Here is a 57671-nt window from a genome sequence, read left to right on the forward strand (position 1 = left end):
TATGTTATTGATTTTGCTTTATGCCTACACGAAAAATGAGGGAAAACGGACTCGATATCAATTCTTAATTCTTCTCGGTTTACTCTTTTGCATGCTTGGAGACGGCTTGTTGATCTGGTTTGTCATTGGTCTTTCCGCCTTCTTAATCGGTCATCTTTTCTATATTGCCGCATTCCTCAACACATGGAGCTTTTCATGGATTCGATTTGCAACCATTCTTCCCATTGCTGGTTATTCCACTTGGATAGGCCGTGAAATTGTACTTTCTTTGATTGAAAAAGGTGAAAACAGCCTAATCATTCCTGTCATTTGCTATGTTACGGTAATTTCTCTCATGGGATGGGCGGCATTTATGACCGGAAATGTAGCCGCCATTATTGGAGGGCTGCTGTTCGTCATTTCTGACTCCATTTTATCCTGGAACAAATTCGTTGAAGATATCACCTTTTCTGGCCCACTGATTATGTTAACCTACTATACAGCTCAGTTTTTCATCGCTAACAGCATCAGCTCGAAACCTGCTTTCCTTTCATCGAGCAACCGGGAAAACGGACGAGCTATCGCCAGCAAATTCTGAGCTAAGCCGTTCCACATGAAACAATTCCCCACGAATAAAAGGCATTCACAGTTCTAATTAAACTGTGAATGCCTTTTTTCATCCATTAATTTTCTTAATGAAAACTACTTTTAAATAGTTACCTTCCTTATAATCCGAACTTGTTTTAAAATCTGCCGGTAATGAAAACTCTTCCATGAGTTCATATTTACCATTCATTTCTCTAAAGGCTGCCTCAATAAAGCTTTTAAATTTCTTCATGTCAAACGTACTGCAGTTGGTTGACGCTATAATGACCCCATTGTCTTCTGTTATGGAAATAGCATCCTTCAATAGATTCGTATAGTCTTTTCCGGCACTGAAGGTGAATTTCTTTGACTTGGCAAAGCTGGGTGGATCAAGAATGACCATATCAAATTTCAGAGCCTTCTTAACTGCATATTTAAAATATTTAAATACGTCCATCACGACGATATTCTGCGTTTCAGGATCTATCTCATTCACACTGAACTGTTCAATCGTTTTCGGTAAACTGCGATTCGCCAGGTCCACACTAGTCGTTTTAACGGAACCGCCTAAAGCAGCAAATACAGAAAATGCTCCTGTGTAAGAGAACATATTCAGCACGGTCTTTCCTTTTGCATATTTATCTCGAATCGTCCTTCTAACCTCACGCTGATCAAGGAAGACACCGACCATGGCCCCATCATTCAAATATACAGCGAAACGGACCCCATTCTCCTTGACAAGAAGCGGAAATTCCGGCTGCTCCCCCATAACAAAATCGTCTTCATCTACATATTGACCCTTTGTATCAAAGCGTTTCTTCTGATAAATGGACTTGACCTCGACCGTATTCTGCAGGGCCTTAATGATATAGTCTTTAAACGAATATATCCCTTTGCTGTACCAGCTAATGACGTAGTGACCATCGTAATGATCAATAATTAACCCGCCAATCCCATCTCCTTCTCCATTGAACAAGCGGAAAGCAGTAGTTTCTGTATCTTCAAAAAATGGCTTTCGGTAATCATACGCTGTTCTGATTTTTTCATTGAAAAATGATTGATCAATTTTATCATTCTCCTTTTGAGTCAATACCCAGCCATAGCCTTTATTCTGTTTCCCATAATACCCCTTTGCTAAAAACCGATTGTTCTCGTCAACCAAACGCACTAAAGATCCCTCATCTTGAAGGTCATTGAGATTGCCAATCGACTCTTTCGCAATCAAAGGAAAGCCTTTGGCGATTTTATTTACAAACTTAGCTTTCACTTTTATATCTATTTCTTTTCCCATATATATCATCCTATCTATGCAATTGCTTTCCTCCCCATTTTACCCTAATCCCTTTATAAATAAAAACCAGCCTGGTTCCTTCAACAGGCTGGTTTCCTAAAAATCTTTGATTATGATACTTCTAAATGAAGATCTCCTGGTTTTACTTTACCCATCATCTTCAATACTCGATGTAAGGCGAGGGTGATTACAGCTGGCAAGACCATACCCACCGCCACATAAACCAGGAACGTGTACAACCCTTGCCCTGTAATGATAGCAATCGGGGCAATCAATGAACTTAAGCCCATTCCTCCAAGCTCATACGGTACTTGGAAATCGAATGCCAACGTAGCGATTGGAGCACAAATGATTGCCGCTACAAAAGGCGGGACGACATATAATGGTTTTTTGATTAAGTTAGGAAATTGAACTTTCGGCGTAACAACCATCTGAGCAAGGAACCCACCCATATCATTATCTTTATAAGACATGACAGTGAACCCAACAAATTGAACGGTACATCCGATTAAAGCTGCCGCACTAGAAACAGGATCTAACTGTAGGGCTATCGCTAGAGCAGCGGAAGAAGCTGGTGTCATCAATAATATGCTCCATACTAATGCAATGACCATGGAACCAATTAATGGAGAACCTTCGACCTGAGCTGTAATTTGACTGCTTAACCATGTCAGGAACGGTGTCGTAACAAGCGCTAGACCATATCCAGAAACCCCACCGACAAGTACTGCAGCCAATGGAATGGCCATAATATCCAATTTCGTTTTACCAATTAGACGCTTACCTACATATGTTGCGATTAATGCTGCCAAAACTGCACTTAGTGGCTGACCCGTAACAATCGTAAAGACTCCCTCAGCAGTTCTGTTAATGGCAGCGCCACCTACTGCACTTGAAGCCATGGCACTAAAAATAATTAATGAATTTCCTCCTAGCTGATAGGCGATACCTGCTCCTAAAGCTGGGGCTAGTAAGACCTTTGCGGCCCCACCTATTGCCAGGAGGACCTCCCAATCTAAATATCCCCCTATGGATTCAAACAATAACCCGATCCCTAGCGTAACCAAAACTGCATTAGCTATCCCTGTTGATGCCTTGTACATTCGATCGTTGATGTATTCTTTCCTGCTCACTTAATTTCCACTCCTTATCAATTATCAGAATATTCAATTTGATAAATAAAAAAAAAAAAAACCCCTGTTATTTGGAGGGTACACCACTTGTTTTTACTTGAGCGTCTTGTTATAAAGTTCACAAGCAAGGCTCAAACAATTCCACATAATCAATCCCACTAACATAATAAGAGAATAATAATATGAAGTAATTCATTTGAATTACTACTCATCTAATTCCCCGCCTCCGATAATGTCTGTTCGTATAATAACATGAATTTTCTGATAATGTAAGCAGTATTTTTATTCTAGTAAAATAAAAACGCTTACAAAAATGGAGTATATATTACTTTTATGTACAATTAAATCTAATAATGTATTATTTTAAAATAAATTAATCTTTTTATTATTAAAAACTCTAAAGTATCTGCTTTTCAACCTGAATAGTCAGTACATTATTTCGATATAGGTTTCCAGTATTTACATCTCTTTTAATAAAGAAAGAGAACCCAATTAAATTGGATTCTCTTCCAGACTATGGTTTAAATGTGGATCTTTCATAAAGCTATTTAAAATTCCCTTACGCCTAGCTTTTAACTTTTCTTCTATTGAAAACCTTCCAAAGTTGCAAAGGTGTCTCTCAGGAATTGATAAAATAGTTTCTCCGTGGGCATTAACTCCCTTTCAGTTGGAATAATAACACCTACAGCCCTAGTTACGGATGGTTCATCCAACGGCAGTCTAACTGTAAAACGAGGCAAGCTGTCAATCAGAGAGATTTCTGGTATTAAGGTTACGCCAAGCCCTGCTGCCACTAGACCTTTTATAGCATCAGTATCTTTTCCTTCAAATGCAACTTCTGGCTCGAAACCGTGCAGTTTACATGCCTTCATGACAATATCACGTAAAACATACCCCTTAGGATATACGATGAACGGATTTCCTTGAAGTTCATTTAAGTTTAATGACTTCTTCAAGGCCAAAGGATGGCTTTCTGACAAAAGAGCAACTAAGTTCTCAATAAATAGAGTTTCTCCGTGAATTTTCTTTTCGTTCATCGGTAGAGGTCCAATTAAGGCCATATTAATATTTCCTTTTATAACAGAATCGATCAGGTAGCGATATGAACCTTGTTTCAAGGTGAACTTCGCTTCCGGGTAAATCTCTCTGAAATCAGAAATAACCTTTGGCAATATATAGGAAGCTAAACTACTTGGAAAGCCAATACGAATTGTCCCTTTTTCCGGATTTAAGCTCTCAGCCAGCTCACGCTTTGAACGATCAATGATATCCATAGCTTGTTCCATATTCGCTAGAAATGTATGTCCTATAGGCGTCAGCTTAATCTTCCGGCCTTCGCGGATAAATAAAGGCACACCTAATTCTTCTTCTAAATTATAAATTTGACGACTGACTGCAGACTGGGCAACATGCAAAGCCACTGCTGCTTCCGTCATATGTTCACGCTTTGCCACTTCAATGAAATATTCGATTTGTCTTAATTCCAATGTAAGCTCCTTCTTTCATATCAAAACAGCATGTTATTTATCTAATATTCAGATTGTTTCTTTCAAATTTAAATTATATCATGAAAGTATCACATAAAAACCTATATATATATTCAAATATATTTTCATGACTTTATTACCAAAAAAGGGGAGAAATATTAATGACAACGACACATGAAGTTGAGCAAGAGGAATTACAAGTTGCCAAAGAGTTTGTAAGTCAAGTATACGCACAGGTAAAGGAGCGTAATCCTCACGAAAGTGAATTCCATCAAGCCGTAAAAGAAATATTTCTTTCATTAGTACCAGTATTTTCAAAACACCCTATTTATATGAATAGTGGGATTTTAGAAAGACTCGTTGAGCCAGAAAGAATGATTACCTTCCGTGTCTCTTGGGTTGATGACCTAGGAAATGTACAAGTCAACCGTGGTTTCCGCGTGCAATTCAACAGTGCTATTGGGCCATTTAAAGGCGGTCTACGCTTTCACCCGACAGTAAACTCAAGTATTATCAAGTTCCTTGGTTTCGAGCAAATCTTTAAAAATTCTCTTACAGGACAGCCAATTGGCGGAGGAAAAGGCGGATCTGACTTCGATCCAAAAGGAAAATCAGACGCTGAAATCATGCGTTTTTGCCAAAGCTTCATGTCAGAACTGGCTCGCTATATCGGTCCGGATACAGACGTACCGGCTGGGGATATCGGAGTAGGGGCTAGAGAAATCGGTTATCTATTCGGTCAGTATAAAAAGATCCAAGGAAGCTACCATGCGGGTGTTTTAACTGGTAAAGGCATAAGTTACGGCGGAAGCTTAGCCCGTACAGAAGCGACTGGATACGGGACGGTTTACTTTGTCGAAGAAATGCTAAAAGACAAAGGATTACAGTTCCATGGTAGCACAGTTGTTATTTCAGGATCAGGTAATGTATCCATTTATGCCATTGAAAAAGCTACACAGCTGGGCGCTAAAGTTGTAGCATGCAGCGACTCTAATGGGTATATATATGACAAAAATGGTCTGAACCTAGATACAGTTAAACGTTTAAAAGAAGTAGAAAGAAAACGTTTGAGTGAGTATGTCGATGCTCATCCCGAAGCTGAATACAATGAAGGTAGCTACGGAATTTGGTCTGTACCATGCGATATCGCCCTTCCTTGTGCAACACAAAATGAAATTGATGAAGAAGCAGCAAAATTGCTTGTTAAAAACAACGTGAAAGCAATCGGCGAAGGTGCTAACATGCCATCAACTCTTGAGGCTATTGACGTATTCCTTAATAATGGCGTCCTTTTCGGACCAGCCAAAGCCGCTAACGCAGGTGGTGTTGCCGTTTCTGCACTTGAAATGGCCCAAAACAGTGCTAGAATGCCTTGGACATTTGAAGAAGTCGATACAAAACTACACGGTATCATGAAAAACATTTATAAAAACAGTGTAGAAGCAGCCGAAGCATACGGTGAACCTGGCAACTTAGTTGTCGGAGCCAACATTGCTGGATTCCTAAAAGTAGCCGATGCTATGCTGACTCAAGGCATACTCTAATAATAAGTTAAATTTCAGGAGGCGGTCCCAACATGGGCCGCCTTATTTTTTGTACAAGAGTAATTACATCTTCTTGCAGGTAATCGTTCATTTCAATCCGTGCTGAATAACCTTAAAATCCTCTTTACCACTACTTAAGTCCCTAAACGTAAAAAGTTCACATCCTAATAGTAGTGAACGCTAAATTATAACCGTTCAATATATTCACCTGTAGCATGATTTAAGAGGTTAGATTGTATTCTGCTATTCAACTGATTAATATGATCTTTGTATAGTTAGCCGCCACATTTGCATCAAACTAACTTGATTGTAAAAGATTGAATCATTGATCTACAAAAAGAGTGTCGGAAAAATTCCGACACTCTCACTAAAACTATTATTCTTTAGTAACCAATTTCAATGGTACAGAGATTGTTTCGTCTACCTTTTCACCTTTTAAGACTTTTTCTGAGGCATTAACCGCTTCTTTACCGATAAGAGCCGGTTGCTGAGCGATCGTTGCTTTTAGCTCACCGTTTTCAACAGCCTTTAAAGCATCATCGTTCCCATCAAAACCAACAACAATGATGTCTTTACCAGCTGCTTTGATTGCTTCAATAGCTCCTAGAGCCATTTCGTCATTATGAGCGAATACCCCTTGAATGTCCTTTTTACCTTGTAGGATATTTTCCATAACGTTAAGACCTTTTGTGCGGTCAAATTCTGCCGTTTGACTTGTAAGCACTTCTAATTGCTTGTCAGCAATATTGTGGAACCCTTTCCCACGTTCCCGAGTTGCAGATGCACCTGAAACCCCTTCTAGCTCCACTACTTTTGCGTTTTCGCCAAGCTCTTTAACTAGGTATTCTGCAGCTAATTCTCCACCAGCCACGTTATCGGAAGCGATGAATGTTTCGATATCCCCTTCTTCAGAAGAACGATCAATTGTAATAACAGGAATACCCGCTTCGTTTGCTGATTGAACAGCTGAAGAAATTGCGCTTGAGTCTGTTGGATTAACAAGAAGGATATCTACTTTTTGAAGAATTAAATCTTCAATCCCACTAATTTGTTTAGCTGTATCGTCCTGTGCATCAACAACTGTAACTTTCATGCCCTTTTCTTTTGCTTCTTTTTCAATACCATCTTTTAAAGAAACGAAGAATGGATTGTTTAACGTTGAAATACTGACTCCGACTTTCACGTCTTCCATAGAGTCTTTGGTTTCTTTTTTATCATCTTTTTGACCCGAATCCATTGAACAGGCAGCTAACACCATTAAAGAAAGAATCATGAACAACGATACTATTTTTTTCATTGATTACACCTCAACTTATGATTTTTTACGGTCAAGTAAAACCGCAACTAATATAACTGCACCTTTTACCACTTGTTGGTAAAAAGAAGATACACCTAGTAAATTCATACCATTATTCAAAGTACCGATAATCAGAACACCGACTAGTGTACCGAACAACCTGCCTTTACCGCCTGAAAGGCTTGTTCCGCCAAGCACTACCGCAGCAATGGCATCCATCTCATAGGATTGACCAGCTGTTGGTTGTGCCGAATTCAAACGGGATGTTAAAATGGCACCAGCAATCGCTGCCATAGTACCTGCCAGCCCGTAAATGGCTACTTTTACTCGATCTACTTTAATCCCAGATATTCGGGAAGCCTTTTCATTTCCACCAATTGCATACGTTTTACGGCCAAATGATGTTTTATGAAGTAGGAACCATAAAATAAAGAAAGCAATAATCATCACAACCGCTGGAACCGGCAGCCCAAGGAAGTATCCTCTCCCAAGCATTTGGAACAGTTCTGAATCACCAATTCCTGTAATTGGCTTTCCATCTGTATAGACGAGCGTTAATCCCCGGAAAATTGTCATCGTAGCCAGCGTCACAATGAAAGGTGCCATTTTCCCTTTTGAAACAAGAATTCCATTAATTACACCCATTAGTGTACCCAGTAGAACTCCTACTAATATTGCTAAAATTGGATCTAATCCTGAGACCATCATTCCAGCCATAAGTGCGCTGGATAGAGCCAGTATGGAACCAACGGACAAATCTATTCCACCTGTTAAAATGATAAAGGTCATCCCAAATGCTATAAGCGCATTAATAGAGGTTTGACGCAATAAATTCAAAATATTATTTGGTTCCATGAATGATGGATTTAAAACAGTTATTACGATAAATAATAAAATCAAGGCGAGTAACGGACCAAATTTCTGCCAAATCCCGCTTTTCCCTGTAGCCTCAAGTTTCATCCTAGTTCCCTCCTGTCGCCAATGCCATAATTTTTTCTTGTGTTACTTCCTGCTTTTTCAGTTCCCCGGCAATTTTACCTTCATGAACAACAAGGATTCGATCACTCATCCCAACGATTTCAGGGAGCTCTGAGGAAACCATAATAATGGCGATACCGCGCTCTGTTAATTCATTCATCAATTCATAAATTTCACGTTTAGCTCCAACATCAATTCCCCTGGTTGGCTCATCCATAATCAATACTTTAGGCGAAGTGCCAATCCATTTGGCAATAACCACCTTTTGTTGATTCCCACCGGATAAATTACCGATGATCGTTTCTGTAGAGGATGTTTTCACGTGAAGTCGCTTGATCATCATCTCTGCAAATTTTTTCTCATCTTCCGTTTTTACGAGTCCACTAGGAGCGAAGCTTTTTAAATTCGGCAGGCCGATATTTTCCCGTACTGAAAAGTCCAGGATCAAGCCCTCTTCTTTACGGTTTTCCGTGATGAAAGCTAAACCGTAGCGAACTGCATCCGTTGGTTTTCGTATGGAAACTTTCTTACCTTCAACAGTAATCTCACCGCTGTCTATTTGATCAACCCCGAAAAGGGCACGCATTATTTCTGTTCTACCCGCTCCCATTAATCCGGCCACGCCCACAATCTCACCTTTTCGGACAGCGAAATGGATATCTTCAAAAAGCCCCTTTTTAGTTAGTCCTTTTACATCAAGGACTACTTCACCTAGATGGGCTTCACGATGAGGAAAACGATCCTCTAGCTCCCGGCCAACCATCTTTTGAACAACTTCATCGAAATTTGTATCTTTAATTCTTTTCGTATCGACAGTTTTTCCATCACGCATCACGGTGATTCTGTCGCAAATGGCAAAGATTTCTTCCATTCGGTGAGAGATATAAACAAGAGACACGCCTTTTTCGATAAGGCCCTTCATCACTTCAAAGAGCTTCTCGATTTCTCTATCAGTTAAGGCCGCGGTTGGTTCGTCCATGATGATGACTTCGGCATCCGTCATAAGCGCTTTAGCAATTTCAATCATCTGCTGTTCCCCAACGGAACAAAGCCCTGCTTCCTTATCAAAAGGAAGGGAAATATTAAGCGTTTTAAAGATCTCTTTTGCACGCGCTTTCATTTGTTTATTTCTTAGGACACCGAAGGCATTTACCATTTCCTTGCCGATAAATAAATTCTCTAACACCGTCATTTCTGGCCAAATATTCAATTCCTGACGGATAAAGGCCATTCCCGCTTCTTCTGCTTCCTTTGAATCCTTAAATGAGGTTTCTTTACCATTAATTTCAATAGTCCCTTGATCATGCTTATGCAGCCCGGTCAAAATGTTCATCAAGGTCGATTTTCCGGCTCCATTTTCTCCCATAAGCGCGTGGACTTCTCCAGCCTCTAAAGAAAACTGAACGCCTTCCAATACCTTGTTTTGACCAAATGCTTTATAAATATTTTTCATTTCAATTTGCATGCTCTTCACCTCTTTTATTTAAAAAAATACTCCAGACTGCAAAATGCAGTTTGAATACGGCGTCGTTTCTCCTGTACGGATTACTGCCTTTGCTTTACTTGTCAGCCTTTTAAAATCCTCATGGGAAACATATTCAATCGCATTTCCGAATTGCTGTTCCATATATTGATGCTGCTTTGAATTCTTCTCCTTCACCTCAGTGGCGGCAATCACTTTCTCGACTACCATATCTTCATGAACGGCACGAACAACATCTTGAAATGAAGGCGTTCCAGGTATTAAGGCTAAATCTATTTTAAGTACTCCTGAAGGTACCGGGAGGCCGCAATCACCTATGACAATATAATCCGTATGCCCAAGGTCAACAAGAACTTTGGCTATTGAACTATTGATGATTCCATGACGCTTCATTCTTCAAAGCTCCTTTCGACTTCTTCCCTTGTCGGCATACCTCCTTGAGCTCCTAACTTCGTAACAGAAATAGAGGCAGCCCGGTTTGCGAATAACAGACAGTCGTCAAAACTTTTTCCTTCTGCAACAGCAACCGCGAGTGCAGCATTAAATGTATCTCCTGCACCTGTTGTATCGACTGCTTCAACCACAAAGCTTGGGACAACCTTCTCTTCATGCCCGTCAAAATAACGGACGCCATTTTTACCTTCTGTAATAAATAATTTATTTGGATACTCTGTTAAAACTTCCGTCCGGTCTCTTCCATCGAATAGTATTTCGAATTCATGTTCATTCGGTGTAATGAATGATGACTGTTGAATAACAGCCTCGCTTATCTTACGTGCAGGTGCTGGGTTTAAAAGTAATCTCTTTTGGAGTTTTTCACATAATTCAGCAAGGTATAAAACAGTTTCCTCTGGTATCTCCTGCTGAACCATGACGATATCTGATTCCTCGATGATTTTTTTCGCTTTTTGTACATATTCAGGAGTGATGGAATCATTTGCTCCTTTAACGACAATAATACTGTTATCACCTTCTGAAAGGGTAATGTGGGCTGTACCTGACATAGCACCTGTAACCGGTTCCACATACTTCGTGTTTACATGATTTTTTTTCAGGTTTTCTAAGATGACCTCTCCATAAAAATCATCTCCTACACATCCAATCATTGTTACTTCCGCACCAAGACGAGCTGCGGCCACGGCCTGATTGGCCCCTTTTCCTCCTGGAACTGTTATAAACGAATCTCCTAGAACTGTTTCCCCTGCTATAGGACGCTTAGCTGATGTTACCACTAAGTCCATTGAAGAACTTCCTACTACTGCAATTTTTATCATGGCTTCTCCGCCTTCCTTCTCGTTGTTTGTCTTTCCACAAAAGAAACTGGAAGCTTTTTGTGCGTTTCTTCTATCTTTTCCTGATTGATTTTTTTAATTAACAGTTTTGCTGCTTGTGCCCCCATCTCATAGGCGGGCTGGCGAATTGTCGATAGCGGAGGATGTAATAACGCTGTGAATGCGATATCATCATAACCAATCAATTGAATATCTTCAGGGATTCTTATTCCCCTTTTCAAGATTTCTTGTAGGGCGGCTGCTGCAACAATATCATTACAGGCAATGATTCCATCTGTCTCCGGATACTGTTCAAACAACTGTCTCGCACAAATTTGTCCACCTTGAAGGGTAAGAGATGAATCCATGACATGAACATTCACTTCCGCTTGCTCCAATTCTTCCAATGCTGCAATGTACCGTTCATATACAGGTTTTATTTCGACTGGTCCCCTGATAAGGACGATGTTTGTGCTACCTCGATCGAGCAATACACGAGCTGCCAATTTACCGCCTGTTTTTTGATCCGAATAGACGGCTGGTAACTCCTCTGCTGTACGATCAAGAAGAACAACAGGAATTTCTAGATTATCAAAATTCTCATTTGTCTCTTCACTTGTTGATGCAATCATGCCCACTACATTATTCTGTAGAAAGGTGTCAATATATTCTATTTCCTTATCTCGCTTTTCATCGCTATTCCCAAATATTAATCGATATCCAAATTTCTGCAGATAATCCTCAACGCCCCTTGCCATTTCTGGAAAGAAGGGATTAGTAATGTCAGGTAAAATCAAGCCAATCAATTTAGATTTACGTTTATAGAGGGATCTTGCCACTTCATTCGGTTTATAATTTAACTTTTCAACAGCTGCCATGACCACTTTCTTTGTGTCTTCATGTGCATATCCGCTGCCATTCATCACTCTTGAAACCGTTGCTACGGAAACTCCCGCTTCCTTTGCAACATCCCGAATAGTTGCCAATATATCCACCTCAATATATTATGTGTAACCGTTTACATATTTAGCTTATCACCAATTCATATGGACGGCAAGTCCTATTCCACAGATATTCATTAGGTAATTTGAACCAAAAAGCATAACACAATCCTTTCTTAGATATACATTTGATGAATAATGAACACAAAGGTTCCTTTCACATCTCTAGTTATGAAAACAAAAAATTTGAAAAAGCTGGCTCAAATATCTGAGCCAACTTTACATTTAAAGTGTGTTTGCAGGTAACTTTTCGTAAAGAGCATTATTTACATACCCATACTCAGATGCATGCGGACGATCTTCGCCATCACTATATCCATATTGAAGCATACGGTTTCTGTTCAGACAGAGTTTGGTTAATTTAGGTGCAAAGAAATTGAATGTCTCGAAACGATCCTGCAATTGTGGGAATTTTTGCTGATGTGTAAGGATTGCTCGAGCGACACCTTCCCAAAAGACATTCTCATCCAATAGGTTCCTTCTCATAAGAAGTGTGGACAAGTAACGGAAATGACAGATAAATAGTCCCGTGAAAATGAATTGAACCAGGCCCTCCGGAGCTTCGCTTCTTAGTACCTTTTTTAGATTATCAGGAAGCATACTTAATTCAGGAAGCGGCTGATCACTGATATTTACATCATCTACAAAATCCTTGATTGCCAACCGGTGCGGTTTATAATCCTTCAATACTAAAATTGTATTTTGGCCATGCGGTGAGAAGACAACCCCATACTGATAGATAAAATGTAACAATGGTGAAAGAATGACGTCGAATAATTGGGCTGTCCAGGCCTCCGTAGTTAATCCAGATTTTTCAATCAGGCTTTCCACATACGGCTTTCCTTCGTGGTCCACATGCAAAAGGGATGCAAGTGTAATAGGCTTCTCGCCTTCTTCCATATAACTGTATATGCTTTCTCTCCAAATACCGCCTAGCATCTCTAAATATTGATATGGTACATTCTTTAGCTTAGAAAAATATGGGTGATCCACATTTAAACTGGCCACCTCACCAGGAAGTACTACTTTACATTCTTCCTTTAAGAACGAATCATTATTGTAAATGTTCTTAATATACTCTGTGATTTTTGGTGCAATGACAGTACGCTCTGCTGGTAACCCACGGTAGACCAACGTATTTAAAATGCTCATTGGTAGCTTGACGTGATGTTTGTTCTTATTCGAAACATTAACAAACGTCCGAATCGATTGCTGTGGAAGATACTCATCAGGGCCGTTTCCTAAAGCTACAATCAGACCTTTAGCTAAATCATCGGTAAAATTCTGAATGATTACATTCTTCCATTGCCATTCATGGATTGGCAGGTAAAAATAGTCTTCTTCCTTTAACCCTTTCTCTGCCAATCTGTTTCCAAATACTTTTCGGGTTTCATCATCTAGTTCATTTTCCATCAATTGTTTATAGGATAACGTTTGGATGGAATTGAACGCACCCCTTGTTTTATGAACGGCAATCCATGATAGCTGAATTTTCTCCTGATTTTCTGGAGCGAATTTCAGGTAATCATCATAACCGAATCCAATTCTTCCCTTGTTATAGGCAATCCAAGGGTGACCGCTCATTTCTCCTTCAAGTAGCGCATAGTCCAGTTCGACTAAATCATCCGCGTTTTGTTCCGGTTTAGATAGTAATTGCAGGTCTGCAAGCAACGTATGATGGAACTCTTTGATTAAATGGCCCGTTGTTTCTGCAGTCATCCCGATTAACGGCTGAAGGTCCAAAATGAATTGAATGGCATCATTTGCTTGTCTGGTTTGTTCTGCTTCAAATACTTTAATCGATTCAGCCTGTACATCATAACTGTCAAAAAGACGAGGCAAGGCTAAAAATTGATAAGATTTTTCCTCATTTATCTTTAACTCATATAAGTTTCCTGCTGCATTTTCGTTCAAGACAGCTGGATGGATTATATCTTCATACATATACTCGGAAATCATTTTAGCGAGTAGGTTTTGGTTTACTATCGACCAATTTTTTTCTGTAACCGCCTTTTCCACTTCATTTATGAACTGCATACATTGACTCCCTTTCTTTCTATTAATAGGCCATGACTGGTGCTTTTACACGGAATGATTGAAAAGCTCCTTTTGGTTCAGATGGATAAATCTCTTTTCCCGCTAATTGATTAATAATAATGGAGTTCCGGAATGCCCCTAATCCTAAATCAGGTGCGCCCACGCCGTGCGTATGTATCTCGCCATTCTGAATAAAAAGATGATTTGGTGTAGATACGGTCGTACCAACTCGATAGTCTTTCGTAATTTCAAGTCTGCCAAACTCATCGCGGACTATAAGGTCTTCCATACTGTCAAGGAATGCCGGCACGGTTGATTTGTAGCCAGTACCAAAAACGACCGCCTCTGTGTTCACATCAAATTCGCTTTCTTCCACCCACTGTCGACATTTCAATGTCCAGCCACTTTCAGTTGGCTTTACGGCTGCAACTTCTGTCATTGCCCTAAGTTCAATGGCAAGTTCTGCATTTCCAATAGACTTTTCATACATTTTGTCGAAGATCGCAGCAATTGTCTTCGCGCTGATTCCTTTATACAACAGATCCTGTTTTGGCAGAATTTCATCTTTCTTTTCCTGAGGCAGCCGGTAAAAGAAATCTAGGTAATCTGGAGTGAAGTATTCCAACCCAAGTTTTGAATATTCCATAGGAAAAAAACCTTTGGATCTTGTATACCAGTTTAGCTGGTAACCATGCTTCTCCTGCTCATTAAGTAGGTCTTCAAATACTTCGGCCGCACTCTGTCCGGATCCGACAACTGTTATGGATTTTTTCTTTAAGACATTTTCTTTATTCCGTAAATAATCGGCCGAATGCAGGATGCTCTCTCCCATATATGGACTAAATGCAGACGGTACAGCTGGAGCACTGCCAATTCCCATGACTATATGACGGCTATAATAGACTTCAATCTGTTGAGTTTTTTCATCTCTCACACTGATCTGATAGAAAGGTTCCTCTTGATCCTTAATATACTCCAGCGCCTCCACCGCTTTTCCAAAACAGCAGCTATCAAGTTGATTCGCAGTCCAGCGGCAATATTCGTTATATTCTTTTCGCGGAATCAAGAATTTTTCAAGGAAGTAGAAATGATAAAGCCGGTCATGTTGCTGTAAATAATTCAAGTAACTATATGGGCTTGTCACATCTGCCATGCTAACTAGATCAGCAAAGAATGGTACCTGCAGTGTCGTCCCTTCAAGCAACATCCCTTCATGCCAATTAAATTCCTGCTTTTTCTCAAAAAAGACGGCATTTAGCTCCGGGGTTTTCTCTAAAAGGGCCGCAAGTCCAAGGTTAAAGGGACCTATCCCGATTCCAACCACATCATAGATAGATTGTTGCTTCTCCATACTTCCACTTCCTCTCGAAATTCTCCCGCGTACATGACATAAGTAATCCTGTTTTGTCAGGGAGTTCAATCTCTTTAATTGGGGTAAAGCCGCATTTTTCAAATAAATGAATCATCTTTGCATTCCGGATATCCGGTTCTGCCATCACTTTGTTTGTGGTAGAAGTCAGTAGTTGGAATTTCACCATTGCACGCAAAAATGGCAAAGCTAGTCCTTTTCCAAGATACTCGGGATCACCAATGAGTAAATGAATACCCTGGTCACCCTCCTCAGCCTCATAATATTTTTCAATGATATCGCCTTTTACCCAATACGACTCCCAATAGCTCATTGGGATCTCGTCCAGGCAACCCAAGTATAGTGTTTGGTGTGTATCAGCCAACGCTTTCTGCAAATGAACAGCAAATTTTTCTTTTGTAAAATTCAAGTTCCAGTAGGGTATCACATGATCTTCGTGCATCCAACTATGCAGAGTATCAATATCCCGCTCAAATTCCACTTTGACAAAAGAAAGCTGCTGATTACGGTCTTTCAGCTTTTCTTCATAACTATTTTTCATGGATGGCCAAAACCCCCTGCGCGAACGGATTTTCAATGGTCGTATAAACAGACTGTGTCTCAAGTGAGCCAACAAGCTCGTCCATATCATGAAAACGCGTCAGTAAATTGGCTTTACAAGGTAGTTCTTGTTCATAAAGCAACCTCGAGACAACCCGGTTCAATCCTTCATCTTTGCTTTCCTTACCACTAGATTCTAGTTGTTCCTGAACGAGCTGTAATAGTGTCTGCTCTGATGCTAATCCTTCCGTACCAAAATTGTTGATTATGCCTAATAAGTGATTAAAGAAGAAATAGTATTGAAGTCTTTCTTCAGCAACTTCATCAGAACAAATTGTGAAGCTTTTTTCACTTAGTTCAGGCAGGATGCTCATCAGCCGGTCTACTTTTGATTCACAATAGTAATACCCTTGATTATCTCGATAATAAAAAGTGGATGGGTACCCATTTTGAAGCTGGATAATTGAATTTTGTTGATGGGCTTCTAGAACAATTCCATACTCTTCAAACAGCCAAAGCATCGGTTTTAGTGTCATTGAAAGATACGTATTAAACCAATCCTTACTTACTTCTTCAGTACTACGGTTTTCTTCTTCTGCTAATTTTCGGATGATCGCTCCAAGCCTTGATGGTGCACCATAGGCATTGTCCTGACATAGACCTGCAATCAGGCTTGCTTGTTTATTGTTTTCATAGAAAGGATTTTCCCGAATATCAACATCAAAACCTGAATCTTGTTCAGTTGTTTTGATTGTTAGATAAGCAGGGTCCTTTATGACGCGGAAGGACGGGTGCTGCTTTCTTAAATCATCGCCCACTTTGGAATCTATTAATTTCGCGATTTCAACACCACGATCGAGTTCTTTTTGCAGATTTGCACGTAACGAGTTTGTGATTTTAACCGGAACGGAAAACTTATACATATATTTCGATGTAGCACTATAGACTGTTCTGAATGAAGAAGTGGCCGTGAATTTTTTCCCAAGCGGGCCTGCATAGATTAGTAGTCCTAGCTCAATTAACTTCTTGACTTCTTCTTTTTCGACTAGTTCTTTTGCCTGAAGCGGGTGCCCTGGAATAATGATATATGGGCTTTCTTTTTTGCAATACGATTCACGGAATCCACTGGAAATCTCCAAATCGCCGGCTAATTCCTGTTTAATGATCTCACTTGCAGATATGACTTCACTAGAGTCTTGGATGACAATCGATGAATCTGCTAGGAAGTAATGAAGCTGGAACTCCCCTTTTAATTCTGGTGAATAGTTCCATTCATCCCTATCTGATATTCCCTGCTTACTTTTCGGTGTTGGATGGAACAAGTGACCAAATAGAAGGGACTGTTCTGCTTCGATGTATGTAAAGTCAGGACTTTGAAGTGCATCAAAGTCTACTCTCCGTGCTTCCACATAGCGTTGAATATTTTGGCTACTTAGGATGACACGCAACATCAATTCATCTTCACTATCTGTTCGGCCCTGTTCATTTAATAATTCTTTAGACACGGCTGAAACCATTGTCACGTAGTCTAATTCACGCACTTGTTTGGACGCCGTTTGGTAGTAAACCGGGAAGGATATAATATGACGCCCCGTTTCCGACCAATACTTTAGTGGAACAAGCAATGCAATATCTTGGGATGCAAGATTACTGACTAATAAAGAAGTCGGTACAGTACCCTCCAGTTCAGGCCAGTTCTTTGTTTCTTCTAGACTGCAATTCCCAGTTTCTCGGAAATAACAATTCAGAAAGCTTTGCATCGTCGCCCGTTCAGCTATTTGCTTACTATTCATCATCATTCCTCCATCATCTTGAACATTTCACCTAATACCCGAATCTCATCAATGATTTCCTCTATGTGTTCAAGCTTTGTCATTGGATTCAATAGAGTCATCTTTAAATAAACCTGTCCATCAAAACGAGTTTTTGCCAAAAATGCACGTCCGCTCTTTAGTAATTCTTGCTGAATCTGTTTATTTAGAAGATTTACTAATTGATCACTTTTTCCTTCGGGATTATAACGAAATACAACTGCATTCAATTCGGGATTTTTATTTAATACGCTGAATCCTTCTGCTTTATTGATCTTCGCAGCCACTTCGCGTGCAAGATGACAAGTATAGTCAATCATTTCAGCAAATGTATCGAGTCCAACAACCTTTAATGACATCCAAAGTTTCAGCGCGTCGAATCTTCTCGTCGTTTGAATCGATTTATTGACTAAGTGGACCATACCCTCCTCTTCATCTTCCTGTGGATTCAAGTAATCGGCGTGATGCTGGATATATTGAAACGAATTGCGGTCGGAGACAAGAAAGGCACCGCAACTGATTGGTTGATAGAATAATTTGTGAAAATCAACCGTAATCGAGTCAGCCAGTTCAATTCCATTGATTAATTCTTTGAAATCCCGACTTAAAATCATCGCTCCGCCATAAGCGGCATCCACATGCAGCCATAACCCTTTTTCCATTGCAGCTGCAGACAATTCATGTAATGGATCTATAGAACCAAAATCCGTTGTTCCACATGTGGCAACAATCGCAAATGGAAGTAAATCCTGCTCCTCTAAAATCATAAGCTGACGATTCAGTTCATCTATAGAAAGACGGTGATTAGAATCCGTTTTAACCGTTATTACCGCCTGTTCACCAAGCCCTAGCTGCGCCGCGGATTTACGAACCGTAAAGTGGGCAGCCTCCGAGCATAAAATCCGCAGTTTTTTTGCTTCGGTTGGCAGACCATGTTGCTGTACATCTATATCCCAGACACGCTTACAATAGGCGTCTCTCGCCAATAACAGTCCCATATAATTAGATTGGGTTCCACCGCTTGTGAAAATCCCGTCCGCTTTATCAGAAAACCCTACCTGAGTGCACAACCAATCTATTAAACGCTCTTCAATAAAGGTTGCGGTCGAGCTTTGATCCCAGGAATCCATTGATTGATTTAGAGTACTGATAATCATTTCGGCAGCCACTGCAGGTACGAGTGTCGGGCAATGCAAATGTCCGATACAAGTAGGACTGTGTACATTGATGCTGTCATTAATAACAAACTCAGCTAGTTCAGCTGCGACACCTTCCAATGTCTCCCCTTTTATAGAACCAAGGGATAGCTCATTTAATCTCGCTTCTATTTCATGTGGTTTTTTCCCAGAATACGGCTGATTATTCTCTTTTAAAAAGTCGGTAAGTCTTTTTTCGATGATTGTTAAAGAATCGGTGTAATTATTGAAACCGGCCTCGTTATTCAAGAAAAATGGAGAATAAGCAAAATTAGTTTTATTAATCATTTCAATCATTTATTATTCACCCTCTTGCAACAGCTGCACGAACAGCTTCTTCAAAAATTGCAGTAGCTTCTCGAAGCTGGGATTCCGTTACGATTAATGGAGGCAAAAACCTCACGACGCTACCATGTCTGCCACCGACTTCTAAGATTAATCCTCTTTGGAAACATTCCTGTTGAATGGTGCTGGCAAGTTCAGAATTAGCCGGATAGCTTCCATTCGAGTTTTGCGGTTCTAAATGGTTAACCAGTTCAACACCGACCATCAATCCCCGGCCTCTAACATCCCCAATTTGTTGGATATCTTTTTGCAAATCTTTAAGAATATTCTTTAAGATTTCTCCCATTTTAGCTGCATGCTCCACAAGGTTTGTTTCTTTCATGAACTTTAAAGTTGCTGTTCCTGCTGCCATTGCCAATTGATTTCCGCGGAACGTACCAATATGAGCACCCGGAGACCATAGATCCAGATCTTTGTTATAAATCACGACGGATAATGGAAGGCTGCCACCTATTGCTTTTGATAGTACAAGAACATCTGGAATGATTCCTGCATGTTCGAAGGCAAACATTTTACCTGTTCGGCCGATACCCGATTGAACTTCGTCGATAATTAATGGAATGCCTCTCTCTTTTGTAATTCTCCTGATCTCCTTAAGCCACGGAATTGGTGCTGGAATGGAACCTCCCTCACCCTGTACTGCCTCTAAAATCATTCCTGCAGGTGCTAATAATCCAGACTCAGGATCGTTCAACAGGTTTTCGATATACTGGCTACTAATTTTGTGACTTTCCTCTCCGCCAATTCCAAATGGGCAGCGATACTGGTATGGATATGGTAGGAAATGCACGTCTGGCATTAACCCTTGAACTTTTTCCTTTGGTTTTGTATTACCGCTAATTGACATTGTCGCATGTGTTGCTCCGTGATAAGCACCTTGGAAAGATAAAATGCTTCGGTTGCCTGTAGCTGTTTTAACTAATTTAAGTGCCGCCTCAATAGCATCTCCGCCTGTAGGACCACAGAATTGAATCTTTGCATTTTTTCTGAATTCTTCAGGCAGACATTCAAAAATTTCATCAACGAACTGCTCTTTGATTGGCGTAGTAAAGTCCAATGTATGTAAAGGTCGTTTAGCTTTTAGAACATTTTCCATTTCTTCTAGCACAGCCGGGTGATTGTGTCCGAGCGCTAATGTTCCAGCACCGGCAAGAAAATCAATATATTTTTTTCCATCCATGTCTGTTAGGTATATTCCCTCCGCTTGATCGATGGCCATAGGTAATCTTCTAGGATAAGATCGAGCATTTGATTCCCTTGTGTTTTGTTGTTCCAGTAATTGATCATTTTTGGTAAGTGTGGTTGTTCCCATAATGAGCCTCCCTGTATATTAATTAATTGAGAATAATTATCATTATCACACAATTCATTCTAATGATAATGATAATTATTCTCAATGAGTAAATACGCTCATTTTTCTTCTAATAAATTCCAATAAAATTAAACAAAGGTTAAAAATGGTATTTAAATGGTTGTAACTAGGATATTCTGTTCATTTTATGACCTGGAAATTTTTCTTAAGGTTTAATTAAGATTATATTAATAAGCTTGACCTAGATAAAAACACAGAAAAGGAGGAACAAAAATGAATGGTTTGAAAGGCAGGCGTGAACTCAAACATGCAATTACCAAAGCAGATTGTTATCTATTAAGAAATAACCTACAGAACTTTATGAAGCTTGATCCCCATGGACATGATGGAAAGTATTTAATTCGCAGTGTCTATTTCGATAACTTTGACAATAAAATACTAAGGCAAAAAACAGAGGGCTTCTATCATAGAGATAAATTTAGAGCTAGACTTTATGATTATGATTCCGACTTTATTAACCTAGAAAAAAAGAGTAAGCGGGATAATTTAACCTATAAACAGAAATGTAGGCTCTCTGCTGAGGAATATGAACGAATTCGTTTGGGGGATATAGAATGGATGTCTGGGGATTCAAGGGATTTACTTCGAGATTTATATATTCAAATGACCCTTTTTCAGATCAAACCGACAACCGTCGTGGACTATGAAAGAGAAGTCTTTATCTATGAATATGGAAATGTTCGGGTGACGTTTGATAGTAACGTGAAAACCAGTTATCGGGACACAGATTTCCTGAATCCTGAATTAATCGTAGTCGATGCATTAGATCCCGATTGGGTCATTCTGGAGGTCAAATTTGATGAATTTCTTCCAGGTATCATCAAACAATTGCTTTCCATCATCGATACTAGAAAATCATCTTTTTCAAAATATCAACTAAGCAGAAGATACGGCTGATTTTCAGCTACCAATATTTTTGGAGGAATAAAACATGGATACGACCGCAACTGCAACAACTACAAGTACTTTTAATGATATTTTCAAATCTAGCTTTTTGGACAAAACCGAAAGCTTTTCAATTATTGACTCTTTAATAGGGTTACTGTTAGCGTTTGCCATTGGTTTGTTCATTTACGTTATTTATAAGAAGACCTTTTCCGGTGTGATGTACTCACACAATTTCAACATCTCTCTCATCATTATGACAATGGCTACTGCCCTAATTATCATGGGTATTTCAACTAATATCGTTATCTCTCTTGGTATGGTTGGTGCTCTCTCTATTGTACGGTTCAGAACGCCTATTAAAGACCCTATGGATTTGGTTTTCCTATTCTGGGCAGCTGCTTCTGGAATTTTGTGCGGGGCTGGTCTAATTCCACTCGTCATCATCGGTGCTATTTTAATCGGTATTGTCATGCTTGTATTTGCAAACCGTTTGACTGTAGAAAATCCTTATTTATTTATCGTGAAATACACAGATGCTTCAATAGAAAAAACGTTAGAAGAAAGGATTTCTAGTAAAGTGAAAAAACACTCTATCAAATCGAAATCCGTAATGCCTGGCAATAACCTCGAAGTGACATATGAAATTCGATTAAAGGATAATAATACTGAATTCATTAATCAAGTCAAGGACATGGACAGCGTTCATTCTGCAATCATGTTAAGTTATGACGGCAACTTCACTGCCTAAGATAGAAGGCGGACATAAAAATCTATGTCCGCTCCTCTATTTAAGAATACAGGAGGAAGGAGCCTTGGCATGTTAAAAACAAGATATGTTTTAGCGTCGATTGGTTTACTGATAGTAATTTTTATAGCAGTGATGTTTTTCCTTCCCAATCTTCAAGTTGAAAAAGCTTCGAAAGGGAAAACTTATACTGAATCTGTATTTGACCAAAGTAAGGTGACAAACGTTGATATAAAAATGGATGATGATGATTTAGTCTCCATCTTGGAGAATCCCACTGAAAAGGAAATTGTTAATGCCGATGTAACGATTGATGGAGAAACGGTTAAAAATGTAGGCTTTCGAACCAAGGGAAACCTTTCCTTAAATTCTGTTGTCCAAATGGAAGATTCTGATCGTTACAGCTGGAAGATAGACTTTGATTATTATCAGGAAGATCAAGATTTACACGGCTTGAAAAAATTGGCTTTAAATAACAATTACAGTGACCCAACCTATATGAGAGAGTATCTTTCATATGAGCTAATGGAAAAAATGGGCATAGCAACTCCCGGTCATTCCTATATGTACGTGACCATTAACGGCAAAGAATGGGGTTTGTATTTAGGTGTAGAAGCTATTGAAGAAACATTTTTAGATACTAACTTTGCTGATGGCACCGGGGACCTTTATTATCCTGATGGCACCGGAAGTGATTTAAAATGGATTAGCGATGATATTGATGACTACACAGGAATAAACTTAAAAACAAACGATAATTCCGATCAATCTGCTATGATCAAAATGCTTGATGTTATCAATAATGGCGGGAATTTAGAAGAAGTATTAAATGTTGACGAAATGCTGCGCTACTTTGCAGCTAATACAGCTCTTGTCAACCTCGATCACTATCAAGGCGATAAAAAGCATAATTACTATTTATATGAAGAGAACGGCGTCTTTTCCATCCTGCCATGGGACTATAATATGTCATTTGGTGGTTATTCAGGGGGCGGGGGCAGAAAGGGACAAGCCGCAGAGGATGAAAAGGCAGCTGATCAAAAAGATGCTGCAACAGTTAATGGTGATACAACTGCTGCTAATGCTAATGCTAATGATGATGACAATGCAGAATTCCCTGGTGGTTCACCGAATATGAACGGTGGTGCCATGATGGACATGAGCTCCAATTTCATGAATGAAAGCATTATTAACTTCAGCATTACAGAGCCTGTGTCAGGTACGACACTTGAGAATCGGCCTTTATTAAATGCCCTGCTTTCCAACGAAGAGTACCGCGAAAAATATTATGATTATCTAGACGACATTGCCACAGATTTTTTCTCTAAAGAAAATATGACAGCAATGACAACTGAGATTTCCACATTAATCTCACCATATGTGGAAAAAGATCCGACAAAATTCTATACATTGGACGAGTATACAGAAGCAACGTCAGGCAAAGAAACCCTGGTTGATTTCGCTACCAAACGTGCTGATTCTATCTTGGCACAACTTTCTGGAGATCTAGTTGTTGAAGCTGAAACAGAAAGCAGTATGGGCGGTGCAGCTCCTAATATAGACGATGGAGAAGATGGCGCACCTCAGCCTCCTAATATGGGTGACGGTGAGAATGGTGCAGCTCAGCCTCCTAACATGGGCGGCGGTGAGAACGGTGCAGCCATGCAGCCCCCTAACATGGGTGATGGTGAAAATGGTGCAGCTATAAAGCCCCCTGGTATGAACGAGAATATGGGTTCGCAAGGAGTGGCTAACAGCAGTTACTCCAAAGAAACGATAATTCTATCTTCTGTTCTCCTTTTATTACTATTTGGCGCAATGGCATTCGCTCACTTCTTTAAACGAAGAGGAAAAAGAGGCTAACTGCCTATTAATTTCGTTACAATCAAGGTATCCCAAACTAAAATTCGGGGTACCTTTTTTTATTTCATTAGCTTAATACCCTCTATCTATTTCCCAACCAAATGACTCTAGTACAAAAATAATTTCTTTCCCTATTATTCTTTATTTCTATAAAAGTTCACGAAAAAAACCAAAAATCAACTTGGACAGACGCCAAAAAAAAATCTAAAAAAATAAATACCTTGATTTCCTACTAATATGATTAACCACGCTCCAAGCGCCTTTTCATAACACTTTCTTGAGCTTATTCCTCCCTCTTCCTGACTTAACAAACTGCTCTCATCGATTATTTTTAAACTTATAATTACCCTTATTTGGTATAAAATAGTAAAATAGAGAGAGGACTGAACCTCTATTCAGAGAGACTGGTTACTTGTTTATTATTTTTATAAACTGGGTAAAGATTTCCATCATTAATTTTCCGATTTTCCATTATCAATCTTGTCAAAACGTGTCGGTGTCAGGGGGGGAACGAATGAAAAGAAATCATACAATGATGCAATTTTTCGAGTGGCATCTTGAAGCAGATGGCTCTCATTGGGACAGATTGAAGTATGAGGCTTCCAAGTTGAAAGATATAGGAATTGACTGTGTTTGGCTTCCGCCAGTTACAAAAGGGCAATCCGTAGGGGATAACGGCTATGGAATTTATGACGGATACGATTTGGGTGAATTCGACCAAAAAGGATCCGTTCGAACCAAATACGGAACAAAAGAGGAATTGCTTCAAGCAATAGCCACATGTCATAACTACGGGCTTTGCGTGTATATCGATCTAGTTATGAACCATAAGGCTGGAGCTGATGGAACTGAAAAATTTGAAGTCATTGAAGTCAACCCGGACAACCGGATGGAAGACATTTCAGAACCGTTTGAAATTGAAGGTTGGACAACATTCGATTTTCCAGGCCGTAATAATCAATACTCTGATTTTAAATGGAATCATACTCATTTTAATGGAACGGACTATGATGCCGGAAACGACAAAATGGGTGTGTACCGGATAACAGGGGAAAATAAACATTGGAATAAGCATGTTATTGATGAATTTGGTAATTACGATTACTTAATGTTTGCGAATATCGATTACAGTCAGCCAAAAGTTCGCCAGGAGATGATTAGCTGGGGAAAATGGATGGTCGACACGTTAAAATGCGATGGTTTTCGATTGGACGCTGTAAAACATATTGATTATGAATTTATTAATGATTTTTTAAAGGAACTCCTCCCTTATACAAAGGAACATTTCTTCATGGTCGGAGAATTTTGGAAGGCCGATGTGAAGGCTTGCCAAACTTACTTAGAACAAACAAATCATGACCTCAGCTTGTTCGATGTTTCTCTGCATTATAAATTTCATGAAGCCTCAAAAGCAGGCTCTAAGTTCGACCTCTCAACCATCTTTGATCATACCCTCGTTAAAACCAATCCGGCACAGGCCGTTACTTTTGTCGACAACCATGACTCCCAGCCACATGAATCACTAGAATCTTGGGTAAAGGACTGGTTTAAACCATCAGCATATGCCCTTATCTTGCTGAGACTTTGCGGTTACCCCTGTGTCTTTTACGGAGACTATTACGGAATTGGCGGACCTTCTCCAGTTCCTGGAAAAAAAGATATTTTAGACCGCCTCTTATTTGCTCGATATGAAAAAGCCTATGGAAAACAAGAAGACTATTTCGATGATCCAAACACGATAGGCTGGGTCCGACTTGGAGTCGAAGAAATAGAAGGGTCTGGATGTGCTGTCATTGTTTCCAATGGAGACCACAACAGTGAAAAGAGGATGTTCGTCGGTGAACATCGTGCTGGTGAAATCTGGATTGACCTGACCTTTCATAGAGATGATCATATCACCATTGAAGAAGATGGTTTCGCAACCTTTCCTGTTCATGGTAAAAGTGTATCTGTTTGGGCGTTGAATATGTAAAAGTACATGCCCTTAGACCATACCTTCAAAAAACAACAGCAAAGAACAGCATGTGGGGTAATAACATGCTCTTCTTTGCTGTTTTATACAAAATCATATTTTAAAGTTCACACCCTAAAAACGATAGAAGGACGAATCATTCATCCACTAGAACAAAGTTGATTTTTTCATCCTAATCAAACATGGTAAGATAAGGGAAAAAGGAGCTGAGGGAAAAATGAAAAATGAAATTATTAAAAGATTTACTTCCTATGTAAAGGTGGATACGCAATCCAATGAGGAAAATCCCACATGTCCTTCTACAACCGGACAGTTAACTTTGGCAAATACATTAGTAGAGGAATTACAAGCAATCGGGATGACAGAAGTGACAATTGATAAAAATGGCTATGTTATGGCGACTTTGCCTGCCAATTCAGAAAAGAAAGTACCGACTATCGGATTTTTGGCTCATATTGATACGGCGACGGATTTTACTGGGAAAGATGTAAAACCGCAAATTGTTGAAAATTATGATGGTAGTGATCTTACTTTACATAAAAAATTGAATGTCATCCTATCACCTAATGATTTTCCTTCGCTTAACGACTATAAAGGGCATACCTTAATCACAACGGATGGAACAACCCTACTCGGCGCAGATAATAAGGCTGGCATTGCCGAAATTATGACAGCTATGGATTATTTAATTCATCATCCAGAAATCAAACATGGAAAAATCCGCGTGGCCTTTACTCCCGATGAAGAAATCGGCAGAGGACCACATAAGTTTGATGTAGCTGCTTTCGATGCTCAATTTGCCTATACAGTAGATGGCGGTCCACTTGGTGAACTTGAATATGAAAGCTTTAATGCGGCATCAGCCAAGATCACTATCAAAGGGACGAATATACACCCTGGTACTGCCAAAGGGAAGATGATCAACTCGGCTAAGATTGCCATGGATCTCCACAGCAGGCTCCCTCGAGAAGAAGCACCGGAATATACAGAAGGTTACGAAGGATTTTATCATCTCCTTTCATTTCACGGAGATGTTGAGGAAACCAAGCTTTCCTACATTATTCGAGATTTTGACCGCCAACAATTTAACAACCGTAAGAACTATATAGCGAAAGTCACTGAAGAATTAAGAGAAAAATATGGTCAAAATCAAATCCTTCTTGAATTGAATGATCAATACTACAACATGAAGGAAAAAATCGAGCCGGTTAAAGAAATCGTCGACATTGCCTATGAAGCAATGGAGAAACTCGGAATCAAACCAAAAATCTCACCAATCCGCGGTGGTACGGACGGTTCTCAACTATCGTATATGGGCCTACCAACACCAAATATTTTTACAGGCGGCGAGAACTTTCATGGCAAATACGAATTCATTTCCGTCGATAATATGATGAAGGCCACCAACGTGATTGTTGGAATTGTCTCTCTCTTTGAGGAAAAAGCAAATTAAAGATGTGGAGAGTTATTACAATAATAATTTCTAAATCACACTAAAAACCCAGACTCCTTAAAGTCTGGGTTTTTACATTCAAGAATTAAGAACGTGCCCAATGACGGTGCTGAGCAATCGCATCGATAAAGGCAGCAGTAGATTCACTATTTGTATCCGAAACGGCTATAATGCCTCCGTTTGGATCAAGTGAAGTTATGCCTACCTTCGTTAGAATTTCGGCTCCTTCTTTTCCTGTTCCAATCGCTTTGAAATGGTTGTAAGCTTCTTCGACAAAGTAAATCGGATCCTTCAAAGTCTTTAATGAATCGACACTCTGCTGTCCTCCTGCCACATACACAGCATCGAATAAAACCGAGTCAGCTGTCAGGAATGTTTGATCGACCTCGAGTTGCTGGCCTTCAGCACTTGTAATCCAACCACGATTATTACTGATGATTTCTGCGATAATACTAGCCGATTTAAGAGATTCCAGGACTTGATAAACTTCAGATCCGTTAAATCCATCTGCAGCCAACACAGCCACTTTTCTTGTCGCCGCAGTATTGGCTTTCATTTTCTCTTGGCTTAATGCTGAAGAAGACAGATCCATTTTGACCTCACGCGTATTTGTAGGAGGATTCACTCCGACTCCAATTGCAATTATTTTAGCCAGCTCCACATCTACATTGCTGAACATCTCTACGATTTGCTGCTGAACGTCCTTACTTTTCACTTTTCCCACTTCAAAGTGGAAAGCCTGAATAATATGCTCTTTCTCCACATCTGTCATACTATTCCAGAATAATTTTGCCTGACTGTAATGATCATTGAAGCTTTCACTGCGTTGACGCACCTTCCTGCCATCCACTTTTTCCTGATAATGAGCATAGCCGCCTTCTGCATTTGAGGCAGGTTCTGGAGAGTTATCGGCTAGTGAATTCTTATAGTAGCTTACAGGACCAGGGTTTATTGCCATACGGTGCATGCCATCCCGTTGATTATTGTTCACGGGTGCAACCGTTCGGTTAATCGGAAGCTCATGGAAGTTAGGACCACCTAATCTGGATAGCTGGGTATCTGTGTATGAGAATAATCGTCCCTGTAGCAACGGATCATTGGAAAAATCAATACCCGGTACGACATGCCCCGGATGGAAAGCTATCTGTTCCGTCTCTGCAAAAAAGTTATCCGTATTTTGATTCAAAACCATTTTCCCGATAATTTTCACTGGGATCTGTTCTTCTGGCCATAGTTTAGTAGGATCGAGGATATCAAAGTCAAATTTGAATTCGTCTTCCTCCTTAATCAATTGCACGCCAAATTCAAATTCCGGATAATTCCCTGTTTCAATGGCTTCCCATAGATCTTGACGGTGAAAATCGGGGTTTTTCCCAGCAATTTTCTGTGCTTCATCCCAGACAAGGGATTTAACACCAAGTACCGGCTTCCAATGGAACTTAACGAAATGGGCAACACCTTCCTCATTAACAAAACGGAATGTGTGGACACCAAACCCTTCCATCATCCTGAAACTTCTTGGTATGGCTCTGTCCGACAGATGCCACATAATCATATGGGCAGTTTCTTCATTATTGGCAACAAAATCCCAAAATGTATCATGTGCAGACGCCGCTTGAGGTATTTCATTATGAGGTTCCGGCTTAACCGCATGAATTAAATCCGGAAATTTAATGGCATCTTGGATAAAAAATACTGGGATATTATTTCCGACCAAGTCATAGTTCCCTTCCTCAGTATAGAATTTAGTAGAAAATCCCCTAACATCACGGACCGAATCTGCTGATCCTCGGGAACCTGCTACGGTTGAGTATCGAACAAATACCGGTGTCTTAACTGATGGGTTTTGAAGAAACTTTGCCTTTGTATATTCAGCCATCGGCTCATATACCTGAAAATATCCATGTGCCCCGAACCCGCGCGCATGTACAATCCGCTCGGGAATACGCTCATGGTCAAAATGGGTCATTTTTTCACGAAAATGAAAGTCCTCCATCAATGTTGGACCCCGGTCACCCGCCTTCAAGGAATGCTCATCCTCCGAAACACGCAAACCTTGGTTAGTAGTCATCCTTTTCCCGTTATCGTCCACTCGATATTGATCCAACTGTTGATTTTTGCTTTGTTCATTTACTTTTCCGTGTTCGTTTTCATTCGTCATCCTTGTCATTCCCCTCCATGTCTTTAAATTTCAGGCAAATTCATGGTGTATGTATTTTCTTTATCAAGCTTTTCACTTCTTTTATATTTCAAATAAGTTACTATCTTTCCTCATATACCACCCGATTTTGACAATTAAACAGATCCCGAAAAAGAATATTTGGTTTTATTTTCCAACTAGCCAGACAAAAATGGATTTCTTCCTTCTTTAATAACAAAAAATACCCAAGTAGATTCACTGGATGATTACTATAAATTATTGGAACAAAATGGTGTGGGGGAACTTTACTGTAGCAAACGCAGTACTTGCTATACAATCAGAGTAGAGTCCATTTAATCATTCTTGTAAATCCATAAAACTATAGCAACATGCTCTTTCCTGAACAGGAAGCCATCGAACTATCCTAAATAAGAAAAGGTAACGGAGGACATGTTGATCTCCGTTACCTTTTGGAAGATTTTCAAATTACATCATTATACATCGCCTTCAGCAAGCCAAGGGAAGAATCCATTCAGAAACCTTTCCGTTGCTGGCATAAAATAAGAGCCATAATGGTAATCAGGGTCAAGAGTCATAACTACCCAAGTACCTTTTGTACTGACCTTATCAATATAAAGAACGGCACCACCATCCTCAGTAGAGACAAGGATATCTGAACCTTTAGGCGGCCAATATACGCCATGCTGATGCCAAGTCGAATCAGCAAGTGTTAGATAGCGGCTGAATAAGTCATGGTCAGGCTTTTGGAGGACCAAACCGCTTTTGGGATCCTTTTCAAGCCACCACCAAAAATTCGTTTCCCTGAACTCCCAATTATGGCCTGGAATCCATTCATTCAGCTGTGGACCAAAGGACACAATGATCCCACCCCTATTAGCGAATTCATATATTTTATCCATGGACTTCATGAGAAGGCCCATATGTAGTTGGGAAGGAAGGAGCAGGACATCAAATTCATCAATTGACGTTTTAACTAGATCAGGAAGATAAATTAGTGTATCAATATATTTACGATATTTCGGCTCGGTATATGTCCGATGGTGTTGTGAACTACCACCGTCAATTACTGCAATTTTCCTCATTTCACTTCACTCTTCTCTTGAAGTATTTGGTATTCATTCCGTACCCACTGCATGAGTTGGAAGCTAATACGGACTGTTGTTTTTTTCACATTCATCGAACCAAATAAATCGTTTCCTGAATGAACAAGAATTGTTCCTTTTGTGCTGTGCCTATCAATATATGTGATTGGTTCTCCACCAGGCAACGTCAACAAAACCTCAGCTTTATCAGGAATTGGATGATGACCTCTTGCAAAAAAGCCTGAAACCCCTTTATTATAGGTCATATCATCCTCTTCCACCCCTTCAAAAATCGGGTGGGGTTGGTGGACTGATACAACATAGTCTTGAAAACTGTGTATCGTTTTAGGGATAAAGTTCGATCCCCCTGGTAGCCAATCCATAAATATGTTGCCACAAAAAACGATGACTTTTTTATCATTTAAAAATTCATGAATTAACTCTTTATGTTTATATAAAAATTTCTGATCTATTAAACCCTGGATGACCAGGCATTTAAAAGGTTTTAAATCAATATCTGGTAGTTCGTAAGTATCAATAAATGTAAAATCCTCCTGATACTTAGGGTCGTTCACCCTTGCTTTTCCAAAATAGCTTCCTGTATCAAGCATCAGAAAGTCGTTTTTTTTCTCATTCATTTTTTTCCTCCTCAACAATGCATCTATCAAACTTTGCATAAAACAGATGTTGGCGATATCTTCATAGCTTCCTTCTACATCCTTAATTATCAGAATCACCTTTGTGTAATCTCAAACTACCAAAATTGATAATGATTATCAATATCGATTATTCTGCTTTTTTAATGATAATCCTTAGTTTCATTGCCGCCATATTCCTTTTGTGATATTTATGAATGGCACTATTCATTTTCTTAATACAAAGGTTAGTTATACAAATAAAAAAAATCCTCTCGATGAGGATCTTAAACGAATTGAAGGAAATGTTGCTTTAACTTATTACAAAAATCCTGTTCATAATCTGTAAGCTGAGTATTCTTACGGATTACTAATCCGTTTTTCCGCTTAATTGATAGCCCTGATACCGGCCTTGAAACTAACTCTCCTTTACTTAATTCCTCCGCAACAGCAAAGCTAGGTAGAAAGGCAATCCCATGTCCAGCTTTTACAGCCTTTTTGATTAATTCAAAGTTGCTCATTTGTAAATACCTCACCTTAACTTGTCGACTACATAAATGACTCTTGATATATTGCTGTAAGTAATGACTCTTTGGCAAGAGGACGGTTTGGTTATGTAAATCACGGCAGTAAAGTGTTTTTCTTGTATCCCATAAATAATCGTTTGGGAAAATCAGGGATAGTTCATCCTCGAATAAAACTGACGTGTCATAGTGGTCCATTAAATAGTAGTCTTCAGGATAGATTGGCATGATTGCAAAATTGGTCAAGTTATCTTGAAGGCTTTTCTTTAAATCATCGTAACAAAAACTATTGATTTCAATGCACTTCTTTCGTGAAATCTCCTTGTATTGATGGAGAAGATCCGCAAAGAAGTAATCCGCAATATAATTGCTGACGAATACCGAGAGTGTCTGTTCAAAGTAGTCTACTTTTTTCATCGTTACTGAAGCCTCATCCACAAGACTCAGAATCTGTTTTGCATAAGTCAAGAGAACTTCCCCTTGCTTCGTTAACTCTACTTTCCTACCAGTACGATGAAAAAGTCTTGAATCAAAGTCTTGTTCTAAGTGATTGATATGATGACTAATAGTAGGTTGTGAGCAATAAAGTCGGCGGGCAGCCTCTGTGAAAGAGCGACACTCGGCAAGTACGATAAACGTCTCCATTTTCTCCAGTGTATTCATGTGTGTTTTCCCCCTCAAGACCGTCCTTTTGTGAAAATGATAATCATTATCATTTATATACTATCAGGACATGCTCATCCTGTCCATGTCAAAAATGCATCTATACTTTCTCTTTCATATGCTGTTCCTTAAAATTCAACTTAAAGGAATATTTCTATGTAGCTTCCTTTACACTCCTGTCGCTATGAGCCTTTGTATAATGAAAGATGTTAGACATCCCTTAAATGAAGTACTTTTCTAGCATGTGATTGCCCTATCTACCGCTATATAACGGAGTAAAAATTTCTCATAAATAATCAATAACAAAAATAAAGAAGCGGCAAAGACCAATCATTCATCTTTACCGCTTCTTTATTTATCATTCCCTTTTAGTTCTTAAAGGCCTCTGAAACCTTTAAAAGCTTGCCTTTGACTTTCGTATTTTTCATCACTTTCAAAACAAGAGGTCCCTTTTCATTCAATATTTCCACATAGGAAACATTGTCCTGAATGGTGATAATTCCAATATCTTCGGCTTTAACACCATCAATTTTCGCAATTGTACCCACGAAATCAACGGCTCTGATTTTCTTTTTCTTACCGCCATTAAAATATAGCTTCATGATTTGTTTATTCAATTGTTCACTTTTATCTTTTTTTATTTTGGGACGAGCCTCTAGTTTCGCTTCAAAATCATTCATCTTATTCGAGACATCTTCTTCTGATGGAGGAGAGATTTTAGGGATGTCAAATCCGATATAGCTTTGAATCTCTTTAAGGAACTTATCTTCGTACGGTGTCACGAAAGTAATAGCTTTCCCTTTTTTACCAGCTCGACCTGTTCTTCCAGTTCGATGTACATAGCTTTCTTTTTCTAGTGGAAGATCATAATTAATAACATGAGTAATATTATCAATGTCAATTCCCCTTGCAGCTACATCTGTAGCAACTAAATAGCGGAATTCACCTCTTCTGTACTCGTTCATCACAGCAAGACGATCTTCTTGAAGCATACCTCCATGAATCATATCGCAAGGATAATCTAAATCCATTAACTTTTCACAGACTTCGTCCACCCGATCTTTCGTCCGACAAAAAATGATGCAGCTATCAGGATTCTCAGTGATTGTAACGTCTTTAAGCAAGGAAAACTTATCATCTTCCTTCACTTCGATTAGGGCATGTTCAATCTTTTCAGTCGTTATGCCCGTTGCCTTAATCTCAATATCTAAAGGATCGTTCATATATTTTTGACAAAGTTTCTTTATACTCTCTGGTAAAGTAGCAGAAAACAACATGGTAACTCGGTTTTTTGGAAGCTCTTTAATAATGGCTTCCACTTGTTCGATGAACCCCATATTTAACATTTCATCCGCCTCATCAATAACCAAATGTGTTAAGCGCTCCAAAACAAACGTACCTTTTTCAATATGATCGAGTACTCGTCCTGGCGTTCCTACAACTACATGACTTTTTTGTTTAAGTTCTGCTTTTTGTAGAGCAAATGGAGATTTTCCATAAACCGCTGTTGCTTTAATTCGTTTAAATCTACCTATATTCGTAATATCCTCTTTCACCTGTACAGCAAGCTCTCGCGTAGGTGTTAAAATAAGTGCCTGCGGCTTATTCTCCTGCCAATCAACCATATCGCAGATCGGTATGCCAAATGCTGCTGTCTTACCACTCCCTGTTTGCGACTTCACGACAAGATCCTTTCTTTTCAATGCAACAGGAATCACTTCACGTTGAACTTCCGTTGGTTGCTGATAACCCAGACTCTCCAATGCCCTTACAATTTCATCACTTAATGTATAATCAGTAAAACTTAATTCAGTCATATAATAGCCTCTTTTGTTGTTTATTATCTTACTTTATTGTTTCCACAATCGTTATTTCCTTATACTGATTTCTATTATACGCGATATGAAGTGATAAACCTCGTAATAACCAAACTACTAGATGCTTTTTTCATGTGATCTATTCTTCTATTTTTAAAAGACATGTCTTTTAAAAAATAATAAAATGAAGCTCCTTTACCTATTTTTTAGTGAAAGGTTGCCTTCCGAAAAATTTATTTCTTTCAAACTTCTTTAACCTTGCTTTGATTAATCAAAATATCCTGCTTATATGCTAAAATATGTATGATACAAGAGAGTTAAAAAAAGGTAAAAACCATTAAATTCTATCTAAAAGGAGCGTTGATTTATGATAATCGTAACGAATAGAATTAGAGTTAAAAAAGGGATGGGTGCAGTTATGGCCCCAGGATTTACTGCACCAGGCCCACTTGATACAACAGAAGGCTTCGTAAAAGTAGAAGTATTATTAACACAAAACTTAACAGATCATGATGAACTAAACGTAAATATGTACTGGGAAAACCTTGATAACTTTACTGCTTGGAGAAATAGTGATGCGTTTAAAGCTGCACATAAACGACCTGAACCTAGTTCCGATGAAGCAAAAAAAGAATCACCTATTCTAGGCAGTGAACTTACTACTTATGAAGTTGCCTCAGTAAAAGAAATAGCTAAATAGGAAACTTCAAAAAGAGTTTTATACGAAATTCGTCCGTTGGAGGTATTATTTCGACCGTGGCCAGGAATAATTCGACCTTCAAAGAGATTATTCGTCCGTCGACACAATTAAATCGACCTTCCATCATTTAATAAATCAGAAAAAACAGTATGTGTTCAATAACATACTGTTTTTTCTGTTGGATTTTGGCTTTTATTCATCAAATTCTTATTGAACTTCAGCCTTTTTAATTTGTTTACTTCTTAACTGTCCGCAGGCCGCATCAATATCCGTTCCATGTTCTTGGCGGATTTTACAATTTACGCCTCTCTTTTTCAACGTATCATAAAACGAGAGAACTGACTCTTTCTCACTTCTTTGATATTGACTATGTTCATCTACAGGATTATATGGAATTAAGTTAACATAAAGCCGATGTTTTTTGTCATCAAGAAGATTGGCAAGTTGCTCGGCTTCTTCTTGATGATCATTTACATCTTTCAATAGGATATACTCAATAGTAATTCTTCTGTTTGTTTTTTCTAAATAATAATCAAGCGATTTCATTAATTTTTCTATTGGAATACCTCGGTTTATTTTCATTATCCGGGTTCTAAGTTCATTATTCGGTGCATGCAATGATATTGCCAGGTTTACCTGTAATTGAGTATCTGTGAATTCATAAATCTTGTTGGCAAGTCCACTAGTCGATACAGTGATACGCCTTGCAGCGATAGCAAGCCCTTTATGGTCCATAATTACCTTTAAAAAGTCTATCATATTTTCAAAGTTGTCAAACGGCTCGCCAATTCCCATTACAACTACATGACTAACAATGTCTTCTTGTTCCAATTTATCTAGATGCAGTTGAACGTTCATAATCTGTTCTACAATTTCCCCACTAGATAAATCACGACTTTTGGCTAATAGACCACTTGCACAGAAACTGCAACCAATATTACATCCTACCTGTGTGGTGACACAAACCGAAATCCCGTATTTATGCCTCATCATAACCGTTTCGATGAGGTTTCCATCCTGTAATTTAAACAAGAACTTAATCGTTCCATCCGCTGACTCTTGCTTAACATGCTCAGTTAAAGTTTGGATGAAAAAGTTATCTTTCAGTAATTGAATGCACTCTTTATTTACATCTGTCATTTCAGAGAAATCTGTTACGCGCTTCCTATAAAGCCACTCCCAGACTTGTGAAGCTCTAAACTTTTTATGACCATGTTCCAAAAGCCACGCTGTCAATTGATCGAATGTTAAACCATAAATGGACTCTTTATTCATACGTTACCCTCTTTTCATAACATTAAAATTTAATTCTACAACTCCAAAAACCTTATAAGCAATTCCTCTGAATTGGCAAATTTATTTATGATACGGTTCATTTCTATTTATTCTAAACGCTCGATATATTTGCTCCAACAGAACCAACTTCATTAGCTGATGCGGAAAGGTCATTTTAGAAAAGGAAAGTGCATAATCACTTCTTGAAATCACCTCTGAGCTAAGCCCCAGAGAACCACCAATAATAAAAGCAATTTTGCTTTTTCCATAAGTAGCTAGCTGGTCAATATGAGATGCTAGCTGCTCAGAGGTGAGCTGTTTTCCATTGATTTCAAGTGTAATAACGTAGGTGTCTTGGCTGATTTTAGCTAAGATTCGCTCACCTTCCTTTTGTTTTACAATATCCATATCCGCTGCACTAAGGTTCTCCGGGGCTTTTTCATCTGGTACTTCAATAAGTTCTATATTAGCATAGGCACTTAAACGTTTTGTATATTCAGCAATTCCTTGCTTTAAGTATTTTTCTTTTAGCTTGCCAACAGTAATAATCGTTATTTTCATATATATCCTCTAACTTTCATTATGTTTTAGTATCATTTGTTGGATTTGCCTACCTATTATCATACCTTAGAGGGACCTATAAGCAAAACAAGCATATCCTTTCCAGTTTTGGATAAGTCCATTACATTTATAACCACTATAAATAATGATTCAACTATCATCTTTATATTAAAAAGCCGCTTCCTCCTTAAAAAAGTGGCAACGGCTTCCTTCATTCATAAGTGAATAATGTACATTTGTTTCTTTTCTAGAATAACTCAAGAGTAATGTAACCAAAAGTAGAACCAACAAAAAATGAAAATAAAAAACCAAACCTATTGAACTAGAATGCCTTAATATAACAGTAATCCAGTCATCATTATTCCAATAATGACTATTATTGATGCTTTATATAATTTTGTCCCTGATAAACTATGAAATTCCTTCATAATATAATCCCATTAAATCTTGATATGAATTTTATCGACAAATTTTGTATAAAACTAAGGTTGCCTAGATAGGCAGAGCTGATTACTTTAATAAGAATTCGCTACCCTAACTTTATTTTGCAGCCTTAATACTCTTTTTTTTGTTCTAATGACCTTTATCTCATATAAAGCACCAACGGCTTAAATATACGGCAATTCCATGCTCTAGTTTCTACTTTATAAAATGTTAAGAACATGTTAAGAACAGGTTACAAACATGTTATCCACAAAAGTTATCCACATATCCACATTTTCTATCCACATCTTGTATGAGAATATTAGTTCCCTACTAGATATATTGCCACGTTTCGACAATATTCACAGGTTGTTGATAACTGTTTTTCTTCAGAAATGAATGTTAAAACAGGGTAGGTTTCACACTCATATACCACTTCATCCAACGCCATATCTACGTGTTCCTGACAGCAATATAATTCCATCATACATCCTCCTCTTCTTTATTCAGTTTTACTAATAATGATGTACCTATTTATCCACACTTTGATTGGTATCTTTATCTTTTAGCAAATATCCACAAGTAATCGTATCAAAAAACAAGAAAATCGCAAGCAAAATAAAAGACAGGAAGTAGTCGCTCCCTGTCCTTTTTTTCTTTAGATTTCGCTGTTTGAAAGCGTGACTTCCGTGGTTTCTTTCTTTCCATCACGGTAATAGATAATTTTAACCTTATCACCGATTTTCTTATCATTGTAAAGATACTTTCTTAATTCTACTACGTCATGGATTTCTTCATTATCCATTCCAACGATGACGTCAAATTCTGCTAGACCTGCTTTATCTGCTGGAGAGTTACTTTGAACACCTGTTATTGCCACACCTGCAGTAACCTTCTTAGGCAATTTCAATGTATTTTGTTGATGATATTGCGAAATTTCTTCTACAGATGCTAAATTCACACCTAAGAAAGCACGTTTAACTTCACCAAATTCCTCGATATCATTAATAATTGGAATAACCGAATCAATCGGAATGGAAAGTCCGATTCCTTCCACTGCATTTTCTGCTATCTTCATCGAATTGATTCCGATGACCTGCCCGGACATATTAACAAGTGCCCCTCCACTGTTTCCTGGGTTAATCGCCGCATCTGTTTGAATAACCTCTGCATTCCAATCCACCTGTCCGTCTTCATTGATATCCACTTCAATTGTACGTTCCAAACCGGAAATGATCCCTTGTGTAATGGATCCAGAGAATTGAAGACCTAGCGGATTACCAATGGCAATGACAGGCTCTCCAGGTTTCAATTTTCCAGATTTCCCGAACTCGGCAATGGTCTTAATTTTATCTCCATCTACTACAATGACGGCAAGGTCTGTCCATGGGTCGCTACCTTGTAGTTCAGCTGGTAATTTAGTTCCATCACTTAACGTGACTTCCAATTCATTTGCGCCTTCAATGACGTGATTGTTTGTAACAATATAGGCTTTACCGCCATCTTTCTTATAAACGACACCAGAACCAGTACCCGCTTCAGCAGAACTGCTCTCGTTTCTTCCCTGCTGGCCCCAGAAGGTTGTTTCCTGAATATTTGTGATGCCGACTACCGCGTCGCTGGCCTTATCAACAGCATCAGTGACGGCACTTGTCACATCTACAGACAGGCTTTGCTGTGTCTGCTTCATCGATTCACTATCAGTTGATTTCTCTGTTGTATTTTCGCTGCTTTCGTTAACCAACAGTCCACTTCCCGGAAAAGCTAATAAAATAAGTAATGCCCCAATGATGGCGCCTCCCAAGCCTGAAAGAAAATAGCTCGTATGGCTCCCCTTTCTCTTTTTGTTTTGGTTCTCATCATTCTGATCATAATAACCCAAGACAGCTCCATCCTCTCATTTTAGGAATGAATTATAGCAACTACTATTGTTTGGTATCCTCCCTTAATTATACTCATTTAACCGAATTTTTCTAAAAAAATGTACGCCCTTATTTAAGGGTAAACTTAAAATTGAATAATATGTAGCAACTTTTCTATTTTCCTATACAGTTCTAACCAAACGATACCCCTTTTAATCCGGTTAGTAACTTATATATTTTATAAATAAAAAGGAATGAACAAGGTTTCCCTCATCCATTCCCTTTATTTATAACGTTACAAGCTCTGTCGGTTTTTTCGGATCCGTATCATACAGAGAAAATTGTTCACCGACGATGATTCCTTTTGTCTTTAAAGTTTGTTCTACTGACATTCTTGCTAGATCCTTCATATTGTTATCAAGGCTCAAGTGGGCCAGGTAAATCCGCTTTGTCTTATCTCCGGCCACTTCACTCATGGCAAGAGCAGCGTCTTCATTACAAACATGTCCAACATCACTTAAAATTCTGCGCTTAATGCTCCACGGATATTTTCCCATCCTCAACATAGATACATCATGATTACTTTCAAATACATAAGCATCAGCATTCGAGATAATACCTTTCATCCGATCACTTACGTATCCTGTATCAGTAATAACCACAAGCTTCTTATCTTCATGATGAAACACGTAAAACATTGGTTCTGCAGCATCATGCGATACACCAAAGGATTCTATATTAAGACTGCCGAACGTTTTGACTTGTTCCATTTCAAATGTGAATTTTTGTTCGACAGAAATTTCACCGATTGAACGCTCCATGGCACTCCATGTCTTTGCATTCGCATATATCGGGAGTTTATGTTTTCTAGCAACCACGCCAAGACCTTTAATATGGTCACTGTGTTCATGGGTAACAAGGATTCCGGATAGCTTCGACATATCACGGCCTATATCCTGAAACAACGCTTCTAAGGCTTTACCGCTTAAACCGGCATCGACAAGAAAAGATTGATCCTCCGTTTCCACGAAAAAGGCATTTCCTGTACTCCCGCTTGCGAGAACACTAAAATGCATAGTCATCTATACTCACTCCAGTATTTTTTCTTCTGTATTTAATTCAATGACCTCTCCATCAAAAGCATTCACAAATAGATCCGTTTCGTCATCCAAGACCACCCACCATGTTGGCACAAGTAAATGTGACACAGATGTCGTCTGCAGGGAATTATAAAAACCTAGTTGTACATTAGTCACTTTGCTTTTAGGATCAATATCACCATGATTATATAAAGCTCCAATAGCATTTAGGGCAGATTCCAACTCTTTTGGTTTGTTGAACTTCTCTATTCCCTCTAAATACATCTGTTCATAGGAGACAACTTCCCCCTTCTTGTTCAGATATAAAGTGACCTTTCCCTTACTATTATTATAAAACATCTTTTTGTCTGCTACTTGATAGCAGATAATGGTCTGGTTGATCTCGTCATAGCTCCAAAAACGATAATCATTACCATTCAAGATATACTCCTTCAAGAATATCTCAACATCGGCAGCCTGAATTTTATCATTCATACTTACCGGCGTTTTAAATGTACCGACAAGGTTCTTATCGTCTATAATTTTCGCTTTTTGATTTTTCAGGTACTGTAAATCTTTCTTCTCGAAATTTTTACTATTAGCAATCAAGAATTGATCCTTCACCTTTTGTTTTGGAAGTGGAACGGCTATTGTAATCTCATCTTCTTTTAAAAGTTCTTCCGTTGTGGACTCTGTGATATTTTCGTATGTGTAGTCATTTATTTTCTCCAAAAATTGATAAAGCAAAAAAATGTTCAAAATGAAGAAAACCATAATGAAAATTGACTTTGTATTATTCCAATCCACTTTGATCGCCTCCCGAGTCTTCATCAAAAGGCACAATAAACCATTTATCGCCGATACGATAATACCAAGTGGGTTCAAGTGTAACAAGAGTGACAAGCTTGGAATCTAACGACTTATGCAGCTTATAACCAACCGAGATGTCCTCCACACTCTTGAAATCAATACTTTCCTTAGATTTCAACTGATTCAGTACTTCCCTGCCACTTTGTAAAGTGGCTACCGATCCTTCTGAAGGAAGTACAGAAGCAAGTGAAAAGTAGGGACGCTCATAGCTATAAATTTCTTCTTTCCCCCAAATTTGTTCGATTTCGGTCATTCCATATTCATTGAAGGCCGGATATCCATTTACGAATAGGCGGAATACCACACGTTGCTCACTCTCCGACATATAAGCAAAGCGGTAATTGCTATCTTCCCAGCCGGCATGATCATTAATAAAATCAATGCTTTTTCCCAAAAGGTCACTGGAACTGCCAAATAACTTGTCCTTTTGTGCCGGATTAATATAGGAAATTATATAATTCTCTTTATTGATCGTCATCAGTCTTGTACCATCCGTGTATTCCTCACCGACTGAAACTGATTCCTGTCGTACATACTTGGGATAATTAAATAACGCATCTTTCAGATTTCCAATATCAAAGTAGTCAATATAATATTGAAATCTGTTAATCTTTATAGAATTTTCCGGAACAAACAGTGTCCTTTTACTGTTTATGGTTTGGGCTGTGTATTCAGGATATTTTTTGTGTGAATCATTATAAAAATCATCCATGAAATCTTTAAGTCTTTTAGAGCTGACCATGCTTTGATAGATTTTCTCTTGTTCATAAGAGACAAAATAAACCGCAGATTCATTACCACTGATATCTTTTTGTTTAATGATGATGCGATCAAAAGAAAAACTAGGCAATTCCTTATCCGAAATATCCAATACCGTTTTATAGAGAGAGATTGGAACATCATCGGAAAATTCGATTTCCATCGATCCCTCTTCATGAACAAAATCATCAAATTTCCTTTGAAGCCTTTTCATGGATAACTCTTTTGCGCCGGTAAAACTCCATTGAGAAAATTCTTTCTCCATTTTATCTATTTCTACAGGATCGGAGGTTTGAAAATGTTGACCATTGCTGTGAAAAAGGATACTAACCGGTTTAATGACATCACTGACAATCTGCACATCACTTTTAATCCTTATAAGATCATCTGATTGGTCAAACTGATCATATTCAGGCTCGTACGTCCAAATACTCCAAGTCAAAAAAATACTAGTCCCAACTAAAATAATCAGTATTATACTTTTCGCACGTTCAAAATTCATGACCAATCATCCTCTTCTTCCTGTTCGTAAGGAAGTGTAAAGAACACCGTAGTTCCTTTTCCATCCACACTTTCCGCCCAAATTTTCCCGCCATGCGCCACGACCATTTCTTTCGCAATCGCTAAACCAAGTCCAGTCCCACCAAGGTTTCGTGACCTTGCTTTATCCACACGGTAAAATCGGTCAAATATTTTATCGATGACATTTTTCGGAATTCCCACTCCTTGATCAGTAATACTGACAACGATAAAGCTTTCAGCTGCCCTGACACGGAAGGTCACTTGACCACCTTCAGGAGAGTACTTTAATGAGTTGGATATTACATTATAGAGAACCTGGGTGATTTTATCTTCATCAATATCCACAAAATAAGCATCCTTAGGCAGATCACGCTTAAATGTGATATCATCATTTTTCGTCATTTCAAATCGATCGATAATATGGTCATAGAATTTATTGAAATTCACCCAGCCCGTTTTAAGCCGATAGTCTTTACTGTCCATTTTTGAAAGCTGTAACAGGTCATTTACAAGCCTGATCATTCGCTCTGTTTCATTTTGCGTGACACTTAAAAAGGCAGGAGCGATCTCCTCTTCCTTCCAAGCCCCATCCGCCAATGCCTCCAGGTAGCTCCTCATCGTTGTAAGCGGTGTTCTTAGCTCATGCGACACGTTGGCAACAAATTCCCTACGCTCACCCTCAATTTTCTCTTGCTCTGTGATATCATGCAAAACAGTGATCAATCCATTAACGAATCCCGTTTCCTTTTGAATAACTGAAAAGTTACCCCTCAAAATGAACGGCCGATCCTTTTTGCTGTAATCAAGGATTACGGACTCCCGTTCTTCCAGTAAATCCTCAAATTTATATTCTTCTTCAAGACCCAAAACCTCAATGATAGGTTGGTTCATGACGGTTTCATGTGAGACATTCAGTAATCGTGCAGCCGGTTCATTAATCAAGTTCACTCTACCGCGTCTATCAGTTGAAATAACACCGTCTGTCATATTGGTGAGGACAGATGAAAGTTTACGTCGTTCTCCCTCTGTGCTAGATTGCGACTCTTGAAGCTTTTTAGTCAAATTATTGAAAGTAACAGCAAGCTGACCTATTTCGTCATCGCCATATACTCTAACTTTTCTAGAGAAATTCCCTTTCGCCATCACCAATGCCTGTTTTCTCATATCCGACATGGGCCGAGTGATAGTCCGTGCCAGCAGAATTCCTAAGATAGCCGTAATGACCAGGGCAATAGCCGTACCCGTCATAAAGATACTATTGATTTCATCCATCTGTTCAAAGACGTTCTCCATCTCAGCTATGACATAGACAGCTCCAATGACCTCATCTTTTGCTTCAATGGGTGTCGAAAGAACCCAGACCCGTCTGCCTGTTTTCGGATCCCGGTACACTTCACTATCTTCTTTCCCATAAATCAACGTATTCTTTATAAGGACCTGTGTCGTTTTCTTCCCTACGATTTCCTGGTTACCCGGGGCGGAGGTTCCAATTACCCGTCTGCTGCGTGTGTCGATAACACGTACTTCCGAAATATCATTCGATGAATTATCGCGATCCTTCAGTATCGTATTAATCGCTTCTTCGAGGGTTGGGTCTTCCTCTCCCCTCTCTTTTTCCATTTCTTCGCCAATACTGTAGGTAAGCAGGTTAACGTGGCCTTTTATCGATTTCGTGAAGTTCCCGACAAGATTTTCTTCCAATTCCCCAACAAAATATACCCCGATTATTTGCATCGCTACGAAGATAAGCAACACATAAATCAGAACAAATTTAAAATGAATTGAGCGAAAAAAACCAACCTTTTTCATAAGAACTACTCCTGTTCAGGGTTACGCAGGTAATAACCGACCCCTCTTCTAGTTACAATCCAACCAGGATGGCTTGGATTATCTTCAATCTTCTCACGAAGACGTCTTACCGTTACATCGACTGTCCGTACATCTCCAAAGTAATCATATCCCCAAACGGTTTGTAATAAGTGCTCCCTTGTCATAACCTGGCCGATATGCTTTGCTAAATAATGGAGCAATTCGAATTCGCGATGAGTTAATTCAATCGTATCGCCACGCTTAGAAACGACATAGGCATCAGGATGGATAGTAAGAGTGCCTATTGTAATTTCCTTCGGTTCATTTTCTTGATCCGGAACCGGGACAGCTTGCTGGCGTCTTAAGTTCGCCTTAACACGGGCGATTATTTCCCGGGTACTAAACGGCTTTGTCACATAGTCATCTGCACCAAGCTCTAACCCTAATACTTTATCTATCTCAGAATCCTTAGCCGTTAACATGATGATTGGCGTTTCATATTTCTTTCTTACTTCTCTACAAACTTCCATCCCATCACGCTGTGGTAGCATGATATCAAGCAAAATCAAATCAGGCTGCCGTTCTTCTACCATTTTAAGAGCTTCGTTGCCATCATAAGCACAAAAAACCTCATAACCCTCTTTTTTCAAATTGAATTGTAAAATATCCGCGATTGGCTTTTCATCATCGACTACCAAAATTTTCTTATCCATGTACTTATCTCCTTTTTAATAACTAAACTAAATCTATTAAAAACCTTGTCCTTATCCGGGACCTTTTTTCATATTTTCCTACTGATTACACCGACCTATCATCTTAGTCCAACAAAGTTCACTATATATACCCTATTAAAAGGTCTAAACACCTAAATGTAAGCAAATTGTATCTATTATACTTTATCATTTTACAGGCATTAAATCACCTTTTTCCTATTATTCTCATCTATGTATGTAGCAGAAGAAGAAGTCTTCGAATATTTTTCGAAGACTTCTCTCAATTACTGACTTATATAATTTAGCGGATTTGCAAGAGACCCGTTTTTATATACTTCAAAATGAAGGTGGACACCGGTGGAATGGCCTGTTGAGCCCATCATCCCAATTTTCATTCCTTTTCCAACCTTTTGTCCTGCTTTTACATCTATTGAATCTAAATGGGCATACAACGTTTTAAATCCATTATTATGATTGATTATTATTTTATTACCATAACCTCCGGAATCTCCTGCGAATTCGACTATTCCATGATCGGCTGCCGTGATGGTCCTTGTTGTTGGTCGGGCAATATCTATTCCTTTATGTAGTTTCCCCCAGCGCTGGCCCTGCTTACTGGAAATATAGCCCCCGTCTGCAGGCCATGAATAGGTGCCGCTTCCATTTGAAGGAATGACCTTTGTTCCTTTTCTAGTGATCTCTGTGATCGCTTTTTCCGTAACTTCTTTTTTTACGATAGTTTCACTGATTTTTTTACCATTTGTTTCTTCAACTGTATAGGTGAATGCCTGAACGCCATCGTTACCCTCTTGTTCAATAACGAGCTCGTCCTTCAGAAGATCATCATCCTTTTTTACTTTCTTTTCAAAAGGAATCCCCTCTTCTTTCAAAACTTCTCTTTCTACCATTACGTTCACATAGGGTGTAGCTTGGGTCACATAGACGCTCTCACCTGCTTTAAGCCCATTACCCTTATTAAGGTCCGGGTTTAGCTCCAACAGCTGAATTAGGTCCATATCATGCTTATTAGCAACCTCTTCAAGTTCCTCATCTTCCTTTACCTCATAGATAGCCTTTTCTTCTTTTCCTTCTTCTATCATGGAAAGGGTCTTGTTAACCGTCATAATCTTTTCAGGATCAACCGCGGTTTCATTAAACGTAATTGGATGCGAAAATTCGATATTTAGAATTCTGCTTCCTGGTTTTTTTAACGTTTCAACCGTATCCGATTCACTTTCTCTCTTGCTGGATTCATATTCAGCGTATTCTTCCTCATCTACATATAATAAGGTGATGTTTCTCACAACTTCCTCAGCATCTTCCTTAGAAGGAACATAAGCGACCACCTGATTATCAATGTTAATCTCATACGCGTCTGCCTTTACATCCAACTGATCGTCAATCTCCTTTAAGACTTGGTCCTCTTTTACTTCTTCACTAAATACTTCCTCGCCCACAAATGCTAACTGCGTCTCACTATCAAATGTATAGTCAGGATAATCCGCCTCTGCTTCTGCAATTTTATCCGCTACAATCTTTTCTATTTCCGCTTCATCCGTTACACTTCCCACGAATTCATTGTTGAGATAAACATGCTGAATGGTTTTAATTTCCGATACACCTGCTGCTGTTGCTCGATTTCCTGCAAGCAATAGCATTACGGATATCATGAACAGAAAGATTCCTTTATTTTTTGAGATAAACATATATTGTCCTCCTTAAACGGCCCAGTCACCAATTAAGAAACTAATCAAATTTATATGAGATATATTAGTTCAATTTCAATATTTCAATATTTACGCGTACATGACTAATTTCTATAACCATTTTTCCACTCATAACTCTATCATAATAATAAAAAAATCAAGAAATAGACTTCATAATGTAATAGAACTGTATAAATGGTGACAACAAGTACCAATAAATATGTTTTTAGAAAAGGTATCTTTCGAAATAAAAAAGGAGGTAGACGTAAGCCTGATAAGGAATAGCGAACCATTTATATAAATGGTTAAAATTGGATTGTTACAAATCAATAACAATCTATTAACAGGATTTAACCCGTTTGTAAATTAATATATAACAAAAAAAGCGCCCGAAAGGCGCTTTTCAAAAGGATGGCTCAGGACGGAATCGAACCGCCGACACAAGGATTTTCAGTCCTTTGCTCTACCGACTGAGCTACTGAGCCAAATATTCTATTTTAAATGAAAAAATCATGTAAAAAATAAAATGGCGGTCCCGACGGGAATCGAACCCGCGATCTCCTGCGTGACAGGCAGGCATGTTAACCGCTACACCACGGGACCAGCATATAAATTATATAAAGAAGTGACCCATACGGGATTCGAACCCGTGTTACCGCCGTGAAAGGGCGGTGTCTTAACCGCTTGACCAATGGGCCGGAAAAATGGTGAGCCATGAAGGATTCGAACCTTCGACCCTCTGATTAAAAGTCAGATGCTCTACCAACTGAGCTAATGGCTCGTTCTAATAAATTTTCGCCACATAATTTCCGGATTTTCCGTTTACCTTCTGCAAGATGTAAACTCCGCTACTCGCGCTACTCGTGGAAGCTTTGCTTGTTGCTCTACCGTGTTATTGGCTTGTTCTATTGTGACGACGCTTTTTATAATATCATAGTTTTTATTGTTTATGCAATAGTTTTTTAAAATAAAATTTATTTTATTTTATATTTTTTCCTTTTCACTACTGTTTTAAATAAAATTTACCCTTTAAAAACATCATTTCCTTGTTAGTATCTCAGTACATATTGTTTAATCATAATTGTACAAACTGACATACTAGCCACTTGTAAACCTTACACCACCAAGGAGTAGTTTTAAATAAAAAAGGAGCTGGCAAAAAAGCCAGCTCCTTTTTTCATGAATTACGCTAGACGCCAAGGGCTTCTTACGATGTTTGTTTGGTTACGGTCAGGACCGACAGAGAAAGTAGTCAAAGGAATGCCTACTAATTGAGATACGCGCTCTACATAGTGACGAGCGTTCTCTGGTAGTTCATCCAATGATTTGCATCCCGTGATGTCTTCTGGCCAGCCTGGCAGCTCTTCATAGACTGGTGTACATTCGCCAATCGCTTTCAAAGTCGCTGGAACCTCATGAATGATTTCGCCTTTGTATTCATAAGCCACACAAATTTTGACCGTATCAAGACCTGATAACACGTCAATTGAGTTTAAAGATAAATCGGTAATCCCGCTAACACGGCGTGCATGGCGAACAACAACAGCGTCAAACCAGCCGACACGGCGCGGTCTGCCTGTAGTAGTACCATATTCACGGCCTACTTCACGGATTTGATGACCGATTTCATCATGTAATTCTGTAGGGAAAGGACCATCACCCACACGGCTTGTATATGCTTTACATACTCCAACCACATGGTTAATTTTCGTAGGTCCAACACCTGAACCAATCGTTACGCCGCCTGCAACTGGGTTAGATGAAGTAACAAATGGGTATGTTCCTTGATCGATATCAAGCATAACCCCTTGAGCCCCTTCAAATAATACGCGTTTTCCTTCATCAAGTGCGTCATTCAATACAACGGATGTATCGCAAACATATTTCTGCACTTGTTGTCCGTACTCATAGTATTCTTCTAAGATATCTTCGATTTTAAAACCTTCTGTTTCATAAAAACGTTCAAACATGCGGTTTTTTTCGACAAGATTTTGGGACAATTTTTCTTCAAAAATTTCACGGTCCAAAAGATCTGCCATACGGATGCCGTTACGAGCAGCTTTGTCCATATAAGCAGGGCCGATTCCTTTTTTCGTCGTACCAATTTTATTAGCACCTTTACGATCTTCTTCAACTTCATCCAATTTAATATGGTAAGGAAGAATGACATGTGCACGGTTAGAGATACGAAGATTATCCGTGCTCACTCCGTGACTATGTAAATATGCAAGCTCTTCTACAAGCGCTTTTGGATCAACTACCATTCCATTTCCAATAACACAAATTTTATCACTATAAAAAATCCCTGACGGAATTAAATGCAGTTTATAAGTAACACCGTTAAATTTAATCGTATGCCCTGCATTATTCCCACCTTGATAACGAGCAATGGCTTCCGCATTCTGGGATAGAAAATCTGTTATTTTACCTTTACCTTCGTCTCCCCATTGTGTACCGACTACTACAACTGATGACATCTGAATAAAGCACCTCCAAAGGATCACGTAATACCGGTTATTAACCGGTTCTTATCAAACAAACCTATTTTATCAATAATTCAAAGAGGAAGTCAATACAAAATCCGAACATTATATAAATTAATAAATAATTCGTTCGTAAATATAAGGTATTAACCTTCTGTAGCGTTTTTCATACTGATAATTCTGAAAAATAAAAAGATTATCACTTGGTAATAATTGGATTATATTCTCACCTTTTTGCTGATAGGGAATGAAGCAACTAAGATGAAAATAGCGTTTTCAGGGTATTTATAGCGGCTTTCTTTTTCTCATTTCGATTTAGATTATTCTCTTCAATATTTCAATATCATTTATTTTACCCATGGAAATCCTTTATTATTTACGGTGGCTTTTCTTTTTTATCTTTTCTCCATAAAAACAGCCCGCCACTTCAAAAGTGGCGAGCCGTTTTCTGTGAATAACATTAAATCTATTTAAGCCCCAGGAGACATCGAGTCATCATCGAAGCGCCGTTCCAGGTTAACGAATTTATTGTATTCTTTAACGAATGCAAGCGAAACCGTCCCAACAGGGCCATTACGCTGTTTGGCAATAATGATTTCGATAATATTTTTATTCTCAGATTCTTTATCATAATAATCATCACGATATAAGAATGCCACGATATCAGCATCTTGCTCAATACTCCCTGATTCCCGGATATCTGACATCATGGGGCGCTTGTCTTGGCGCTGCTCCACTCCACGGGAGAGCTGGGAAAGGGCGATAACAGGTACTTCTAGTTCACGAGCAAGCGCTTTGAGTGAACGAGAAATTTCCGATACTTCTTGCTGACGATTGTCGCCTGAACGGCCATCTCCTTGAATCAATTGAAGGTAATCAATCAATATCATGCCAAGTCCATGTTCCTGCTTCAAACGACGGCATTTTGAACGAATTTCACCAATCCGGACTCCTGGCGTATCATCAATATAAATACCGGCATTCGACAAGCTTCCCATCGCCATTGTTAGCTTGCGCCAGTCCTCATCTGTTAAGGATCCTGTCCGCAAATTTTGAGCGTTAATGTTTCCTTCCGCGCAAAGCATACGCATAACAAGCTGCTCGGCACCCATCTCAAGACTAAAAATCGCAACGTTCTCTTCTGTTTTCGTTGCAACATTTTGAGCGATGTTCAAAGCAAAAGCGGTCTTACCAACAGAGGGACGAGCACCCACGATAATAAGGTCATTACGTTGAAAACCAGCTGTCATTCGGTCCAGTTCAGCAAATCCGGTCGGAATTCCTGTGACATCACCTTTACGGGTGGTCAATACCTCGATATTATCGTAAGTCCGTACTAATACATCCTTAATATTTTGAAAGGACCCGGAATTTTTCCGCTGGGCTACTTCCATGATCGTTTTTTCTGCTTCCCCGAGCAGCTCCTCGACCTCATCCTCGCGGCTGTATCCTTCCTGAGCAATATTCGTTGCTGTCCTGATCAATCGACGTAGTAACGACTTCTCTTCTACGATGCGGGCATAATATTCAATATTAGCTGCGGTAGGCACCGACCCGGCCAATTCACTTAAATATGAAACGCCACCCACTTCTTCAAGGTTCTTTGCAGCGGCTAGTTCTTCAGTCACCGTAATCAAATCGACAGCTTTTCCTTCGTCATTCAACTTAATCATCACATTAAAGATTTTTTGATGCGAGCTTCTGTAGAAATCCTCTGGAATCAAAACTTCCGATGTAACAGTTAGTGAAGAAGGCTCTAGAAAAATGGCCCCTAGCACAGCTTGTTCTGCTTCTATATTTTGAGGGGGAACTCTATCTTGAAATTGTTCTATCAAATCTTAAAACCTCCCATTCTAAGAGGATACTTTTTGCTTATTTATATGTTTCTAGTTAAAAAGAAAAAAGTGAAAGGACAACATGCCCAATCACATTTTTTTCGTCTATCTCTATTTTATCAATTTTTCACAGATATGAAACCACTAAAATTAGTTAATTTCTTTCACTTGCACTGTGAGTGTTGCTGTAACCTCAGGATGCAGCTTTACAGGGAGCTTCGTATGTCCTAAAGAACGAATTCCGTCAGCAAGCTCCATTTTACGTTTATCAATCTTAATGCCATGTTTTTTCTGAAGCTCTGAGGCAATTTGTTTCGTCGTGATAGAACCGAATAAACGCCCGCCTTCCCCAGCTTTAGCGGATAATTCAACAGTTAACTTCTCCAATTGTACTTTCAGTTCTTCTGCATGTTGAAGTTCTTCGGCAGCAAGCGATTCTTCTTTATTCTTCTGCGCTTCCAAAGTTTTCACATTTGTATTATTTGCTTCTACAGCCAATCCTTGTTTAATCAGGAAATTATGTGCATAACCATCTGCAACATTTTTGACTTCCCCTTTTTTTCCTTTACCTTTAACATCTTTTAGAAATATAACTCTCATTCTTTTTGTCCCCCTTCTAAATAATCATCAATTGCTGCTTTTAATCGACTTTCGGCTTCTTCAATGGAACATGCCTGTTGAGTAGCGGCATTTGTTAAATGTCCGCCTCCATTCAACATTTCCATTATCACCTGGACATTGATATCACCGAGAGAACGTGCACTTATGCCAACTGTATCATCAGATCTCTTAGCCATTACAAAGGAAGCGACAACGCCGTCCATGGTCAAAAGCGTGTCGGCTGCCTGAGCAATGAGCACCTGATTATGGACCTGATCAGTTTTTGCCGAAGCAATTGCAATACCCTTTTTATAGAAGACAACCTCTTCAATCAGCTTCGACCGTTTAATATAGGTGTCTACGTCTTCCTTTAAGAATTTCTGAACAAGTACCGTATCTGCTCCATGAGCCCTTAAATAAGAGGCTGCATCGAATGTTCGTGAACCAGTTCTTAAAGTAAAACTTTTCGTATCGACAATAATCCCGGCAAGCAGTGCCGTAGACTCAAGCATATCAATTTTGCTGCGTTTTGGCTGATATTCAAGCAATTCAGTTACAAGTTCAGCTGTTGAGGATGCATATGGCTCCATATAAACGAGCAATGAGTTTTTGATAAACTCCTCACCTCGGCGATGGTGGTCAATGACAACTACCTTATCAATCCTATTTAATAATCGCTCTTCAATCACCATTGAAGGTTTATGCGTATCAACTACAACGAGCAACGTTTCATCCGTAATCATTTCAAATGCTTCTTCGGGAGTTATAAACCGTGCATACAAATCCTCTTTATTTTTAATTTCTTCCATTAAACGAAGGACACTGCTATCAAGTTGCTGTGTGTTTATGACAATATATCCGTCACGTTCATTCATTTGAGCCACTTTTAAAATACCGATGGCTGAACCTATTGCATCCATATCCGGATTTTTATGGCCCATGACAATGACTTTATCGCTATCCAAGACTATATCCTTTAATGCATGCGAAATGACGCGTGCGCGGACCCTCGTGCGTTTTTCCATTGGATTGGTTTTACCACCATAAAATTTCACTTTTCCGTTTGCCTGCTTAATAGCAACTTGATCTCCGCCCCGTCCCAAAGCTAGATCTAAGCTAGACTGGGCAAGTGATCCCAATTCCGGTAAGGAAGATACAGCCGAGCCAACCCCAATGCTCAAGGTAAGTGGTACATTTTGCTTGGCTGTCGTTTCCCTAATTTCATCTAAAATAGTGAATTTACCCTTTTCAAGTTGATGAAGGATATGTTCATTAAACACAGCGATAAACCGTTCCGAGGAAACCCGTTTAAAGAAAACGCCATTATCCCTTGCCCATTTATCAAGAAGTGAGGTAACCAAACTGTTTATACTACTTTTACGCTGATCATCCATTCCCTGCGTCAAATCATCATAATTATCAAGCAGAATAATGGCGATTGCTGTCCGCTCATCTTCATATAATTTTTCAATTTCAACTTGCTCTGTTACATCAAAAAAGTAAAGAAGTCGTTCCTCACGCTTATGGACCACTTTAAATTTCCGGTCATGGAGTGTAAGCGTCTCTGTCTCAATCTCTTGCTTAATTAACGGTACAATCGAATCAGCGACATCGTAGAGAGATCTTCCTGCCAATGAATCTTCACTAAAACATGAAGCCAGAAATGGATTGGTCCATTCAATGTAAAAATCGTCATTAAAGAGCATAATCCCAATTGGCATTTCCAGTAACGCTTCTTCACCCACCTTCTTTAGACGGTAGGATAACGTTGTTATATATTCTTCTGTCTTACGCTGTTTTTTTTCTTCCACTTTTAATGTTAAATAAAATAAACCGGCAAGAATCAATAATCCAACAAGTGCAACAACCCAATTATAATAAGCCAGTACGCCCAAAAGTAACAAGCCTGCAGCCAGCACCCCATATAACGGGGACTTAATCGAGTACTCTTTCAAATAAGATGGCATAGTTTCAGCTCCTAAAAGCATCTGTTTTACAAGGACTATTCCTTTTTCTTGATTGTCTCCCTAAAAGGAAATCCTAAATCTATTATACCTAAAAATCGAATGATGGTTATGAAAATCGGATGTAAAAGCGAAGCAACCACGATTAAAATAAGTATAGCTTTAGTCCAAGACTTCACATGACTGATATAAAATACCAGCGAATATCCTTGTATCAAAATGAAAAACTGCAGGATAAAAAATAGGTTTGTTATGGCCATATATACAAAACTATTCTTGTCCGTATTCACAAAAAGAGCCAGAAGCATCGTAATTAAATAATACCATAAAAGGCTTTTCGGGAGTCGCAGATCTCGAAAATGTGGCCACTTTAAAGTTTTATCGCTGAACCTCTTCAAAATAGGATGGGCCGCAAAGAAAATCAGTAAAACCATGATGACAGAAGTGACAACGAACAAACTTGGCATAAGCGTGTTCAGCAAATCTATTGATTCATGCATTCTCTTTTCGATTCGCTCTGTCGGTGCCTGATCAAACGATTCCATGATCCCAACAGAAGAATCAATGGACTCCTCAAGCATGACCATCGATTTTTCTATGTAGTTTACATCTAATACCAATACCGTTGCCGCATATATTAATAATGTACCCCCTAGGAAAACAAGGACAGTGCTAATAAACATAGGTGCCATCGGTTTATCCTTTTTCAAAAAATAACCAATGGTAATACCCGTTGCCCCCATAAGTAAGGTCATCGGAACGGATAATATTGTTGAGATAAGTATCGACAATAATGAAGCAACAAATAAATACCCCAGAGCCCATGATATCTTTTGTTTGGTTGTCACCAGAATAAAAGGAATGGGTAAAAAGAAAAGAGTGAAGGTACCCACTATTGGGATATGAACTGTGATGAACAATAAAATGCAATATAGTGCCAAAAGGGCCCCGCCCTCAGCAATTCGTCTCCCGCTATTCATTTATTTTCACCCCCGTTTTTATAAAACTAAAAATAATGTCTCCAGTCTCCATCTTTATATTGTATCCGTTAAGCATAGGATATTTCAACATCACAATCTTTTTTCATGATATAGAATTTTTTCTTTGGAAAGAGACTATTTTCGTTTATAAAAATCCCTTCAAAAAACAAAAAAAACCGCATTTTAGCGGATTTTTAATAAAAGGGCTATTTTTATACGTCACTCCTATTGCATAAAAAAAAGCACATTAAGGATTGCTCCTCAATGTGCCTATTAATTATTCACCAGATACGTATGGTAGTAATGCCATAGTACGTGAGCGTTTAATAGCAATCGTTAATTTACGTTGATATTTAGCGCTTGTGCCAGTTACACGACGTGGTAAAATTTTACCGCGTTCTGAGACGAATTTTTTAAGAAGATCTGTATCTTTGTAATCAATTTTAGTGATTCCGTTAGATGTGAAATAACAAACCTTTTTACGCTTACCGCGTCCTTTACGTCCACCCATTGCCATAATAAATTTCCCTCCCTGCTTGTTGAATTTTCATTTTAAACGGCTGTTTAAAACGGAAGATCATCATCTGAAATGTCGATTGTTTTACCGTCATTTGCAAATGGATCATCATCTACACGAGTGTAGTTGTTGTTGCTCCGTTGATTCTGATTAGGATTTTGTCCATACGAATTGTTGTCATTTCCGTTATTATTGTTGCTATAACTTTTTTGACCTCCACCGTAAGAACCGCCTTCATTTCTTTCACCCGCTGAACTGCTTCGTGGTTCAAGGAATTGAACGCTCTCAGCCAGAATCTCCGTCACATATACTCGTTTGCCGTCTTGTCCTTCATAATTACGTGTTTGGACACGTCCATCCACGCCAGCTAAACTGCCTTTTTTCAAGAAGTTAGCTACATTTTCTGCCGGTTTACGCCAAACTACACAGTTAATGAAATCTGCTTCACGTTCACCCGACTGATTCGTAAAACTACGGTTCACAGCCAAAGTAAAGGTAGCCACAGGAACTCCATTAGGTGTATATCGTAATTCAGGATCTTTAGTTAAGCGTCCTACCAAAACTACGCGATTCATCATCAGAATCAACCCCTAGGTTTCAAACTTGTTTCACGTGAAACAAGATTAGAATTTATATTAAATATCGGATTATACTTCTTCTCTAGTAGCCATGTGGCGAATAATGTCTTCACTGATTTTAGCAAGACGATCGAATTCTAGAATCGCAGCACTTTCAGCGTTAACTTTAAGAAGCATGTAGTAACCATCACGGAAATCATTGATTTCGTATGCAAGACGGCGTTTACCCCATTCTTTTGCTTCTACTTCCGCACCATTATCAGAAAGGATTGTGTTGAAACGTTCAACTAAAGCTTTTTTAGCTTCTTCCTCAATGTTTGGACGGATGATATACATAATTTCGTATTTTCTCATCACTGTCACCTCCTTTTGGTCTAAGCGGCCCAATTGGGCAAGGAGCAATTATTTATAATTACTCACAAGAAGAAATTATAGCATAGTTAAAGGGGCTTTGCAACGAACGGTTAGACATATTACAATTTATTGAAATCAAATGTTATAGACTTAAACTATACCGAGAAAAAAGACTCTACAGATTGGGTCTGTAGAGTCTCTCTATGCCTTATACGTTAAAACGGAAATGGATTACGTCGCCGTCGTTAACGATATATTCTTTACCTTCTAATCGTACTTTACCCGCGTCCTTTGCAGCGCTATGGCTTCCTGCTTCAAGTAGGTCATTATACGAAACTATTTCGGCACGGATGAAACCGCGTTCGAAGTCTGTGTGAATGACACCTGCACATTGAGGCGCTTTCATACCTTTACGGAACGTCCAAGCACGTACCTCCTGAACTCCAGCTGTAAAGTATGTTGCCAACCCGAGCAGGTTGTATGAAGCACGGATCAATTGATCAAGACCGGATTCCTCGATGCCGAGTTCAGATAGGAACATTTCCTTTTCTTCACCTTCAAGCTCCGCAATTTCTTCTTCAATTTTTGCACAAATTACGATAACTTCTGCGTTTTCTTTCGCAGCATATTCACGAACTTGTTGAACATATTCATTATCAGCAGCATTAGCCACTTCGTCCTCACTTACATTCGCTACATAAAGAGTCGGCTTCGCTGTAAGCAAGTGCATGCCCTTCACGATTTTTTGCTGTTCTTCAGTAAATTCAACTGAACGAGCTGGTTTTTCTTCTTCCAATGCTTCTTTCAAAGCGACAAGGATTTCATGCTCAGCCACTGCGCCTTTATCTTTCTGCTTGGCCATTTTTCCAACGCGGTCGATTCGTTTATCAACAGATTCCAAATCAGCAAGAATCAATTCAAGATTGATGACTTCAATATCATCTATTGGATTTACTTTTCCAGAAACGTGAGTAATGTTATCGTCAGAGAAGCAACGAACGACTTGACAAATTGCATCAACTTGACGAATATGAGAAAGGAATTTATTTCCAAGACCTTCCCCTTTACTAGCTCCTTTTACAATCCCGGCAATATCCGTGAATTCAAATGCTGTCGGAACTGTCTTTTTCGGCTGCACCAATTCAGTCAATTTTTGTAAACGATGATCAGGCACTTCTACAATCCCAACGTTTGGATCAATTGTACAAAAAGGATAGTTGGCAGATTCCGCACCTGCCTGAGTTATTGCATTAAATAAAGTGGATTTACCTACGTTAGGCAAACCAACTATACCAGCTGTTAAAGCCATTTATATTTCACTCCTTTAAGATAATTCGTACATATAGGAAAAAGACTGATCTTCTATAAAGACCATCCAATTACCTAAACCTTTCCCAATTATAGATTTCGCTTCCTAAAAAGACAAGTAAATCATTGAGATAGTAGGACCGCTTTCTTTCCATGAAAAAAGCATGATCATTCCTCATGCTTTTGTAGAACCTTTTTCATTTTCTTCGCAAACTCACGTCGGGGCAACATCACGCTATGACCGCACCCTT

General features: G+C 38.9%; 48 protein-coding genes and 4 tRNA genes (2 of these 52 running past the window's edge). 8 read left to right on the plus strand and 44 right to left on the minus strand.

From position 1 onward, the window contains the following. Positions 1–577: the 3' portion of a lysoplasmalogenase gene (locus JFV29_RS27685; RefSeq protein WP_201187688.1), read on the plus strand. The gene continues 104 nt to the left of window position 1, outside the view; 577 of the gene's 681 nt are visible here — the last part of the coding sequence; the start codon falls outside the window, past its left edge; its stop codon occupies positions 575–577. Between the two features lie 78 nt (positions 578–655). On the opposite strand, the gene JFV29_RS27690 is transcribed toward JFV29_RS27685, so the two are convergent. The 3 genes from JFV29_RS27690 to JFV29_RS27700 all read right to left on the minus strand — a co-directional run bounded on the left by JFV29_RS27690 (position 656) and on the right by JFV29_RS27700 (position 4475). Beyond that, entirely contained in the window at positions 656–1855 is a 1200-nt protein-coding gene (locus JFV29_RS27690) for a class I SAM-dependent rRNA methyltransferase (RefSeq protein WP_201187690.1), read from the minus strand. A gap of 110 nt (positions 1856–1965) precedes the next feature. Then, positions 1966–2958 (minus strand): PTS transporter subunit IIC, encoded by a 993-nt coding sequence (locus JFV29_RS27695; protein WP_053348846.1) that lies wholly within the window; start codon positions 2956–2958, stop codon positions 1966–1968. 614 nt (positions 2959–3572) lie between these two features. Then, positions 3573–4475 (minus strand): LysR family transcriptional regulator, encoded by a 903-nt coding sequence (locus JFV29_RS27700; protein WP_056522058.1) that lies wholly within the window; start codon positions 4473–4475, stop codon positions 3573–3575. Between the two features lie 161 nt (positions 4476–4636). Here JFV29_RS27700 and gdhA point away from each other — a divergent pair, with 161 nt between their 5' ends. Continuing rightward, a complete protein-coding gene (gene gdhA / locus JFV29_RS27705) occupies positions 4637–6019 on the plus strand; it encodes an NADP-specific glutamate dehydrogenase (RefSeq protein WP_201187692.1) in 1383 nt (460 codons plus the stop codon). A gap of 376 nt (positions 6020–6395) precedes the next feature. Here gdhA and rbsB read toward each other — a convergent pair whose 3' ends face one another. The 12 genes from rbsB to JFV29_RS27765 all read right to left on the minus strand — a co-directional run bounded on the left by rbsB (position 6396) and on the right by JFV29_RS27765 (position 20659). Further along, a complete protein-coding gene (gene rbsB, locus JFV29_RS27710) occupies positions 6396–7316 on the minus strand; it encodes a ribose ABC transporter substrate-binding protein RbsB (protein ID WP_053348355.1) in 921 nt (306 codons plus the stop codon). A gap of 15 nt (positions 7317–7331) precedes the next feature. After that, positions 7332–8276, minus strand: a complete 945-nt coding sequence (locus tag JFV29_RS27715) for an ABC transporter permease (protein WP_053348354.1) — start codon at positions 8274–8276, stop codon at positions 7332–7334. A gap of 1 nt (position 8277) precedes the next feature. After that, on the minus strand, positions 8278–9759 hold the full coding sequence (locus JFV29_RS27720) for a sugar ABC transporter ATP-binding protein (RefSeq protein ID WP_201187694.1): 1482 nt from the start codon (positions 9757–9759) through the stop codon (positions 8278–8280). An 18-nt stretch (positions 9760–9777) separates the two neighbouring features. After that, entirely contained in the window at positions 9778–10170 is a 393-nt protein-coding gene (rbsD, locus tag JFV29_RS27725; protein WP_053348352.1) for a D-ribose pyranase, read from the minus strand. Then, positions 10167–11051, minus strand: a complete 885-nt coding sequence (gene rbsK, locus JFV29_RS27730; protein ID WP_201187696.1) for a ribokinase — start codon at positions 11049–11051, stop codon at positions 10167–10169. Before rbsK ends, rbsD begins: the two co-directional genes overlap by 4 nt. Further along, on the minus strand, positions 11048–12034 hold the full coding sequence (locus JFV29_RS27735; protein ID WP_201187698.1) for a LacI family DNA-binding transcriptional regulator: 987 nt from the start codon (positions 12032–12034) through the stop codon (positions 11048–11050). The genes rbsK and JFV29_RS27735 overlap by 4 nt, the downstream gene beginning before the upstream one ends. 240 nt (positions 12035–12274) lie before the next feature. Then, on the minus strand, positions 12275–14086 hold the full coding sequence (locus JFV29_RS27740) for an IucA/IucC family protein (protein ID WP_201187700.1): 1812 nt from the start codon (positions 14084–14086) through the stop codon (positions 12275–12277). Between the two features lie 22 nt (positions 14087–14108). Beyond that, complete coding sequence (locus JFV29_RS27745; RefSeq protein ID WP_201187702.1) at positions 14109–15437, minus strand: lysine N(6)-hydroxylase/L-ornithine N(5)-oxygenase family protein; 1329 nt, start codon at positions 15435–15437, stop codon at positions 14109–14111. After that, positions 15412–15996: a GNAT family N-acetyltransferase gene (locus JFV29_RS27750; RefSeq protein ID WP_201187704.1), complete on the minus strand. Its 585-nt coding sequence runs from the start codon at positions 15994–15996 to the stop codon at positions 15412–15414. The genes JFV29_RS27745 and JFV29_RS27750 overlap by 26 nt, the downstream gene beginning before the upstream one ends. Beyond that, positions 15986–17791 (minus strand): IucA/IucC family protein, encoded by a 1806-nt coding sequence (locus tag JFV29_RS27755; protein ID WP_201187706.1) that lies wholly within the window; start codon positions 17789–17791, stop codon positions 15986–15988. The genes JFV29_RS27750 and JFV29_RS27755 overlap by 11 nt, the downstream gene beginning before the upstream one ends. Beyond that, positions 17791–19299 (minus strand): pyridoxal phosphate-dependent decarboxylase family protein, encoded by a 1509-nt coding sequence (locus tag JFV29_RS27760; RefSeq protein WP_201187708.1) that lies wholly within the window; start codon positions 19297–19299, stop codon positions 17791–17793. Before JFV29_RS27760 ends, JFV29_RS27755 begins: the two co-directional genes overlap by 1 nt. A gap of 7 nt (positions 19300–19306) precedes the next feature. Then, a complete protein-coding gene (locus JFV29_RS27765; protein ID WP_053348344.1) occupies positions 19307–20659 on the minus strand; it encodes an aspartate aminotransferase family protein in 1353 nt (450 codons plus the stop codon). 273 nt (positions 20660–20932) lie between these two features. Between JFV29_RS27765 and JFV29_RS27770 the strand changes: the two genes are divergently transcribed. From JFV29_RS27770 to pepT, 5 genes are all read left to right on the plus strand, one after another. Beyond that, positions 20933–21616: a polyphosphate polymerase domain-containing protein gene (locus tag JFV29_RS27770; protein ID WP_056522033.1), complete on the plus strand. Its 684-nt coding sequence runs from the start codon at positions 20933–20935 to the stop codon at positions 21614–21616. Positions 21617–21650: 34 nt separating this feature from the next. Next, positions 21651–22355: a DUF4956 domain-containing protein gene (locus tag JFV29_RS27775; protein ID WP_057216250.1), complete on the plus strand. Its 705-nt coding sequence runs from the start codon at positions 21651–21653 to the stop codon at positions 22353–22355. A gap of 69 nt (positions 22356–22424) precedes the next feature. Beyond that, complete coding sequence (locus JFV29_RS27780; RefSeq protein ID WP_201187715.1) at positions 22425–24215, plus strand: CotH kinase family protein; 1791 nt, start codon at positions 22425–22427, stop codon at positions 24213–24215. Between the two features lie 514 nt (positions 24216–24729). After that, on the plus strand, positions 24730–26187 hold the full coding sequence (locus tag JFV29_RS27785) for an alpha-amylase (RefSeq protein ID WP_201187717.1): 1458 nt from the start codon (positions 24730–24732) through the stop codon (positions 26185–26187). A 217-nt stretch (positions 26188–26404) separates the two neighbouring features. Then, positions 26405–27640: a peptidase T gene (gene pepT / locus JFV29_RS27790; RefSeq protein WP_201187719.1), complete on the plus strand. Its 1236-nt coding sequence runs from the start codon at positions 26405–26407 to the stop codon at positions 27638–27640. 85 nt (positions 27641–27725) lie between these two features. On the opposite strand, the gene JFV29_RS27795 is transcribed toward pepT, so the two are convergent. The 5 genes from JFV29_RS27795 to JFV29_RS27815 form a co-directional block, all read right to left on the minus strand. Next, on the minus strand, positions 27726–29801 hold the full coding sequence (locus tag JFV29_RS27795; RefSeq protein WP_201187721.1) for a catalase: 2076 nt from the start codon (positions 29799–29801) through the stop codon (positions 27726–27728). Positions 29802–30274: 473 nt separating this feature from the next. Further along, a complete protein-coding gene (locus JFV29_RS27800) occupies positions 30275–30883 on the minus strand; it encodes a hypothetical protein (RefSeq protein ID WP_201187722.1) in 609 nt (202 codons plus the stop codon). After that, on the minus strand, positions 30880–31521 hold the full coding sequence (locus tag JFV29_RS27805; RefSeq protein WP_201187724.1) for a phosphate starvation-inducible protein PhoH: 642 nt from the start codon (positions 31519–31521) through the stop codon (positions 30880–30882). The genes JFV29_RS27800 and JFV29_RS27805 overlap by 4 nt, the downstream gene beginning before the upstream one ends. 284 nt (positions 31522–31805) lie before the next feature. Next, positions 31806–32705 carry a LysR family transcriptional regulator gene (locus JFV29_RS27810; protein WP_201187726.1) on the minus strand — a complete coding sequence of 300 codons (900 nt, stop codon included), beginning with the start codon at positions 32703–32705 and terminating at the stop codon, positions 31806–31808. A gap of 368 nt (positions 32706–33073) precedes the next feature. Beyond that, positions 33074–34522 carry a DEAD/DEAH box helicase gene (locus tag JFV29_RS27815; protein ID WP_053348338.1) on the minus strand — a complete coding sequence of 483 codons (1449 nt, stop codon included), beginning with the start codon at positions 34520–34522 and terminating at the stop codon, positions 33074–33076. Between the two features lie 367 nt (positions 34523–34889). On the opposite strand from JFV29_RS27815, the gene JFV29_RS27820 reads away from it, so the two are divergent. Further along, the gene (locus JFV29_RS27820; protein WP_053348337.1) at positions 34890–35222 is read left to right on the plus strand and encodes a heme oxygenase; all 333 of its coding nucleotides are present in this window, start codon (positions 34890–34892) and stop codon (positions 35220–35222) included. 207 nt (positions 35223–35429) lie between these two features. On the opposite strand, the gene rlmN is transcribed toward JFV29_RS27820, so the two are convergent. The 24 genes from rlmN to JFV29_RS27940 all read right to left on the minus strand — a co-directional run. After that, the gene (rlmN, locus tag JFV29_RS27825) at positions 35430–36497 is read right to left on the minus strand and encodes a 23S rRNA (adenine(2503)-C(2))-methyltransferase RlmN (protein ID WP_201187729.1); all 1068 of its coding nucleotides are present in this window, start codon (positions 36495–36497) and stop codon (positions 35430–35432) included. A gap of 81 nt (positions 36498–36578) precedes the next feature. Further along, positions 36579–37058: a 23S rRNA (pseudouridine(1915)-N(3))-methyltransferase RlmH gene (gene rlmH, locus JFV29_RS27830; protein WP_056522008.1), complete on the minus strand. Its 480-nt coding sequence runs from the start codon at positions 37056–37058 to the stop codon at positions 36579–36581. Between the two features lie 745 nt (positions 37059–37803). After that, positions 37804–37965, minus strand: a complete 162-nt coding sequence (locus tag JFV29_RS27835) for a CxxH/CxxC protein (RefSeq protein ID WP_082527454.1) — start codon at positions 37963–37965, stop codon at positions 37804–37806. Between the two features lie 174 nt (positions 37966–38139). After that, positions 38140–39363 carry a S1C family serine protease gene (locus tag JFV29_RS27840; protein WP_201187731.1) on the minus strand — a complete coding sequence of 408 codons (1224 nt, stop codon included), beginning with the start codon at positions 39361–39363 and terminating at the stop codon, positions 38140–38142. Between the two features lie 267 nt (positions 39364–39630). Next, on the minus strand, positions 39631–40425 hold the full coding sequence (locus JFV29_RS27845) for an MBL fold metallo-hydrolase (RefSeq protein ID WP_056522003.1): 795 nt from the start codon (positions 40423–40425) through the stop codon (positions 39631–39633). Positions 40426–40431: 6 nt separating this feature from the next. Next, positions 40432–41229 (minus strand): two-component system regulatory protein YycI, encoded by a 798-nt coding sequence (locus JFV29_RS27850; protein WP_201187733.1) that lies wholly within the window; start codon positions 41227–41229, stop codon positions 40432–40434. Beyond that, positions 41216–42553 (minus strand): YycH family regulatory protein, encoded by a 1338-nt coding sequence (locus tag JFV29_RS27855; RefSeq protein WP_201187735.1) that lies wholly within the window; start codon positions 42551–42553, stop codon positions 41216–41218. The genes JFV29_RS27850 and JFV29_RS27855 overlap by 14 nt, the downstream gene beginning before the upstream one ends. Next, the gene (gene walK, locus JFV29_RS27860) at positions 42550–44382 is read right to left on the minus strand and encodes a cell wall metabolism sensor histidine kinase WalK (protein ID WP_201187737.1); all 1833 of its coding nucleotides are present in this window, start codon (positions 44380–44382) and stop codon (positions 42550–42552) included. Before walK ends, JFV29_RS27855 begins: the two co-directional genes overlap by 4 nt. A gap of 5 nt (positions 44383–44387) precedes the next feature. Next, on the minus strand, positions 44388–45095 hold the full coding sequence (yycF, locus tag JFV29_RS27865) for a response regulator YycF (RefSeq protein WP_034316131.1): 708 nt from the start codon (positions 45093–45095) through the stop codon (positions 44388–44390). A 284-nt stretch (positions 45096–45379) separates the two neighbouring features. Further along, positions 45380–46801: a M23 family metallopeptidase gene (locus tag JFV29_RS27870; RefSeq protein ID WP_201187739.1), complete on the minus strand. Its 1422-nt coding sequence runs from the start codon at positions 46799–46801 to the stop codon at positions 45380–45382. A 412-nt stretch (positions 46802–47213) separates the two neighbouring features. Beyond that, positions 47214–47286: transfer RNA gene (locus JFV29_RS27875), tRNA-Phe, on the minus strand. 42 nt (positions 47287–47328) lie between these two features. Beyond that, positions 47329–47404, minus strand: a tRNA-Asp gene (locus tag JFV29_RS27880). A 23-nt stretch (positions 47405–47427) separates the two neighbouring features. After that, positions 47428–47499, minus strand: a tRNA-Glu gene (locus JFV29_RS27885). Positions 47500–47506: 7 nt separating this feature from the next. Further along, positions 47507–47582: transfer RNA gene (locus tag JFV29_RS27890), tRNA-Lys, on the minus strand. A gap of 403 nt (positions 47583–47985) precedes the next feature. Next, entirely contained in the window at positions 47986–49278 is a 1293-nt protein-coding gene (locus JFV29_RS27895) for an adenylosuccinate synthase (RefSeq protein ID WP_053348328.1), read from the minus strand. 476 nt (positions 49279–49754) lie between these two features. Then, positions 49755–51119: a replicative DNA helicase gene (dnaB, locus tag JFV29_RS27900; RefSeq protein WP_098177049.1), complete on the minus strand. Its 1365-nt coding sequence runs from the start codon at positions 51117–51119 to the stop codon at positions 49755–49757. A 150-nt stretch (positions 51120–51269) separates the two neighbouring features. After that, a complete protein-coding gene (gene rplI, locus JFV29_RS27905; RefSeq protein WP_098177048.1) occupies positions 51270–51719 on the minus strand; it encodes a 50S ribosomal protein L9 in 450 nt (149 codons plus the stop codon). Further along, positions 51716–53686, minus strand: coding sequence for a DHH family phosphoesterase (locus JFV29_RS27910; protein WP_056521986.1), 1971 nt, complete (start codon positions 53684–53686; stop codon positions 51716–51718). Before JFV29_RS27910 ends, rplI begins: the two co-directional genes overlap by 4 nt. Before the next feature lie 35 nt (positions 53687–53721). Further along, positions 53722–54663, minus strand: a complete 942-nt coding sequence (locus JFV29_RS27915) for a YybS family protein (RefSeq protein ID WP_201187741.1) — start codon at positions 54661–54663, stop codon at positions 53722–53724. 277 nt (positions 54664–54940) lie between these two features. Then, entirely contained in the window at positions 54941–55180 is a 240-nt protein-coding gene (rpsR, locus tag JFV29_RS27920) for a 30S ribosomal protein S18 (RefSeq protein ID WP_053348323.1), read from the minus strand. Positions 55181–55227: 47 nt separating this feature from the next. Beyond that, positions 55228–55758, minus strand: a complete 531-nt coding sequence (gene ssb, locus JFV29_RS27925; protein WP_201187743.1) for a single-stranded DNA-binding protein — start codon at positions 55756–55758, stop codon at positions 55228–55230. A 69-nt stretch (positions 55759–55827) separates the two neighbouring features. Continuing rightward, positions 55828–56112 carry a 30S ribosomal protein S6 gene (gene rpsF, locus JFV29_RS27930; RefSeq protein ID WP_056521977.1) on the minus strand — a complete coding sequence of 95 codons (285 nt, stop codon included), beginning with the start codon at positions 56110–56112 and terminating at the stop codon, positions 55828–55830. A 208-nt stretch (positions 56113–56320) separates the two neighbouring features. After that, the gene (gene ychF, locus JFV29_RS27935) at positions 56321–57421 is read right to left on the minus strand and encodes a redox-regulated ATPase YchF (RefSeq protein WP_201187745.1); all 1101 of its coding nucleotides are present in this window, start codon (positions 57419–57421) and stop codon (positions 56321–56323) included. A 167-nt stretch (positions 57422–57588) separates the two neighbouring features. Beyond that, positions 57589–57671, minus strand: partial view of a DUF951 domain-containing protein gene (locus JFV29_RS27940; RefSeq protein ID WP_201187747.1) — the 3' portion only. The gene runs 115 nt beyond the window's last position; the window shows 83 of its 198 coding nt (coding positions 116–198); the start codon falls outside the window, past its right edge; the stop codon is at positions 57589–57591.

The sequence above is a fragment of the Peribacillus sp. TH16 genome (assembly GCF_016651095.1).
Classification (GTDB): Bacteria; Bacillota; Bacilli; order Bacillales; family DSM-1321; genus Peribacillus; species Peribacillus butanolivorans.

Coding starts and splice junctions, on each gene's coding strand:
- yycF (WP_034316131.1), bottom strand. CDS start 45,095: ATGGATAAGAAAATTTTGGTAGTCGATGATGAAAAGCCAATCGCGGAT.
- JFV29_RS27915 (WP_201187741.1), bottom strand. CDS start 54,663: ATGAATAGCGGGAGACGAATTGCTGAGGGCGGGGCCCTTTTGGCACTA.
- rpsR (WP_053348323.1), bottom strand. CDS start 55,180: ATGGCAATGGGTGGACGTAAAGGACGCGGTAAGCGTAAAAAGGTTTGT.
- JFV29_RS27780 (WP_201187715.1), top strand. CDS start 22,425: ATGTTAAAAACAAGATATGTTTTAGCGTCGATTGGTTTACTGATAGTA.
- rlmN (WP_201187729.1), bottom strand. CDS start 36,497: ATGAATAAAGAGTCCATTTATGGTTTAACATTCGATCAATTGACAGCG.
- JFV29_RS27755 (WP_201187706.1), bottom strand. CDS start 17,791: ATGATGAATAGTAAGCAAATAGCTGAACGGGCGACGATGCAAAGCTTT.
- JFV29_RS27795 (WP_201187721.1), bottom strand. CDS start 29,801: ATGACGAATGAAAACGAACACGGAAAAGTAAATGAACAAAGCAAAAAT.
- JFV29_RS27690 (WP_201187690.1), bottom strand. CDS start 1,855: ATGGGAAAAGAAATAGATATAAAAGTGAAAGCTAAGTTTGTAAATAAA.
- gdhA (WP_201187692.1), top strand. CDS start 4,637: ATGACAACGACACATGAAGTTGAGCAAGAGGAATTACAAGTTGCCAAA.
- rbsD (WP_053348352.1), bottom strand. CDS start 10,170: ATGAAGCGTCATGGAATCATCAATAGTTCAATAGCCAAAGTTCTTGTT.
- JFV29_RS27820 (WP_053348337.1), top strand. CDS start 34,890: ATGATAATCGTAACGAATAGAATTAGAGTTAAAAAAGGGATGGGTGCA.
- rpsF (WP_056521977.1), bottom strand. CDS start 56,112: ATGAGAAAATACGAAATTATGTATATCATCCGTCCAAACATTGAGGAA.
- JFV29_RS27845 (WP_056522003.1), bottom strand. CDS start 40,425: ATGACTATGCATTTTAGTGTTCTCGCAAGCGGGAGTACAGGAAATGCC.
- JFV29_RS27870 (WP_201187739.1), bottom strand. CDS start 46,801: ATGTTTATCTCAAAAAATAAAGGAATCTTTCTGTTCATGATATCCGTA.
- JFV29_RS27765 (WP_053348344.1), bottom strand. CDS start 20,659: ATGGGAACAACCACACTTACCAAAAATGATCAATTACTGGAACAACAA.
- JFV29_RS27815 (WP_053348338.1), bottom strand. CDS start 34,522: ATGACTGAATTAAGTTTTACTGATTATACATTAAGTGATGAAATTGTA.
- JFV29_RS27775 (WP_057216250.1), top strand. CDS start 21,651: ATGGATACGACCGCAACTGCAACAACTACAAGTACTTTTAATGATATT.
- pepT (WP_201187719.1), top strand. CDS start 26,405: ATGAAAAATGAAATTATTAAAAGATTTACTTCCTATGTAAAGGTGGAT.
- ychF (WP_201187745.1), bottom strand. CDS start 57,421: ATGGCTTTAACAGCTGGTATAGTTGGTTTGCCTAACGTAGGTAAATCC.
- JFV29_RS27770 (WP_056522033.1), top strand. CDS start 20,933: ATGAATGGTTTGAAAGGCAGGCGTGAACTCAAACATGCAATTACCAAA.
- JFV29_RS27740 (WP_201187700.1), bottom strand. CDS start 14,086: ATGCAGTTCATAAATGAAGTGGAAAAGGCGGTTACAGAAAAAAATTGG.
- JFV29_RS27785 (WP_201187717.1), top strand. CDS start 24,730: ATGAAAAGAAATCATACAATGATGCAATTTTTCGAGTGGCATCTTGAA.
- JFV29_RS27855 (WP_201187735.1), bottom strand. CDS start 42,553: ATGAATTTTGAACGTGCGAAAAGTATAATACTGATTATTTTAGTTGGG.
- rbsK (WP_201187696.1), bottom strand. CDS start 11,051: ATGATAAAAATTGCAGTAGTAGGAAGTTCTTCAATGGACTTAGTGGTA.
- JFV29_RS27835 (WP_082527454.1), bottom strand. CDS start 37,965: ATGGAATTATATTGCTGTCAGGAACACGTAGATATGGCGTTGGATGAA.
- rbsB (WP_053348355.1), bottom strand. CDS start 7,316: ATGAAAAAAATAGTATCGTTGTTCATGATTCTTTCTTTAATGGTGTTA.
- JFV29_RS27810 (WP_201187726.1), bottom strand. CDS start 32,705: ATGAATACACTGGAGAAAATGGAGACGTTTATCGTACTTGCCGAGTGT.
- JFV29_RS27910 (WP_056521986.1), bottom strand. CDS start 53,686: ATGCCATCTTATTTGAAAGAGTACTCGATTAAGTCCCCGTTATATGGG.
- JFV29_RS27750 (WP_201187704.1), bottom strand. CDS start 15,996: ATGAAAAATAGTTATGAAGAAAAGCTGAAAGACCGTAATCAGCAGCTT.
- rplI (WP_098177048.1), bottom strand. CDS start 51,719: ATGAGAGTTATATTTCTAAAAGATGTTAAAGGTAAAGGAAAAAAAGGG.
- JFV29_RS27695 (WP_053348846.1), bottom strand. CDS start 2,958: ATGTACAAGGCATCAACAGGGATAGCTAATGCAGTTTTGGTTACGCTA.
- JFV29_RS27800 (WP_201187722.1), bottom strand. CDS start 30,883: ATGAGGAAAATTGCAGTAATTGACGGTGGTAGTTCACAACACCATCGG.
- JFV29_RS27805 (WP_201187724.1), bottom strand. CDS start 31,521: ATGAATGAGAAAAAAAACGACTTTCTGATGCTTGATACAGGAAGCTAT.
- JFV29_RS27895 (WP_053348328.1), bottom strand. CDS start 49,278: ATGTCATCAGTTGTAGTAGTCGGTACACAATGGGGAGACGAAGGTAAA.
- JFV29_RS27715 (WP_053348354.1), bottom strand. CDS start 8,276: ATGAAACTTGAGGCTACAGGGAAAAGCGGGATTTGGCAGAAATTTGGT.
- JFV29_RS27745 (WP_201187702.1), bottom strand. CDS start 15,437: ATGGAGAAGCAACAATCTATCTATGATGTGGTTGGAATCGGGATAGGT.
- JFV29_RS27720 (WP_201187694.1), bottom strand. CDS start 9,759: ATGCAAATTGAAATGAAAAATATTTATAAAGCATTTGGTCAAAACAAG.
- walK (WP_201187737.1), bottom strand. CDS start 44,382: ATGAAAAAGGTTGGTTTTTTTCGCTCAATTCATTTTAAATTTGTTCTG.
- JFV29_RS27760 (WP_201187708.1), bottom strand. CDS start 19,299: ATGATTGAAATGATTAATAAAACTAATTTTGCTTATTCTCCATTTTTC.
- rlmH (WP_056522008.1), bottom strand. CDS start 37,058: ATGAAAATAACGATTATTACTGTTGGCAAGCTAAAAGAAAAATACTTA.
- ssb (WP_201187743.1), bottom strand. CDS start 55,758: ATGATGAATCGCGTAGTTTTGGTAGGACGCTTAACTAAAGATCCTGAA.